Source organism: Hwangdonia sp. (genome assembly GCF_048381975.1).
Taxonomy (GTDB): domain Bacteria; phylum Bacteroidota; class Bacteroidia; order Flavobacteriales; family Flavobacteriaceae; genus Hwangdonia; species Hwangdonia seohaensis.
The window spans coordinates 1-57,671 of the sequence record NZ_JBLWYT010000008.1 but is presented as its reverse complement, the minus strand read 5'-3'; the positions used below and the strand labels follow the sequence as shown (position 1 = coordinate 57,671).

The window sequence follows — 57,671 nt, the reverse complement described above, 5'->3', positions numbered from 1 at the left end:
AAACTGCGCATGGTTACGGCAGGAATCAAGAAAATTAAAATCCAAGGTGCCAATAAAAAGAAGGATGATAAATCGGCAAACCCGTAATCTAAAATATTGAATTCACCTTTAAATACCCATAAAAACAAACCATTTAACAAAAGGAAAATGGCAATGACTAAATACCCAATGGGCGATGCGAAAAATGAGTTTATTTCTTTTTTAAGTATGGCAAGCATTTATTTTAGTTAAAAGTTAAAAGTTAAAAGTTAAAAGTTAAAAGTTAAAAGAGATTTCTCACTTTGTTCGAAATGTCAAAATGTACAACTTTCATTATTCATTATTCATTATTCAAGCGAAGCGACTTTATCAACACTCCAAGCCTCTGGTTTTGCATTAAAAAGCGGTTTGGTTTTACTCCAAACGGTTTTAAATAAATCGGATTGCCTATAGGCTTCCAAATCATTTTCAGAACTCCAATAACTGTAAGTGAAAAATACGTTCGTATCACTTTTATCTCGATATAATTCTAAAAACTGACAGCCTTTAAAGGTTCTGATTTTATGTTTGTTGGCGTTAAAGTTTTTTAGAAATTCATCAATGGCATTTTCGTTAAAACTCATCTTTACAATTCTTATAAACATATTTCAAGTCAAAAGTTAAAAGTTAAAATGGACGTATATTTCTCTATTCTCTATTCTCTATTCTCTATTCTCAGTTTTCAAAAAACTCACACTAACAGCGTCCATAATGCCCAATCCCATTAGGGTGGATGCGCTCCCAACGGTTGTGCTATTGCTTTTGTAAACGGCTATTTCCAAAAAACCACCAGAATTAAAAACCACCAAACCGCGGCCTTCGTCGTGCCTTTTTTCTTCGGGGGTTTCAAAATTCACAACATCGCTGTATTTGTGGTGTATTTTTTTGAATTTATAATTACGTGCCGAAACCTCAAAACTCCTGCCTTTTTGTATGGTTTCAAAAAAATCGCGTTTAATGTTGGTTACCACATTGCCATAATTATCAATATAAATTACACTACCAATAATTTGTGTTTTTTCTTCGTTTACATAAGGCACAATGTTTTTAATGGGCTTTATATTGTCAATGGTTTTACCAATTACATCAAGGGTGCCACCGCGTGCAATATGGCAGGCCACTTTTACAAACACATCTAAAACCGGAAAACTGGTTTGGATCCTGTCGTGAATATTGATTTCAACAATTTTTTCAGGTGCAATTTCAGAGCAAATCATGCTCATAATACCATTGTTGGCACAAACAAAATAGTGGTCGTCCAATTTTAAGGCAATATGTTTGTTTTCCGGGTTTAATTCCGAATCAATACCAACAATATGAATGGTGCCTTTTGGGAAACTATTGTAGGCATTTTGAATAATGTAAGCCGCCTCCGGAATACTAAATGGCGATACACAATGCGAGATATCAACAATTTTAACATCGGGTAATTCGCTGTAAATAGCGCCTTTGGTTGCGCCAGCAAAGTGATCTTTTTCTCCAAAATCGGTTGTTAAAGTTATTATCGCCATTGGCAAAATTGTTGATATGTTTTTAGCATTAGGTCACCCAAATTTATGTATTTTTGGGTTTCATATTTATGTAATACAAACCTACACAAAATTTCGTGTTCGTTTTTATAATTTAAACGAAAAATATAGGTTCATTTAACCTTAACAATCAAAATAAGAAATACTGAATAAAACCAATAAATCATTTCATCTGAAAGCACATTATTGTCATTGTTTCAGAACGAAAATTTTAAAATAAAAATCACGCCTTTGAACGAAATTGTAATCGAACTTGAAGATATTTCTCCTAAAGAATTTTTTGGGGAACAAAACGCCAATATCGAACTCTTAAAAAAATATTTCCCCAAACTTAAGCTGGTAGCGCGCGGTAATAAAATCAAAGCTTTTGGCGATGAAGAATTATTAGAAGAGTTTGACAGAAGAATTACCATGCTTTTAAAGCATTTTGCGAAGTATAATAAATTGGATGAAAACGTTATTGAGCGTGTGTTAACCAGCCAAAGTAGCGATGATTATACCACCTCAAAGCAAAGTGGCGAAGTTATTGTACACGGCGTTGGCGGTAAACTTATAAAAGCACAAACGGCCAACCAACGAAAATTGGTAGAAAGCATGCGACAAAACGATATGGTTTTTGCCATTGGTCCGGCAGGAACCGGCAAAACCTATACGGGTGTTGCCTTGGCGGTTCAAGCTTTAAAAAACAAAGAAGTCAAGCGTATTATTTTAACCCGACCCGCCGTTGAAGCCGGCGAGAATTTAGGGTTTTTACCCGGCGATTTAAAAGAAAAATTAGACCCGTATATGCAGCCGCTTTACGATGCCTTGCGCGATATGATTGCACCGGAAAAATTAACGCATTATATTGAAAATGGCACCATACAAATTGCGCCATTGGCCTTTATGCGCGGACGTACATTAGACAATGCATTTGTGATTTTAGACGAAGGGCAAAACACCACGCATGCCCAAATGAAGATGTTTTTAACACGAATGGGCAAAAACGCAAAGTTTTTATTAACAGGCGATCCGGGTCAAATCGATTTACCGCGCCGAACCATTTCGGGCTTAAAAGAAGCCCTATTGATTTTAAAAAATGTTGATGGCGTGGGCATGATATTTTTAGACGATAAAGATGTGATTCGCCATAAACTCGTTAAAAAAGTAATCGCAGCCTATAAAAGCATTGAGAATGCAGAGTAATAAGTTTGCAGTCTCAATTTTCAGTAAAATAAAAATAATTTGAAGCTATTTCCCGCTTTCGGCAGTCGCTTTTTTGTGTTGCATAGGTGCAACAACACAAAAAGAGCTTCAACAATGCTTCAATCGGGGCTAAACATAAAGATTAAGGTCATTGCGAGTCACACTTTTTTGTGTGATGTGGCAATCTGTTAAAAAGGATGAGATAACCACGTCGCAAAAAAGCGTCTCGTAATGACGAATAAATAATAATAGAAATTAAATTGTCATTCCTACGACCTGTGCTGAACATGTTTCAGTAAGGAAGGAATCTACAAGCAAAAAATAAATAAGAATATAAACATTCGTGAATTCGTGGCAAAAACAAACAACACCATAACCGACACCAATTTTAATTTTCCGAACCAAAAAAGTGTTTACAAAGGAAAAGTGAGGGAAGTATATAATATTAACGACGAGCAATTGGTGATGATTGCAACCGATAGACTTTCGGCATTCGATGTGGTGATGCCCAAAGGCATTCCTTACAAAGGACAAATATTAAATCAAATCGCTACCAAAATGATGGCAGCTACCCAGGATTTGGTTCCCAATTGGTTAACCGCCACACCAGACCCAAATGTGGCCGTTGGTCATTTGTGCGACCCTTTTAAGGTAGAGATGGTAATTCGTGGCTATATGTCCGGTCACGCCGCTCGCGAATACAAAGCTGGGAAGCGCATGCTTTGTGGGGTTGCCATGCCAGATGGGATGAAGGAAAACGATAAATTTCCAGAACCCATTATTACGCCGGCAACCAAAGCGGAGATGGGCAACCATGACGAGGATATTTCCCGCGAGGATATTTTAAAACGCGGTATCGTATCGGAAGCAGATTATTTGGTTTTGGAAGATTACACGCGTAAACTATTCCAAAGAGGAAGTGAGATTGCGGCGTCGAGAGGCTTGATTTTAGTCGATACCAAATACGAATTCGGAAAAACCAAAGACGGTAACATTGTTTTAATTGACGAAATACACACACCGGATTCATCGCGTTATTTTTATGCCGATGGTTATCAGGAAAGACAAGACAGCGGAGAAGCCCAAAAACAACTCTCAAAAGAGTTTGTGCGTCAATGGCTAATAGCCAATAATTTTCAAGGATTGGAAGGACAAACCGTACCGAAAATGAGCGACGATTATATTGAAACCGTTAGCGAACGATATATTGAATTGTATGAAAACATTACGGGCGAAACCTTTGTAAAAGCCGATGTGTCAAATATTCAACAGCGCATTGAGAGGAATGTTTTGGCGTATTTGAAGTAAAAAGAGGTCGTTTTAATTTCTTGTAAAACGACCTCTTTAACTAACTGGGAATCCTTTCTTGTTTACTGATTTTTTATATAAGTAATTACATTAAAATAGATATAACTTAAAACTTATATCCTAATGAAATTTGAAATACACTATTTTTAATATCTGGGTTTTCCACAACCGTAGTAATACCATAATTATATCGGGCTTGCGTGAATAGATTGGAACTGATGTCAAATCCTAAGCCTAAATTCAGTCCGAAATCAAAACTTGAGGCATCGGTTTCAGCATCTGGGACGGAACTATCAGTAAATTCAGCTTTGTCGTTAACTAAAAACGAGAATTGTGGACCCGCTTCTAAACTTAGTTTTTCAGATAGATAATATTTTGCCATTAAAGGAATGGCTAAGTAATCCACTTTAATTTTTACTGAATTATTTACTTCTGAACCCTGTCTGGAATATAATAGTTCTGGTTGAAGTGAAAAATTATCACTTAACTCAAATTCGGCAAATCCACCAATTTGAAAACCGAACAAATTATTTCTATCTGCATCACCTCCGGTGAAGTTAGAAATATTTAGTCCTGTTTTTAATCCAAAATCTACATTTTGGGCTTTAATTGAATTTGATAATCCGAAAATAGCAAAGGCTGATACTAATAAAAGTTTCTTCATAATTATTTTAGTTTTTGATTTAATTTGAATGAATTTTCCAAAAAGCATGCCATATTAATATCAACTAAATTTTCTTCGCAATAATCCAATTGCTTTAAATTATGATTCGGTTTTTAATATTATTTTTTGTTAAACAATACAGTTAAAAGAAGTAGGGGGCGTATATGAATATAATCTTTTGAATGGTAGTTTTTTAGCTTGAGAGTAATATTTTATTCACTCGAATTTGTCTCAATACCAAAACTAATTAGGGCAGCCGATTTACATCGACTGTTAATTAAAAATCAAGTAAAAAAATTAAAAAAATTATCAGATTTTTTAAGCATTTGTCCAAAAAAACATCAAATCGGTATCCTTTACAAAACCTTCACGCTGGTATAAATGCTGCGCGGGATTGGTGGTTTCGGTTTGTATGATAATGCCTTTAAAGTGGTTTTCTTTGCAAAGTGCTTTGGCTTTATTTATTAAAGCCGTGCCAATATTTTTATTGCGGTAGTTCACATCGATATATAAATCGTTTAAAACATACATGGGCGACATGGATACCGAGGAGAGCAAAACATATAATTGGGTAAAACCAACGGCAACCTCATTTATATAAGCGATGTAAATAACAGAATCCTGTTTGGTTAGCCGTTCTTTTAAGAATGTTTTTACGGCTTCGTTGTTTGATGGTTGTCTGTAAAAAACACGATACCCATCAAAAAGCGGTACTAAATCGTTTAAATGTTTTAAAGTGGCTTGGGCAATAATCATAAATAAAAAAAATCTGCAAAAAGATACGTCGAGAGGGTCAGCATCTAAATTACAGATTTTAAGTTAAAAATGGATTAATTATATACCTTTTTGTTTATTGATTTCGTCTTGTAATTGACGTCTTACTTTTTGCTCGCGCTCTAAAGCGGTTCTTCGGTGCTCGTCAAATTCTTCTTCAATTTCCGCCAACGCTTTTTTGGCATCGCGGGTTACGGCATTGCTGTTATTAAACTTGTAAACAAATAGAATAAATAAAGCCAAAAGTCCAGCAATAATGGTCCACATAAGCACATTGTAATTGGTTTTGCTCATTTGCATACCCAATAGCGACATGCTGTCTTTTTCCAAATTTGTAGCCTCTAGCGTAGATTGTGTGCTGTTTAAAGCCGTCTTTAAGTCGTTGATTTCCTTTTGCTGCGTTTCAACAGTGTTTTTCGAATTTTCCAATTTCGACTTTAAGGTATTTAAAGAGTCGATGGTATGCGATTGCAAGGTGAGGAACAGACTACGTTTTACGGCTTCGTAAGCTTGCCCATTTGTGCCTTTAAAATTACCGGATTTTTTAAGAACATACTCAAACTGATTATTAATGGTGCCAGTATTTATAGATAGCTCTTCCTCTGGTTTAGCTTGCGAAAAACCGGTAAGTGTAATTATAAAAAAAAGAACAACAAGGGAAACATGCTTAATAGGATTCATTTTTGATTGGTTTAAAATGGTTGTATTTGGTTTTTACGAAGTTATAAAATAATGTTTATTAATACCGATATATTTAAGAAAAAGCCTCACGCAGTGAGGCTGATTTATATACGGTTAAAATTGGAATTTAGATGTTCATTTAAAATTAAATTTTAAATCTCCTTTTTAAGGGCGATAAATTCAATCGCACATTTCGCAAAAGCAAAACGCGACGCTATTAATAATAGGTATAACGTCTAACTTTGGCAATATATTTTGCTAACCTAATAACTTGATGGCTATACCCGTATTCGTTATCGTACCAAATATATAGCAATACATTTTTACCATCGGCGCGTACAATAGTGGCTTTGCTGTCGTAGATTGACGGCGCTGAACTACCAACAATATCGCTGGATACCAGCTCGTCGCTTAATTCGTATTTTATTTGCTCCACCAAATCGCCTTCCAAAGCGTATTTTTTTAAAATGGTATTGATGCCGTTTATAGAGGTTTCGTTTTCTATTTCTAAATTTAAAATAGCTAACGAACCGTTTGGCACAGGAACACGAATAGCGTTTGATGTTAATTTACCTTCTAAACTTGGTAATGCTTTTGCTACTGCACTTCCAGCACCAGTTTCTGTAATAACCATATTTAATCCTGCAGCACGACCACGGCGGTATTTTTTATGGAAATTATCAACCAAGTTCTGGTCGTTTGTATAGGCATGAATGGTTTCTAAATGACCGCTCACAACACCAAAAGAATCTTCCATGGCCTTTAAAATAGGCGTAATGGCATTGGTTGTACACGAGGCGGCTGAGAAAATATCCACTTTATCTGGGTCGTTTTCTAAATGATTAACCCCGTAAACAATATTGGGCACGCCTTTTCCCGGTGCGGTAAGCAACACCTTATCTGCTCCTTTTGATTTTAGGTGTCTGCCTAAGGCATCCTTGTCTCTAAAGGCCCCAGTGTTATCAATAATCAACGCATTTTTGATGTTGTATTTTGTGTAATCGATATCTTCCGGCGCATTTGCGGAAATGATGTTAACCGTTGTTCCATTAATTATCAAGGCATTGTTTTTGGCATCAATGGAAACCGTTCCGGGAAAATCGCCATGAACCGAATCGTTGCGTAGCAATGATGCTCTTTTTTCTAAAATGGTTTCATCAATATCACCACGTGTAACAATAGCTCTTAAACGTAGCTGGCTGCCTTTGCCGGTACGCGTCATAAGTTCGCGGGCGACTAAACGACCAATGCGACCAAATCCATAAAGCACCACATCTTTAGGCGTAATATCGCCATTTTTACTAGCGTCGTTTAACTTACTGGCAACAAATGCCGTAGCATTACCGTGTTTGTTTTCGTCTAAATGAAACTCGTAAGTTAACTTACCAATATCCAGTTTTGCAGGCGGAATATCAAGCATTTTAATAGCTTGTGCAATTTCAACCGAATCAAAAATTGAAATGGGTTTTTGTACAAATTTACCAGCATATTCATGAAGGTTTAAAATCTGGCTCACGTTTCTGTCAATCAATTGATTTCTAAAGATTACCAATTCGATAGATTTGTCGTACCAAAGGTCGCTTACAATTTTTATAAACTCTACGGTTGCTCTTCTACGATCGGCTTGAAAGGACAACTCTTTTTCATAAGTTTTATTAAAACCCATTGCTTAAAATGTTTAGTGTGTTGTTTAAAATTTTTGCAAAAATACTATATTTCAAACGTTTTCGTAGCGTATTGACACAAAAAAATAACCTCTTGAAACTTTAATGCTTTAAGAGGCTATTGTTTATCTTATTTTCGAATTTTTTATCTGAAATTATAACGTTCTTTTTCGCCTTTCGAGTTTATAAGTTCTATTCTTAAATACCCTGATTGCGATTTGTTTTTTAATATGTTTTGTACATCTTCAACCGAGTTTACCTTAACATCGTTAATGGCCGTAATAATGTTTCCGGCTTCAACACCGTTGTTTTTCCAATACTCTGCATAATTGGTATCCAATGAAATTATTTTAACACCATTAGACACCTTAAACTTTTTTAAGTCTTTGGGTTTGGCATTTTTAACCTCGCCAACCAATGGTAATGTATAGGTTTGATTCTTTAATAAAGTAACAGGTATGTTTTCTAAATTGCCGTTTCTTGAAATAACAAGTTGTACAACATCATTAGGGCGTTTGGCACTTAAATGACCTGTTAAATCTGAGAATTTTGAAATTTTAATTTGGTCAATTTCTTTTATAATATCTCCTTTTTTAAGTCCTGCTAAGTCGGCTCCAGAATCTTCAACAACAGAATCAATATAAATTCCTTCGGTGTCATCTACACCCAATTCTTCTGAGAATCGGCTGTTTAAAGGACCGCCTTTTATGCCAAGGATACCGTTTTGTACGTTGCCATATTCCATAATATCTTCAACAACTTTACGCGCAATATTGCTTGGTACCGCGAACGAATACCCGATAAAAGACCCCGTTTGGGAAGAAATGGCCGTATTAATACCTACAAGCTCTCCGTTGGTATTTACAAGTGCACCACCTGAATTTCCTGGGTTTACCGCTGCATCGGTTTGAATGAATGATTGCGAGCTGTTACCAGACAAGTCTCTTGATTTGGCACTAATAATACCCGCCGTAACCGTTGATGTTAGGTTAAAAGGGTTTCCAACCGCCAAAACCCACTCGCCAATTTTCGCTTGATCGGAATCGGCAAAGGTTACAAAGGGCAAGTCTTCAACTGCATCTATTTTTAAAAGTGCAATATCGGTTTTAGGGTCGGCACCAATCAATTCAGCTTCAAACGTTTTGTTATTGTTTAAAGTAACCGATAATTCATGGGCATTTTTAATAACATGGTTATTGGTAATAATATACCCGTCGGCATTTATAATAACACCAGAGCCCGTACCTAATTGTTTGTACTGTGGGTTTCTTCCTAAAAATAAGTCCTGCAGCGTCATTTGTCCTTTGCTTATTGATACATTTTTTACGTGCACAACCGCATTTACGGTATTTTCGGCAGCAAGAACAAAATTGGCTTTATCCTCTACATTGTACAAACTACTTGCAGTGCTGGTTGGTAAAAAGGTTGGCGTGGTTTGGTTTGTAGCCACAACAACGTTTTGCTCGGGTTCTAAAAATAATTTATAGGCACCAAGTGTTAGCATGCCACCTAATGCTGAAACTAGTACAAGTGTTAAAATTTTTTTCATTTTTTAATGTTTTATTTATTGTTAATTATCCCTCAGGTTTAGTGAGGTTTCATTTTAAAAGGTTGTTCCCATTAAGCGGGGAATTATTTAACGATTAAAATTAAATATTTATTGAATTTGACATTTAATTTTAACGATTTTTAACGCGTCATTTAACGGCTATTTAACAATCAGAAAACCGATTTAATATTTATATATTTGCCATTATAATTATGCGACAAACTTTTTATAAATATCAGGGTACGGGAAACGATTTTGTGATGATAGATAATCGTCAACAAACATTCGACAAAAACAATACCAAACTGATTGCATCCCTTTGCGACAGACGTTTTGGCATAGGTGCTGACGGACTTATTCTTCTTGAAAATCACAATACATTGAACTTTAAAATGGTGTATTACAACGCCGATGGAAATCAAAGCTCCATGTGCGGTAATGGAGGGCGCTGTTTAGTGGCTTTTGCCAAACAACTGGGTGTTATAAAAAACAAAGCCGTTTTTGAGGCGATTGACGGTTTGCACCACGCCACCATAAATGGCGATATTGTAAAGCTACAAATGCAAAATGTTGATGTTATTGAAAAACACAAGCAACACGTGTTTTTAGACACGGGGTCGCCGCACCATGTACAATTTGAGAATCAGATTGATGGCTTTGATATTAAAACCAAAGGCGCAAAAATTCGTTACGGTGCGCCCTATAACAAAGCCGGAAGCAATGTGAATTTTGTTAAGAAAATTTCAAACGCCGCATTTAAAGTAAGAACCTACGAACGCGGTGTTGAAGATGAAACCTTGTCCTGCGGAACCGGTGTTACGGCAGTGGCTTTGGCGATGCATTACATTGGGGAAACCGAAAAAAACCTGATTACGTTGCAAACTCAAGGTGGCGATTTGCAGGTGTCGTTTAAAGAAGAAAATGGCGTTTATAACAATGTTTGGCTCATAGGGCCTGCAAAATTAGTTTTTCAAGGCAAAATATGATAACCCTAAAAGGCAAAAATATATACTTACGTGCTTTAGAACCTGAGGATTTAGAGTTTATCTATGCTATTGAAAACGACGAATCGGTTTGGGAAATCAGCAACACACAAACCCCGTATTCTAGATTTTTAATCAAGCAGTATTTAGAGCATGGGCAAAAAGATATTTTTGAAGTGAAACAATTGCGGTTGGTGGTTACAAGTTACAATGAAGATGCCTTAGGATTGATTGATTTATTCGATTTCGATTTTAAAAACAAGAGGGCAGGCGTTGGTATTTTAATTAAAGACGATACCGATAGAAAAAAAGGTTACGGCAGCGAAGCATTGCAACTGTTGGTTAAATATAGCTTCACACATTTGGGCTTGCATCAATTATTCTGTAATATTTCTGAAGAAAACAAAACCAGTATAAAACTTTTTAAAACCCAAGGGTTTAAGGAAGTCGGATTAAAAAAAGATTGGAACTACGTTAACGGTTCTTATAAAAACGAATATTTATTTCAGCTTATAAACAATTAAATGTACATCAAAAAAACTCTCTTAGCCATCGTATTTATTGGACTAGCCGTAGCGGCTTATTTTGCATATTATGTGTATAGTACCATGTTTGTGCCAAACACGGCCTTTAATAACGATACGGCTTATATTTATATAAAATCTACCGATACATACGATAATGTACGTGAGCAGTTGGTGCCTCTTCTTAAAGATATCGATAAGTTTGATGCTCTGGCTGAACAAAAAAAATATGTCAATAATATCAAAGCTGGGCGTTATGCCATTAAAAAGGACATGAGCAACAACGATATTATTAATTCCATTCGAAGCAATAATATACCGGTTAAAGTGTCATTTAACAACCAGGAAACACTTGAAAAATTGGCAGGTCGTGTGGCATCTCAAATTGAAGCCGATAGCATAGCGCTTTTAAATGCTATGAAAGATGAAACTTTTTTGACTGAAAGCCATTTTAAGGAAGAAACGGCCTTAGGCATGTATATTCCCAACAGTTATGAGTTTTTCTGGAATACTTCCGCTGAAAAATTTACCAGTCGCATGTTAACAGAGTATAACCGTTTTTGGAACGATTCCAGAATGGCAAAAGCAAAAGTCATTGGTTTATCCCAAGATGAAGTGATAGCATTGGCTTCGATTGTTCAAAAAGAAACCGCAAAAGTAGATGAGCGACCACGGGTTGCCGGTGTTTATGTAAACCGATTAAAAAAAAGAATGCCTTTGCAGGCAGACCCAACGGTAATTTACGCATTAAAGAAAAAAACCGGTGATTTTGAGCAGGTTATAAAACGTGTGCTTTATAAAGATTTAGAAATAGATTCGCCATACAATACGTATAAATACGCTGGCTTACCGCCTGGTTTAATAACCATGCCGGATGTGTCGTCCATCGACGCTGTTTTAAATTACGAAAAGCACAACTACTATTATTTTGTAGTAAACGTTGAAAATTTTGGCTATCATAAATTTGCTAAAACCTTAGCGCAGCATAACCGAAATAGACAAGAATACATCCGTTGGATAAACAATACCGGGATAAGACGATAGTGGTATTTAATTCCTTTAAATATCTGTTTTTCATTGTTTTTATATCCTCTTTTTCATTTTCTCAAACTAAGCTCGACACTTTTTTAACACCAAGCGATACCCTTATCAAACCCAGACGAAATGCTGTGGTTATTACCGAAGCTTCTTTGGCAGGTATTACCTTAATTGGCTTAAACCAATTGTGGTATTCAGATTTTGAACGCTCTAAATTTCATACCATCAACGATAATAACGAATGGTTGCAAATGGATAAAATGGGACATGTGTTCGCATCGTATCAAATAGGAAGGTTTGGAGCGCAGGCTTTAAATTGGAGCGGTGTAAGCAAAAAAGACCAATTAATTTATGGAGCAACTCTGGGATTTGGGTTCCTTGCAACGGTCGAAATTTTAGACGGATTTTCGCAAGAATGGGGCTTTTCTTGGGGCGATATTGTTGCAAATGCTTCCGGAACGGGCTTATATATTGGTCAAGAATTACTTTGGAACGAACAACGCATCCATTTAAAATTTTCTTTTCATCAAACAAAATATGCGACGCAAGCACCGGATAAATTAGGCGATGGATTTTTAGAGCAAGTTTTAAAGGATTATAACGGACAAACTTATTGGTTGAGTGCCAATTTGCACGATTTTTTTAAGCAAAGTAAAATTCCAGAATGGCTCAACCTTGCCGTTGGGTATAGTGCTGACGGGATGTTACAAGGAATAAAAGATGTTGACAACGACTTGTTAACAAATAAAAATAGGCAACGGCAATTCTATTTGAGTTTTGATGTAAATTTGAATAAAATTAGGACAAACTCACGTTTTTTGAAATCTGTTTTTAATATTTTTAACGTCTTAAAGGTGCCATTTCCAGCTTTGGAATTCAATAGAAAAGGCTGTGTATTTCATCTATTGTACTACTAAAAATAACATATAATCGATTAATTTTGAATTAATTAAAAAAAAGCCTAATTTTGCACGCTCAAATTTTCAGGTGTACTTTAAATTAAATTACACTGAAGAAATTTAAAATTTATGAGAAAAAGTATTGCAAGTTACTTAACCCTCGCACTTACAATATGTATTCTATTGTACAGCTCGTTTTCATCTGATGAAACGATAGATTTGGGAAAGTATTCAACTGAAGGTTTAGTTTTAGACTACACCGTAGGTTTAGATGCTAATATTAATGATGATGATTTAGCGTTAAACGATGCCAATGAATTATTCGCTCCGTACTTAGGGAAATCATTTGTAGGTTTTAAGGAAGCTTTGGCTTTTAAGGAATCTGGAGGCGATTACTTTTCGGTAAACACTTTTGGATACTTGGGCAAATATCAATTTGGCGCTTCTACGTTAAAATTGATTGGTATAGACAATCCAGCAAAATTTTTAAAAAATCCAGCACTTCAAGAAAAGGCATTTATAGCAAATGCAGCGCGTAACAAATGGATTTTACGACGTGACATTAAAAACTTCGTTGGAAAACGAATTAATGGTGTGGTTGTAACAGAATCTGGTATTTTAGCCGCAGCACATTTAGCTGGTCCCGGTAGCGTTAAAAAATATTTAAGAAGCTACGGTTTAGATAATTTTACTGATGGATACGGTACAACGGTTCAGTATTACATGAAACGTTTTTCGGGTTACGATACCTCTTTTGTAAAGCCCGATAGAAAGGCTAAAGCCATATAACAGAAACAAAATTTAATGCGTTTCAGTTAGGGAAAACTAACTTTTATGAATAATAAATATGGTAGGTCTTTTATGAAAGTCTACCATATTTTTTTTCCAGGCATTTGCGTTTTGTGTTTTAATAAACTCGGTAGGCAGTGTAATATCGCAAGCCACACATATATCGGTATTGTTGTCTAATATTTGGCTCAAATCCTCAATCATTTTATTGTTTCGGTAAGGTGTTTCAATAAAAATCTGCGATTGGTTTTGCTCAAACGATAAGCGCTCCAAGCGTTTTATTTCCTTTTTTCTTTCAGCTTTATCAATGGGCAAATAGCCATTAAAGGCAAAGCTTTGTCCGTTCATTCCAGAGCTCATCATCGCCATTAAAATGGAAGACGGCCCAACTAAAGGGATAACTTTTATGTTTTTTTGATGCGCAAGTTTTACAACATCTGCTCCAGGATCTGCTACACCCGGGCAACCCGCTTCAGATAATAACCCAACATTGGTGCCTTTTAAACAAGGTTCTAAAAACTCGGGCAATTCGAGAGCATCGGTAAATTTGTTTAAATGAAACATATGTAATGCCGATTGCGATTTTCCCGAACTTATTTTTTTTATGAATCGTCTAGCGGTTTTTTCGTTTTCAACAATATAAGTGTTTACGTCTTCAATAACTTTTTTTACCGATATGGGTAAAACCTCAAGAGGAGCCGTATCGCCTAATGTGGTTGGGATAAGGTATAAATGACCAAGTTGATTTTCCATTTAATTGATTATAAGCTTTTTTACAATTTTTGATGCCTTGTTAGTACAAATCTCTACAAAATATAAACCACTACGGTAATTTTTAGTAGAAATATTCAGGATTTGTTTGTTTGATTTTGAAAAGGTTTTAATTTTTTGACCGTGAATATTATAAATAGAAATGGATTCTACCGAATTGAATTTTGAGGATAAATCGATGGAAATACTACTATTTGCTGGATTGGGATACAATTTGATTTGAATCGAGCCAGGTACATCTGTACTTAAATTTGGGTCGATTATTTTATAAACATTAGAGCCACCAGCGATATAGAGTTCGCCGTTATAATCTTCTCCAAAACATGTCCAACCCCGAGTAATATTTGGTGTTTGCATAGCCATGGACCAACTGGAACCGGTATCGGTTAAGATACCGATTTGTTGTTTGCAATAATCGGCAAAAAAATACTTGCCCATAAAACTAGGAAACATGGTGCCTCTGTACACGTAGCCACCAGTTACCGAACCAGAACATCCGCTTCCCACATGGGCGTATTCAGCAACAGGAGCAATGGTCTCGTTAAAGTTTGCGGGACAGTTGCCGCTATCATTATAAACGTGGTTATTGCCCTCATAACACCTCCAGCCATAATTATCACCGGGTGAGCCAGAGCCCGTTACTTTGTTTATTTCTTCGAATGCATTTTGCCCAACATCGGCAATCCACAAATCGCCATTTGATGTATCGAATGAAAATTTCCAAGGATTCCTTAATCCGATTGCAAAAATTTCCGGACGCGGATCATCAGGTCCGTTCGCAGAACCCGAAAACGGATTTGAACTTGGAATGCTATAGGTGCTTCCGCTCACATCTATCCGCAAAAGCTTGCCTAAAAGCGAACTGGTGTTTTGCGCTCTATCTCCTGGGTCGCCACCGCTTCCTCCGTCACCAGTTGCGATATATAAAAAGCCATCTTGCCCAAAAGCTAGTTTCCCGCCGTTATGATTTTCAAAAGGTTGGTTTATTGTAAGCAATCTGGTTTCAAATGTGTTGGCCACATCTGGGTTTGTACTTACCGTATATCTCGCAATAATGGTGTTGGGTTTTGTTGTGCTTGTATTATCGGTGTAATTCACATAAAATCTACCAGACGTTGTGTAATCCGGGGCAAAAGCTAAACCTAATAGTCCGCGTTCTCCACCAGAGCCAACTAAGCTTGAAATATTTAAAAATGGTGTGGGGTTAACTGTGCCGTTGGCATTTAGAATTTTTATCACGCCTGCTTTTTCTACAATAAAAAGTCTGCTATCGCCTGCATTTACAATTTCAACGGGATTTGAAAAATTAGGCCCAAAGCTTTGCAGTTCCACAGTTTGCGAAAACCCGAAAAATATAAAACAGCAAAAAATTATGACTGGAAGTTGTGGTTTCATGATGCATCTTTTCTCGTAAAGTTAATAAATAAGATGCTGTTTTATGCTAATTACTAGTGGTTTAACTTGTTTACAATGTTGTCGCAGGCCTCGTCGAGCATTTTAAAAACATTCTCAAAACCTTCATCACCACCGTAATAGGGATCCGGAACATTATAGTTTTGGTTGGGATAAACTTCATTTAAAATAAACTTTACCTTGGCCATGTCTTCATCATTTCTAGCTAAAGCAATAACGTTTTTAAAGTTCGATTCGTCCATCACATAAATAATATCAAAGGCATCATAATCCGAAACACTAAATTGCCGGCCTTTTAAATGGGAGATGTTTAATCCATATTTTTTTGCAACGTTAATGGAGCGCGGGTCAGGAGCTTTGCCAATATGATAATTTGCTGTTCCGGCAGAATCTACCAAATATGTATGGTTAGGAAGTTTAGAGCGCATAATACCTTCGGCCAAAGGCGAACGACAAATATTACCCAAACAAACCATAAGAATTTTAGTCATAATAGTATTCCGCGAAAGCGATAGTTTTAGGTGTTAAACCGATAATTTTTTTGTGATATCTTCAACATATTTTCTGAATTGCTTATCGGTTGAAGATAGGTTGTCCACCGTTTTGCAGGCGTGCAGCACAGTAGCATGGTCGCGTTTACCAATTTGAGAGCCAATACTTGCTAACGATGCTTTTGTTAGTTTTTTAGCAAAAAACATAGCCAGTTGTCTTGCCTGTACAATATGGCGTTTTCTGGTTTTAGATTGCAGTGTATCGACATCCATTTGAAAATAATCGGATACAATTTTTTGAATATAATCGATGGAAACCTCGCGCTTTGTATTCTTAACAAATTTCTCAACGATTTGTTTTGCGAGCTCAATGGTAATTTCTTTTTTATTGAATGAGGATTGTGCAATTAACGAAATAATGGCACCTTCTAATTCCCTAACGTTGGTTTTAATGTTTTTGGCAACATACTCAATAATATCATCTGGCATTTCAACGCCATCGCGATAGAGTTTGTTTTTTAATATGGAAACGCGGGTTTCAAAATCGGGATTTTGCAATTCCGCCGAAAGGCCCCATTTAAAACGAGACAGCAAACGCTGCTCGATATCTTGCATATCAACAGGCGCTTTATCACTTGTTAATATAACTTGTTTTCCGTTTTGATGTAAATGGTTGAATATGTGGAAAAACACATCCTGAGTTCCGGATTTCCCGGAAAGGAATTGCACGTCGTCAATTATCAACACATCGATAATTTGATAAAAATGAATAAAATCATTTCTATTGTTCTTTTTTACCGAGTCTATATATTGTTGCGTAAATTTTTCAGCAGAAATATATAAAACCGTTTTTTCGGGATATTTGTCTTTAATATCAACACCAATGGCATGCGCTAAATGCGTTTTGCCTAAACCAACACCACCAAAAATAAGCAGCGGGTTAAATGATGTGCCACCTGGTTTGGCTGCCACAGCTAATCCTGCGCTTCGTGCCAAACGGTTTGAGTCGCCCTCTAAAAAGTTTTCGAAGCTATAATTAGGATTGAGCTGAGACTCGATCTTTACATTTCTAATGCCTGGAATGACAAACGGATTGCGCAATTCAGGGTTTTTATTGTTTAAAGGAATATCAACATCCTGCGCTTTTACGGCACTTCGGTTCGCACTTGGAATTTTTTCGGTAAACGGTTGTTTGTTGCCATACGTGTTTTCCATTTTAATAATGTAAACCAGTTTGGCTTTTTCACCCAACTCTTTAGTTAAAGATACTTTAAGGATTTTTACATAGTGCTCTTCAAGCCATTCGTAGAAGAATTTACTTGGTACCTGAATGCTTAAAGCGTTGTCTGTAAGTTTAACTGCTTTTATTGGCTCGAACCAAGTTTTATATGCTTGCGGCTGAATATTATCCTTTATAAATTCAAGACAATTATTCCATACCGATTGCGCAGTTTTACTCATTTTTAGGCGTTGTAGTTTGTTTGTTAGTTTAAATTTGAGAGAAATTTTTCGAATTCCTTACCCTCATTCTGTTTGGCAAATATGTGAACAAAATTCTTAAAAAAAAAATCATTTGCTATTGAATTTTTAGAATTTTTTCCTCATGTTTAAGCTCTAGCCGAAACTACAAAAAATTATTTAATTCTGCTTATGAAAATCGATGAAATACAAATTAGAGTGAGATATGGTGAAACAGACCAAATGGGAATCGTATATTACGGTAATTACGCATTATATCTTGAAGAAGGACGAACGGAGTGGTTGCGTAAGTATGGGTTAACATATAAATCTATGGAAGAAAAAGGTATCATGCTTCCTGTGGTTTCAATGTGTATAAACTATAAGAAATCAGCAGGTTATGATGAGCTGATTAATGTAAAAACTCAACTAAAAAAAACACCTTCTGTTAAAATTGAATTTGAGTATGAAATTACGAATGAAAAAGGCGAAATTTTAACAACTGCTGAAACCACATTGGTGTTTGTTGATGCCAAAACCAATAAACCCGTTAAAGCGCCTCAATATCTTTTGGATGCTTTAGAATAGGAAATTTATATTTCTTTAATAACTATTTCAAAAAGGTTGTTGAAAATTTCAAAAACCTGTAAAGCATCTTTTTTTCTGACCGATATTGTTATTTGGCAATCCAGTTCTAATTTTTGATTGGTAATGTTCAGGTTTTTTTCTTTGATAATACGCATTACCGTGTTCATATTTTTGTAATCGAACGTAATAAGATAATCTACATTTATGGTTTTTTTTAAAATCTTAGAAGCTTCCAGAGTTAATTGTGCTGTGGTTTTGTAGGCGTTTATTAATCCTCCAACACCTAATTTAACACCGCCAAAATAACGCACAACAACAATTAGAATGTTGGTCACATCAAAGGATTGTATTTGCCCGTAAATGGGCATACCTGCCGAATTATTGGGTTCGCCATCGTCGTTTGCCCGATAGCTTATATTTTCCGTTCCTATTTGGTAGGCATAGCACCAATGTCTTGCAGCGTGATGCTCTTTTTTTAAATTGTTTATATGGAGCTTTACCTCGTCTTCAGAAGTTATGGGGTAGGCGTAACCAAAAAACTTACTGTTTTTATCTTTAAATAAAACAGCTTCAGTTGATTTTTTAATTGTTTTATATGTGTCTTTTTCAGTCAAATAAATGGGTTTTACTATTGAAAAGATTTGCAACATCTTCGGTGTCTGGGTTAATGTGCCATGTTTTAAAGCCTAAAGCTTCGGCGGTTTTTATGTTATCTTCATTATCGTCGATAAACAAACATGTGTTGGCTTTTATTTTATTTTCGTTTAAAACGAATTCAAAAATATCATTATTTGGTTTTCTTAATTGAATCTCGTGCGATAAATAAAAAGCATCAAAGCTGTTTTTAAAACTTTCGTAAAACGGAATGTTTTCTATAATCCAATCAATATGAAGTGCATTCGTGTTGCTTAATAAGATGAGTTTGTATTTTGAAGTTGCTTTTAGTTCCTTTAAAAATGCCAATCGGTGTTCTGGGAAATCTTTCAACATAAAATTCCAAACCTCAATGAGTTCTTCTTTTGAAAGCTCCGGGAAATTTTCAGCATAAAACCCTAAAAACTCATCGGTAGACATTAATCCCTGCTCGTATAAGCTGTTTATGGCTATCATTTCATCAGAAAGCGTTTCAATTTTAAAAGTGTTTAGCGCATGTTGTAAGGCACCGTTTATATCTAAATTGATAAATACGTTGCCAAAATCGAATATTATGGTTTTAATCATTTATATAAATTTTAAGATTATCGGTCGTTATTTTTTCTTCCGAAATTACTTTGCCGTTAAATTGTGGTGCCTTAACACCTTCGGTAAACAGAGCACTTCCGGTAAACACCCGTGCTTCATCCCAAAGATTTTCGTTTATAAAGGTTTGTAGTGTTTTTGCACCGCCTTCAATAATAATGGAGTTTATGTTTTTTTTATAAAGTAAAGTGCAAATCTGTTTTGCTATATTTTTTGTAAAGTCAATGGTGCTTTTGTCAATAACAATGGTTTCAGCGTCATCGTTAAACACAGCACATTCGTTTGATAGCTTGTTGTCTCTATCAATCACGACCCTAATTGGGTTTTGTCCTTTCCAATCTCTAGTTGTTAAACTCGGGTTATCTTGAATTACGGTATTGGTTCCCACTAAAATAGCTTGTTCTTCGGCGCGCCATTTGTGTACCAATTGTCTTGAAATCGCATTGGTAATCCAAACGGGTTTTTGTTCGTTTTTTGTTTTTGGCGCTATAAAACCATCAGCGGTTTCGGCCCATTTTAAAATAATATACGGTCGTTTTTTGTTGTGAAACGTAAAAAATCGTTTATGGTGATTTTTACATTCGTTTTCTAAAATACCAACCGTAACGTTGCAGCCAGCGTTTTTAAGTTTTTCGATGCCCTTTCCCGCCACCTTTTCATTGTCATCAACGCAACCAATAACCACATTTGGTATTTGGTGCTTAATAATTAAATCGCTGCAGGGTGGTGTTTTTCCAAAATGCGAACAGGGTTCTAAAGTTACATACAGCGTAGCTTTTTTTAATAATGATTTGTCGGCAACCGCATTAATGGCATTTACCTCGGCATGATTGCCGCCGTATTTACTGGTATAACCTTCGCCAATAATGCTATTATTATAAACAATAACAGCGCCAACCATAGGATTTGGTCTGGTAAATCCTAGGCCGTTTACAGCAATTTGTAAACAGCGTTTTATGTATGTTTCGTGGTTTGCCAATATTATAACTTAATCTTTACATGCTCGGTTTTGTCAATATTGTAAGTATACGAAAATCCGAAAACCTTATATGTTATATCGCCTTTATATTGCACTTTTAGTTGTTTGCTAAACAAACTGCCAAGTAATCCGCCAAGGTTTTTATTGCTAAAAATACTATCGGTAGGCACATTGGCCTTTAAAGGAATGGCGAATTCTTTTTTGGCCGGGACATTAAAACTTTCGGTAGAAACGGTGGCCATTTCATTATCGTTAACAAACACCTTTATTTCATCGGTTTTTAAAGCACCACCAATATCATTCGGATTTAAAAATAGGGCATCAGCAGTAATGGTAATATATTTTGAAGTCGATTCAACAACTTTTATGTTTTCAACATTTAAAAACACAGGTTTTTCCTTTACAGAGCAACCCGATAAAACAAACCACATTGTTGATAAAATAATCAACATCTTTATTTGCGGGTTTTTATATTTAAGTATCTTCACTTGCATAAAAAGTCTGTTTTAAATGAGTAAAGATACTATAGTTATTCGAGAAATTAGGCCCGAAGATAACGCGCAAATTGAAGCCGTTATTAGAGCGTGTTTTCACGAGTTTAAAATCCCGTTGGAAGGTACGGCATATGCGGATGATGAAACCCCAAGAATGTACGAATCGTATCAAAACGCCAACGATGTTTACTATGTTATTGATGATAACGGTGTTGTTTTGGGCGGTGGTGGCATTAAGCCTTTAAAGGATTTTGAAGCGGAGGTTTGCGAAATTCAAAAAATGTATTTTTCACCAAAAATAAGAGGGAAGGGTTATGGTAAATTAATGTTTGAAAAATGTATGGAAGCTGCAAAAAAAATGGGTTACAAACGGTGTTATTTAGAATCGGCACCACAGCTTAAAGCGGCCATTCATATTTATGAAAGCAGTGGTTTTAAACATTTAAAAGGCGCGTTGGGAAATACAGGACACTATTCTTGTGGTGTTTGGATGATAAAGGAATTATGACAGCAAAGGACATTCAAAATAAATTTCACGAAGCGTTGGATACTATTTACAATAAAGAAGAAGTAGATAGTTTCTTTTTTATGCTGATAGATTCCTATTATAAAATTTCTAGAATACAATTGGCCATGGCACCCGATTTTAAAATAGAAAACAAAGATGAAATTTTGAATGCTTTGGAAGCTTTAAAACAAGAAAAGCCCATTCAATATATTTTAGGCGAAACCGAGTTTTTTGGCTTGCCCTTTAAAGTAAATAAAAATGTTTTGATACCACGACCGGAAACCGAAGAATTGGTGGAATGGGTGATTTCAGAATTCAAAAATAATATCCAAAATTATCACACTGAGGGTGGCAAAAGTAAAGCATTCAGAATTTTAGATATAGGCACGGGAAGTGGTTGCATTGCTATTTCTTTGGCTAAAAACTTGTCAAACGCCAAAGTTTATGCTTTGGATGTAAGTGAAAAAGCTTTAAAAATTGCCAAGCAAAATGCCGAATTAAACCAAGTGGAAATTGAATTTATTGAAGCTGATATTTTAAGGGCGGAAGACCAGAGGGCCAAAACCGAAGCTGTTTGGGATTTAGGGTTTGAAAATATAAAATTTGATATCATCGTTTCCAATCCGCCGTATGTGCGCGAGCAGGAAAAAATGCAAATAAAAAACAATGTTTTAAATAACGAGCCACATTTGGCGCTGTTTGTAAAAGATGAAAACCCGTTATTGTTTTACGACGCCATTTCGCGTTTTGCAACCCATAAATTAAGCGATAACGGTATGCTCTTTTTTGAAATTAATGAATATCTTGGCAACGATATGATTCGGTTGTTAAATGACAAACGGTTTAAAAATATCGAACTAAAACAGGATATCTTTAGAAAAGATAGAATGATAAAAGGGAGCAAAATATAGTTGGCAGTATGCAGTCACGGTATGCAGTCAAAAAACCATAAATTGTGGCAAACAAAAAATGAACATAAAACAACACATACAAAACCTGCGCAACGAATTACGGGAACACAATTACAATTATTATGTGCTTGACAATCCCACCATTTCAGATTACGATTTTGATATAAAACTAAAGGAGCTCCAAGAGCTGGAAGCAAAACATCCCGAGTTTTTTGATGCCAACTCACCAACACAACGCGTTGGGGGCGAAGTAACCAAAAATTTTGAAACCATTGCACACGAGCACCGTATGTATTCGTTGGATAATTCGTATTCAAAAGAAGACCTGCAAGATTGGGAAACCCGCATTAAAAAGTTGGTCGATGGGGCTATTCAATACACTTGCGAACTTAAATACGATGGCGCTTCTATAAGTTTAACTTACGAAAACGGACTATTGGCCAAAGCAGTAACCCGTGGCGACGGATTTCAAGGTGATAACGTAACGGCAAACGTAAAGACCATAAAATCGGTGCCATTACAATTAAAGGGAGATTATCCGCCAAAATTTGATATTCGTGGTGAAATCGTTTTGCCCTTTGACGGGTTTCATAAAATGAACGAGGAACGTATCGAGTTGGGCGAAGAACCTTACCGAAACCCAAGAAATACGGCGTCTGGAAGTTTAAAACTACAGGATAGCGCAGAAGTTGCAAAACGGCCGCTGGAATGTTTACTGTACAATATTACGGGCTCCAATTTAGGCATTAAAACGCAATTTGAAAGTTTGGAAAAAGCCAGACAATGGGGGTTTAAGGTTCCAGATGCTGCAAAACTTGCTCATTCAATCGATGAAGTTTTGGAGTTTATAAATTATTGGAATGTACATCGACACGATTTGCCGTACGAAACCGATGGTGTGGTTGTTAAAGTGAATAGTTTGCAACAGCAAGAAGAATTGGGTTATACCGCAAAAGCACCACGTTGGGCTATGGCGTATAAATTTAAAGCAGAACAGGTTTCGACGCGGTTAAACGAGATTACGTATCAAGTTGGTCGTACGGGAGCCATCACCCCTGTGGCCAATTTAGAACCCGTTGAGTTGGCCGGTACAACCGTAAAGCGGGCATCGTTACACAATGCCGATCAAATAGAAAAATTGGATATTAGGGTAGGGGACATGGTTTTTGTTGAAAAAGGCGGGGAAATTATCCCAAAAATAATTGCTGTGGATTTAACAAATCGGAAACCGCATTCTGTCCCAACCCAATACATTACCCATTGCCCTGAATGTAACACCGAATTGATACGACAAGAAGGTGAAGCCCAGCATTATTGCCCCAATTACAATGGTTGTAAACCTCAAATAATTGGTCGCATACAACATTTTATATCCAGAAAAGCCATGGATATTGAAGGATTGGGAGGCGAAACCGTAGCGCTGTTGGTTAACGAAGGTTTGATTGATAATTATTCTGATTTATACGAGTTAACAAAAGCACAGGTAATGCCTTTAGAGCGCATGGCAGAAAAAAGTGCCGAAAACTTGGTTTCGGGTATTGAAGCGTCAAAACAAATTCCTTTTGAGCGTGTTTTGTTTGCCTTGGGCATTAGGTTTGTTGGAGAAACGGTTGCAAAAAAGTTAGCTAAACATTACAAAAGTATTGATGCTATTGCTAATGCTTCAGAAGAAGATTTGGTAAATGTTGATGAAATTGGCATTAAAATAGCTCAAAGCGTAACAGCTTTTTTTCAAGATGAAAAGAATGTTATTATTCTAAATAGGCTAAAACAGTTTGGAGTTCAGTTGGAAATGTCTGCCGATCAACTTAAAGGGCAAACCGATATTTTACAAGGGCAATCCATTGTGGTAACAGGTGTTTTTGAATCTATATCCAGAAACGATTTAAAAAAACTTATCGAAGACAACGGTGGCAAGGTGAGTAGCTCCATTTCATCAAAAACGAGTTATATAGTTGCGGGTGCCAATATGGGGCCAAGTAAAAAACTAAAGGCCGAACAACTAAATATAGATATTATAAACGAATACGAATTCTTACAAAAAATAAAATAAATTTCAATTTTCATCGATAAAATACATTTTAATTCCGTTTAATTGTAGAATTTGTTTATATTTGTAACATGACTATAAAAGCTGTTAAGTTCAAGTCGAACATCTTGATAGGTTTAATTATGCTAGCTTATATCCTTTTTGTTGTTTTTCAATTTAGTGGTAACGAGGTTGTGGCAGAAAGCTTTAGTTCCATTGTATTCCCTTTAATAGCAGTGCTTTATTTTGTTTCGGTATATCCAAAAACACTGTTTTTTAGTTTGTTTTTAGTGTTTTATTCCCTGTCGGAATTAATTGTTTTCATCATTGATTATATACCTTATTTCTATTTTTATTTATCTGGAAATATTTTAAGCATGTTATCGTATGCTTTTCTTTTAATTGAAGTCTGTAAATCGGTTTGTACTTTACATGTTTTAAAGAATTTCAAAATACATATCGTGGTGCTTACAATTTTAAACATATATATAGCCTATGTTTTGCAGGAAACTATAAGTCCTTATATAGAGTTTACAACTCAATATTTGATAGAAATAAGTTATGATGTGGTAATGCTTTTGCTGCTGTCGGTAGCATTATTAAATTATATTTATAAAGATGATAAAAAATCATTATTCTTCTTTTTTGGAGCTTTATGTATTGTTTTTAGCGAAGTAATCAATGTGGCTTATATGTACGTAATACATCAAAATATATTTAATTTTTTATCGGTGTCCTTGTTTGTTTTGGCTTTTTATTTTCTATATCAGCAATCAAATTTAAAGCATGTAAAGGTTAATAAAATTAAAGACCCAATAACGTAACCAGCTGTTTATTATAAAATCATCAACAATTTATTTTAATTAACTTAAAAAGGTTAACAATGTCTAGGCTTAGTTGTATATTTTGTTAAATTTGTGTGTTAATTTTTACAGCCATGATTATTTCTAAGGTTTTAATAGGATTTATAAGTTTGGTTTATATCTTATTTGTGGGATTTGAATTCTTTGAATACTCATACGTTGCCACTCAAATTAGTGTGCTTATTATTCCGCTTATTACGCTGCTTTATTTTATTTCGGTTAAGAAGAAAACTCTTTTTTTCAGCCTTTTTTTAATATGCTATTCCATCCCCGAACTCATGCTATTTGTAAAAGATGCCATGGTTTACCAAACGTACTATTATATCTGTAATACACTGTGTGTAGCGGCTTATGTGTTTTTGTTGATAGAGATATATAGATCCATAAATTTTAAGGAGGTTATAAAAAGATTTAAGGTACAGGTAATAGTGCTCGCCATTTTAAGTTCGTATATGGGGTATGTGTTGTTTAAAATTATTTCTCCTTCATTAAGCTTATCGGTAGAGTATATTTTAGAAATCTCGTATAATATTTTGATACTTTTGGTGCTCTCGGTCTCTCTTTTAAATTATTTTTATAAGGATGATAAAAAATCGTTATTCTTATTTCTGGGCGCTTTATGTATTGTTTTTAGCGAAGTTATCAATATTGCATACATATATATAGCAAATCAAAATCTACTAAACTTTATGTTTGTGTCCTTGTTTGTTTTGGCATTCTTTTTTTTATTTCAACAATCAAAACTTGAGGATGAAACAGAAGAAGTCTTAGCAGCGGGATAAATCGACCAATTACATCTTTTTGTTGATAAATGGTATGTCTTTGCGGAAGCGGTAAAGTATTACAGAGGCTAGTATAAAAGTAATAACCGCAGTAAAAAACAAAACTCCACCATCGTTATTTATGGCAATCCCAAGTTGGGTTAAATGCATGAAAATTGCACCAGACATTAAACCAATGGTTAAGCCCGCACCTAACCAAACCGTTTTAGGTATTAATAGTAAAACACCGGCAATAAGCTCCAAAACACCTATGCCTATTCGTCCAAAAGGCTCTAACCCAATCGTTTTAAAAATATATACGCTATCTGGAAGTGCTGTAAATTTAAAACGAAGGGTCTGAATTAAAATAGCAGCCACAAGTATTCTTAAAATTAACGATATGTTTTTTTTCATGTTTTAACAATTATTAAGAGTAGGAGATATTTAATAAGGTTTCTTTTTTGCGGTTATGTGTTTTTTATCGTTAAAACACTAAATACTAACAAAATAATCGACAAAAAGTACGATTTTATCGCTGTAATTGATTTTTATTTTTATATTTGTTTAACCTACTTATATAAAATACCATGAAAAATTCGTTCATACTTAGCTTTAATAAGTTGTTTTTTGGCGCATTATTGCTTTTGGTTTCTGTAAATATTTTTGGCGCTTTTAGTGAAGATGCCCTATTTTTACGAACCACAAAAGTGTTTTTTATCCCTGCTTTGTTGATTTTGTTTTTTATGAAGTATAAAACGCTGAGTCTTCCTTTTATTTTATTTTTCCTGTTTTCGTTTTTAGGTGATGTCTCATTGGCATTTTTTGAAAACGAAATATTCTTTAAAGCTTCTAGTGTTTTTTACTTTTTGAGCTATATGAGTTTAATAGGAATAGCACTTTCCAAGTTTAGGTTTTTTAATATCGATAAGGTTGTTGGCACTTATTTAGTAGTTGTGTTTTTAATAAACGCTTATTTTTTATACACTTTTTACGGTATTTTAAAAGCCATTGTGCCCGATAGCTTCGAGGTGCTTTTGTTTGGTGTAAAAAACCTTTCGTTAATACTGCTGGTCTTTTTGGCCTTCGGAAAATATTTGGCAAACGACACCAAACTTTCCATTCTCTTTTTAATGGTAGCCTTATGTTTGGTTTTCTCTACAATACTGAGCTATGTTAGTTTATACTACGTGTACAGCTGGAGTTTTGTAATGTTGGAAAGGATTATTTACGCCATTGGCATTTATCTGTTGTTAACTTATGTAATGGTTGAAAACAAAAGTGCAATTACCCAAAACAAACCTCAGGACAGTTATAATTCCGATAATATTTTCGCCTAAACAATTATGGATGTGCCATTTGCCGCTTTGTTTTTATCGGCATCAAAATAAAAATCTATTTTACCAAGATTAATGCCGTAGCAACCCACTTGGTTTACTAGCATATTTTTACCTTCAATATTTTTTACTACGGTTGGTTTTTTCAAAAAAGTATGGGTGTGCCCGCCAATAATCAAATCGATATTTTTTGTGGCAGCGGCCAGTTTTAAATCACTTATTTTTGTGTCGCTATTTCGGTAATTATAGCCTAAATGCGATAAACAGATTATTAAATCGCATTGCTCATCTTCTTTAAGAATCCTGGTCATTTCTTGAGTTGTTTCAATAGGATCCAAATATTTGGTTTCCTTGAACATGGACGGGTCAACCAATCCGTTTAACTCAATTCCCAAACCAAAAACTCCAATTTTAATGCCGTCTCTTTTAAATATGTTATACGGTTTGGCATGGGTGTCCATTATGGTGTTTGAAAAATCGTAATTGGCCGATATAAATTCAAATTCGGCATGCGGCAATTGGGCGTACAGACCTTCAATACCATTATCAAAATCGTGGTTGCCAATGGTTGCCGCATCGTATTTTAGCTTGCTCATTAACTTAAACTCCAACTCGCCACCATAATAGTTAAAATATGGTGTTCCTTGAAAAATATCGCCGGCGTCCATAAGTAAGGTATTTGGATTTTCGTTTCTGATAGCTTCAATTAAAGCCGCTCTTCTGGCTACACCCCCTTTGTTGGCATTTCTGCCATCCTCTGGTCCAAAAGCATCAATATGACTGTGTACATCATTGGTGTGTAAAATAGTGATTTTTGATGTTTTTATGGACGAAGTAAACGACTGCAACCCTAAACTACCAAGGGTTACTAATGCGGTTCCCGCCGTGGCTTGTTGTATAAAATCTCTGCGTTTCATTTTGTTTTTAAACTGTTTTTTATGCATGGATTAAATAACCCAATAATTATATATTCTTAAACTATTTTAATTGAATAAACCTATCGTCAATCACGGGATTTATGGTGTCTAACTTCGTAAATTTATCAATTAGGGCATTTCTTAATTTATAGTTTAAATTATACAGGCTGTCGTTGGTTTTAAAAAACGACATATTATCGCCACCATTGTATAAATAATCGTTGGTAGCCACATAATAGGTTTTATTTTTATCTATGTTTTCTCCGTTTATTTTCGCTTCAAAAACATTAAAATCCTTATCAAGCACAAGTTTCAATTTGGAAATGGGATGCGCTCTTTTTTTGGATTTTAAATAAGAGATAATACTATCAACTTGGGTGCCTTTTAGCGCCACAACTACAATGCTGTTCTCAAAAGGCATCAATTTAAAAGCGGATCTTTTGGTAACATTTCCTTTTGCTAAAACTGAACGAATGCCGCCATGGTTCAACAAAACCATATCGATATTTTTACCGGTTCTTTTTTTGAAAATAGGATTGGCCTCACTGTAAACGGCATCGGCCATAAAATTACCAACGGCCGTATTTAAATGGCCATCGGTTTTAGAATAGGTACTTACTGAATACGCTAAAACACTATCTAAATCCTTTTGGATATTATCCCTAAAAGGTTTGATAAACGTTTCGATTTCGGCGTTAGGCGTTAAGCTATCGGTAATCTGAATTTGCTTGCCTTCAATTTTAGTCAAGTGCAGTTTTTCTTGCTTGCAACCCAAAAAAATAAAAATATATAACAAAAAAATAAAATGTGTGAACCTCATATACGAAACGATTTTTTGAATGTACTTTTGCTACCTTTGCGAAAAGGATAAAGATAAATGATTTTAAAAGGTTTTAAAGAAAAATCTAATAAAAAGCACCTTAACAGATTGTTGTCGCAACGCGAAGTAAGCGTTACCGACAGCGAGGTTAAAAGTTTGGGTGTTATCTTAAATATTGACGAAGTTGATGATTTTGAATTATTTAGGGCCTTGGCAGATCATATAAACGTACGCCCAAATAAGCTTAAAATAATTGCGTTTTCGGCAAATAAAAGAGACACCATAAGTTCTTGGGATGCCTGTTACAACCCTAAGGATTTTGGGTGGAGCGGCACCATTAAAAATATAGAATTGCAAACGTTTTTAAGCACAAAGTTTGATGTGTTGATTAGTTACTATACAACTGAAGATTTGGAATTAAAGTTGCTTACGGCAAAATCTGAAGCGCAATTTAAAATAGGCATTTTGCAAACCGATGATCGATTGAACGACTTAATAATAAACACCAACATAAAAGAATTTAACGTATTTAAAGCCGAAGTGCATAAATACTTAACCATATTAAATAAAATTAAAAATGAGCAGTAAGTTTTTAGGTACTGGAGTGGCATTGGTTACACCGTTTAAAACTGATTTGAGTATAGATCATGACGCTTTGGCGAATATTGTTAATTTCAATATTGAAAACGGCACCGATTACCTTGTAATTTGTGGTACAACGGGAGAAAGTGTTACCATTACCAAAGAAGAAAAGCGGGCTGTTGTTAACACCATATCGAAAGCTAATAATGGTCGGTTGCCACTGGTTTTGGGTATTGGCGGTAACAATACAGCATCGGTAATTGAAGAAATAAAAGCAACCGATTTAAGTGGTATTGATGCCATTTTATCGGTGTCGCCATATTACAGCAAACCAACACAAGAAGGATTGTACCAGCATTTTAAAGCGATTGCTGAAGCATGCCCCACAGATATTATTTTGTACAACGTTCCTGGACGCACTTCAAAAAATATGGAAGTGGAAACCACGTTGCGTTTGGCAAACGATTTTAAAAATATAGTAGCCGTTAAAGAAGCTGGGAATAACGTTGCGCAATATTTACAATTGTTAAAAAACAAACCCGATAATTTTTTAATTATTTCCGGTGACGACGATTTGGCTTTGGGTGTGGTTTTGGCCGGTGGAGCAGGTGTTATTTCGGTTATCGGACAAGCCTTTCCTAAAGCCTTTTCAAACATGGTTCGTTTGGGTTTAAAGGGCGAAGCCAAAGCGGCATACGCCATTCATTTTAAATTAATGGATGTGGTTGGCCATATTTTTGAAGAGAATAATCCAGCAGGTATTAAAGCTGTTTTTGAAGCCTTAAATCTATGTCAAGATACCGTAAGGTTGCCATTGGTTCCGGCATCAAATTCCTTAAAAGAAAAAATTGCTTCATTTATTAAAACATTTAAGTAATGTTAAATATAACTTAAACCGTGTGGTTACTACATTTCAACATTTATTTTAGCAGAGAAATTATATTTTTAAAATCCATATTAATACCTTAATTTTGCATTCTGTTTTAAAATCTATGAAGAAGTTTTTTTATATCATAATTACCATTTCTATTTTTAGCTCTTGTAGCGAGTATCAAAAAGTTTTAAAAAACGAAGAGATTGCTCCTAAATTTAAAATGGGTGAAGCCTTGTATAACGAAGGTAAATACGCCAAAGCCAACAAGCTTTTTGCGCAAATTGTACCAAATTACCGAGGGAAGCCCCAAGCTGAAAAATTAATGTATTTATATTCCAATACATTTTACAAAACCAAGGATTACTATGTGGCCGGTTATCAATTTGAACGTTTTGCATCGAGTTATCCCAATAGTGAAAAAGTAGAAGAGGCCGCTTTTTTAAGTGCTAAAAGCCACTATATGCTTTCTCCGGTTTATTCCAAAGATCAAAAAGAAACGGTTGAAGCCATCGAAAAACTTCAAGCCTTTATCAATTTGTACCCTGAGTCTGAGTATAGCGTAGAAGCAAACAAATTGGTTAAAGAACTGGATTATAAATTAGAAAAGAAAGCGTTTGAAATCGCTAAGCAATACAATAAAATTGCCTTTACTTCTACAGAGTTGGAAGCCGCTATAAAATCGTTTGATAATTTTATTTTCGATTTCCCGGGTTCTAGTTTGCGAGAAGACGCCTTGTTTTACAAGCTCGATTCTGCCTATAAATTAGGCATCAATAGTGTAGAGTACAAAAAACAAGATCGTTTAATAACGGCTAAGGAATACTACGAAGCATTCAAAAATAAATATCCAAACTCAAAATATACCGAAGCTATAAATGTTATGGTTTTGGAAATGGATGAAGCATTAAAAAATTACAGCACTAAAAGTTAAATAATTATGTCAATGGACTTAAAAAAAACCAACGCTCCTGTTAATACGGTTACTTACGATAGAAATCAAATTGATGAGCCAACGGGAAACATTTACGAATCAATTTCTATTATCGCAAGACGCGCTGAGCAAATCAATTCGGAAATTAAAAAAGAACTTATTGATAAGTTGGAAGAATTTGCCACTTACAACGATAGCCTTGAAGAAATTTTTGAAAACAAAGAGCAAATCGAGGTTTCTAAATTTTACGAAAAGTTGCCAAAACCTCATGCGTTAGCGGTACAGGAATGGTTAACCGATAAAATTTACCACAGAAATACCGAGGAAGATTCTCAGGAATAAAATAATTATGAGTATTCTAAGCGGCAAGAACATACTATTGGGAATTAGTGGTGGTATTGCCGCTTATAAAACAGCTTCACTAGTTAGGTTATTTGTAAAATCGGGCGCCAACGTAAAAGTTGTTATGACGCCTTCAGCCAAAGATTTTATAACACCTTTAACCTTATCAACTCTTTCAAAAAATCCAGTCTATTCTTCTTTTACAAATGAAGAAGATGATAATGCGATGTGGAACAATCATGTCGATTTAGGACTTTGGGCAGATTATTTCATCATAGCTCCGGCGACGGCAAACACGCTTTCCAAAATGGCAAATGGGGTTTGCGACAACTTACTTGTAGCAACCTACCTTTCGGCAAAATGTCCGGTTTACTTTGCACCGGCGATGGATTTGGATATGTACAAACATCCGTCAACCTTAAAATCATTTGAAAAACTTGATGCCTTCGGAAATATTATGATTCCGGCAACCAGCGGCGAATTGGCAAGTGGTTTAGTGGGAGAGGGGCGCATGGCAGAACCCGAGGATATTATCGCTTTTATTGAAAACGATATTTTAGATAAATTGCCGCTACGCGGAAAAAAAGTTTTTATTACCGCAGGACCAACTTACGAAGCCATCGATCCGGTTCGTTTTATAGGCAATCATTCCAGCGGTAAAATGGGTTTTGAAATTGCGAAAGCTTCGGCCAATCTCGGCGCATCGGTTGTTTTAATTACCGGACCAACGCATCAAAAAGTAAATCATGCCTTAATTGAGGTTGTACCCGTTATCAGTGCGCAAGATATGTACGATGCCGCCCATAGGTATTTTGCACATGTAGATATTGCTATACTTTCGGCAGCTGTAGCCGATTTTAAACCAAAAGAAGCAGCCGCTCAAAAAATAAAAAAGAAAGATTCAGCGTTAAACATAGAGCTGACAAAAACCAAGGATATTTTAGAATCTTTAGGTCAAATTAAAAAACAGCAGTATTTGGTTGGTTTTGCGTTAGAAACTGAAAACGAACTTGAAAATGCAATTGGAAAATTAAAAAGAAAGCATTTAAATTTAATTGTTTTAAATTCGTTAAACGATAAAGGAGCAGGTTTTAAAACGGAAACCAATAAAGTGACTTTTATTGATGAAAACGAAAACATAACCAAATTTCAATTAAAGTCCAAAACCGAGGTTGCTAAAGATTTATTAAACGAAATTATAAAACAAATTGATGCGTAATATAATATTTATTTTACTGTTAAGTTTTGGTGTCAATGGCTTTTCGCAAGAGTTAAACTGCAACGTTGTGGTTAATGCTTTGCAAACCGGAAACGAAAATCTTCAAATTTTTAAAACACTTGAAAAGCAATTAAATGAGTTTGTAAACAATACCAAATGGACCAACAAAACCTATGCAAATCAAGAACGTATCAATTGCAGTATGGTTATTAGTATTACCAACTTTAGCGGCGAAGCGTTTCAAGGAACCCTGCAAGTGCAGTCGTCACGCCCCGTTTTTGGGTCTTCTTACAGCACACCGCTTTATAGTTTTAACGATAAGGATTTTTCATTCAGGTATTTGGAGTTTCAAAATCTCACTTTCAATCCAACACAATTCGAATCAAACCTTGTCTCGGTTTTAGCGTTTCACATTTATATGATTTTAGCCATAGATGCCGATTCGTTTTCGGAAAATGGCGGCGATTCCTATTATGCACAGGCGCAAACCATTACCAATTATTCGCAACAAGAAAACTTTAAAGGTTGGAAAATTGAAGATGGTTTACAAAGCAGGTTTGCATTGATTGACAATGTGCTTTCGCCAACTTTTAAAGAGTACAGAACTGTTATGTATAACTATCATATTAACGGATTGGATATAATGGGTGATGACGCAAAAGGCGGAAAAGAGCAGGTGGCCGATGCTTTAATGACATTTAAAACCATGAATAACCGTCGACCAAACTCCTTTGTTTTGCGTACTTTTTTTGATGCCAAAGCCGATGAAATTGAGCAGATTTTCTCAGACGGACCAAATGTGAATATTTCTAGCCTTAAAGAAACACTCCAAAAAATTGCGCCAACTCAATCAAGTAAATGGCGAAATATTAAATTCTAAAAATCACTCAAAGTTCGCTTTGTTTTAATAATTTGTCATTCCCTTGAAATCGAATGATTCATGAATTCAGATATATAAAATATCATACAATGAATACAAAGGGAATCTAAAATTTTATTAATTTTGATTAAAGTTGAAAAGTTGAATACTGCCAACTGAAAACCGAATACTGCCAACGAAACATGCTAACCTCACTTTCTATAAAAAACTACGCTTTAATTGATAGCCTTCAAGTCAATTTTAATAACGGATTATCTATTATTACTGGCGAAACCGGTGCCGGTAAATCCATTTTACTGGGCGGATTATCTTTAATTCTGGGTAAACGCGCAGACTTAAGCACTTTAAAAGATGCATCAAAAAAATGTATTATCGAAGCCGTTTTTGAGGTATCCAACTATAATTTAAAATCACTTTTTGAAGCAGAGGATTTTGATTACGAAGCCCAAACCATCATCCGGCGCGAAATTTTACCTTCCGGAAAATCCAGGGCATTTGTTAACGATTCTCCCGTAAATTTAAATAGTTTACAGCTTTTGGGCGAGCGATTAATCGATATACATTCTCAGCATCAAACCCAGCAATTAACAAGTAACGATTTTCAGTTTCAAATTATCGATGCTTTGGCTAACAATGATGAATTATTGCAAAGCTATACTTCAGAATTAAAAGCCTATAAAAAACTTCAAAAAGAATTGCAAGCGTTACTCACTTTTCAAGCGGAAGCCATAAAAGAACACGATTACAACACCTTTTTGTTAAACGAGTTGATAGAGGCCAATTTAATTGAAGGCGAACAGCAAACCCTTGAAGAAGAATACGAAACCTTAAATAATATTGAAGGCATAAAGGAAAAGCTCTCAGCGTCTTACCAGTTGTTAAGCGACGAGCAAATAGGGGTTTTAACCACGCTTACCACCATAAAAAACAACCTTAAAAACATTGCGGGATTCTCTTCAAAATACGAAGATTTATTCAATAGGGTGAATAGCAGTTTAATAGATTTAGACGATGTTTTTAGCGAAATTGATGTGTTGCAAGATGGTTTGGAAGCCGATCCAAATAGGTTGGAAGAGGTCGATTCTAAATTAAAAACCCTGCATAATTTAATGCAAAAGCATGTGGCGAGCGATGTTTTGAAATTAATAAAAATTAAAAACGAATTAGAAGACAAAGTAGCCGTTACCGAAAACTTAGATGCAACCATTGCTAAAAAACAATCGGAAATACAAGCTAAAACCAATCAACTAAAAACCATTTCGAAAAAAATAAGCAATAAACGCTCCGAGGTTATTCCACAATTAAAACAACAATTGGAAGCGATTTTGGCGAGTTTGGGTATGCCCAATGCCCAGTTTAAAATTGAGGTTTTGTCCAGCGAACAATTTTTTGCAAACGGACAGGACGAACTGTCATTTTTGTTTTCGGCAAATAAAGGCGGTAGTTTCAATACGCTCAAAAAAGCAGCATCTGGCGGTGAATTATCAAGAATTATGCTCGCCATTAAATCGGTGTTGTCCAATTATATTCAATTGCCAACCATAATGTTCGATGAAATCGATACCGGAGTTTCTGGTGAAATTTCAAATAAAATGGGCGATATTATGTTGCAAATGAGCAAAACTATGCAAGTGTTTTCAATTACACATTTACCTCAAATTGCGGCCAAAGGGCATTCGCATTATAAAGTGTTTAAAGAAGATGTTGACAATGTAACTCAAACCAATTTGGTAAAACTAAACCACGACGAGCGCATTGTTGAAATTGCACAAATGTTGGGTGGCGTGGAAATGTCGTCATCGGCTATTGCACACGCCAAAGAATTACTAAATTAAAAAGATAAAAGTTTTTTTATCTTTGGATAAACTGATAATCACAACTAAGTCATAAAACAACTAAAACACTAAAAAAACAACACATGGCATATAATTTACTAAAAGGAAAAAAAGGAATTATTTTCGGCGCTTTGGACGCCAATTCTATTGCTTGGAAAACCGCAGAGCGCGTTCATGAAGAAGGCGGACAATTTGTATTAACCAATGCACCGGTTGCGATGCGCATGGGGCAAATTAACGAACTCGCCGAAAAAACGGGTTCTCAAATTATTCCTGCCGATGCCACTTCCGAAGAAGATTTACAGAAATTGGTAGAACAATCCATGGAAATTCTTGGTGGCAAAATCGATTTTGTTTTGCATTCCATTGGCATGTCCATAAACGTTAGAAAAGGCAAGCACTACACCGATCAAAACTATGCTTGGACCCAAAAAGGCACCGATGTTTCGGCCATGTCTTTCCACAAAGTTATGCAAACGCTGTACAAAGCCGATGCCATGAACGAGTGGGGCAGTATCGTGGCATTAACCTATATGGCGGCACAACGCGTGTTTCCAGACTATAACGATATGGCAGACAACAAAGCCTATTTAGAAAGTGTGGCACGCAGTTTTGGCTACTTTTTTGGGCGCGATAAAAAAGTGCGGGTCAATACCATTTCGCAATCGCCAACACCAACCACGGCGGGCAGTGGCGTAAAAGGATTCGATGGCTTTATAGCATACGCCGATAAAATGTCGCCACTCGGTAACGCCACAGCGCTGGATTGTGCCAACTACACCGTATCCTTATTCAGCGATTTAACCAAACGCGTTACCCTGCAAAACCTTTATAACGACGGCGGTTTCAGCAACATGGGCGTCAGCGATGCCGTTATGGAAGCTTTTACAAAAGAATAAAATCGTATTAAATAAGGTTTAGACTTGTCAGGTTTCTAAAAACTGACAGGCCTTTTTATTGAACTATCATTTATTTTTATGGCGGGTTTTTAAATTTGAAATTAAATGGAGAACAGCCGGTGTGCTGTTAGGTAGTTTAGAACTATTTAAAAACCGCGCTATCCGTTACTAGTTTTGTAAAACCTTAAATGGAAGTTTTACAAAAGCTAACCACTACTATCGCTCCCGCGCTTATCCGCTAAAAACAATAATAGCCCAAAAGCAACAGTAAGTTTGCCAATTATTGTAACAGGATTAATTACATTTGTACTATGCCATTAAAGTTTTCATTTATCATTCCGGTTTATAACCGCCCCGACGAAACAGACGAACTTTTACAAAGTTTTGTTGGGTTGGATACCATGACTAAATACGAAATAGTCATTGTAGAAGATGGCTCAAATATCTCATCGAAAGCGATAGTTGATAGTTATAAAGACAAACTGGATATTTCTTATTTCTTTAAGGAAAATTCCGGTCCGGGAGATTCGCGAAATTTCGGCATGCAAAAAGCCAAAGGCAACTACTTTATTATTCTGGATTCCGATTGTATTCTGCCCAGTAATTATTTAAACGAAGTTGAAAAAAGCCTAAAAACCAATTATGTAGATTGTTTTGGCGGACCCGATGCGGCGCACAAATCGTTTACAGATTTACAAAAAGCCATTAATTTTTCAATGACTTCGTTTATTACAACCGGAGGCATTCGGGGGCATAAAAAAAGTGTCGATACCTTTCAACCGCGCAGCTTTAATATGGGCATTTCAAAAGAAGCCTTTTTAGCCTCAAAAGGTTTTGGGCGTATTCACCCGGGAGAAGACCCCGATCTGTCTATTCGTTTATGGCAATTGGGTTTTAAAACCAAACTAATTCCAGAGGCTTTTGTGTATCATAAACGCCGGATTTCTTGGCTCAAGTTTTATAAACAAGTGTATAAATTTGGGTTGGTTCGCCCTATTTTAAATGTATGGCATCCTTCAACAAAAAAAATAACCTATTGGTTTCCAACCTTGTTTTGCGTGGGGTTTTTAGCTGCATTAATCATGCTTTTTCTTGGTGTAAAATGGGCAATAATTGGCTATATGTTGTATTTTGCATTGGCGTTTTTAACCGCTTTGTTAACCACTAAAAGTATTGGTGTTTCGGTATTATCTTTAATGGCAATTGGGGTTCAGTTTTTTGGATATGGTTACGGTTTTTTAAAATCCACAATGGCTATCGGTATTTTAAAAAAAGAACCCGAAACGCATTTTCCGGAATTATTCTTTAAATCAAAATGATAAAAAAAATAAAATCAGATATTAAAACATCAATTAAAACCAGAAAAATCAATGTGTTTTTTTTGTTTCTATTTTTTGCATTTATCATCCTTATCCTTACAAAATTATCAAAGGAATATACAAATACAGTTGTTTTTAATATTGATAAAATTAATGTGCCACAAGAAAACATTATTCTAAACGATTCCAGCGCAAAGCTAAATATAACGCTTAAAACCCACGGGTTTAAATGGCTCACTTACTATTTTAATAAGCCCAAAATTGCGATTGATTTTGTTAAGGATGTCGATAAAATAGATTCCACTTTTGTTTGGAGCAAATCCAAGGCCTATTTACTGGCCAGTACACAGTTTGGAAAACAAGTTGAATTGCTAAATATTTCTCCAGACACATTGCGGTTTCGGTTTGATGTGAATTTGGTAAAAAAAGTACCTGTAATTTTAAATGACGACATAAATTTCAGCCAGGGGTTTGATGTTTCCAAACCTTTTAAAATCACACCCGATTCCATAAAGGTTATTGGCCCAAATGTTTTGGTGTCCCAAGTGCACAGCGTTGAAACCGAGCCTATTAAATTGAACGATGTGAAATCGGATGTAAATAAAGTCATTCAATTACAATTACCCAAAAACAGCAAAGATTTAACATTTTCCGATAAAACGGTAAGTTTAACGGCAACTGTTGAAAAGTTTACCGAAGGCACACTAAAATTGCCCATAAACATAAAAAATATTCCTAACAATAAAACCATTAATTACTTTCCTAAAACGGTAAACGTTACCTATTATACCAGTTTAAATAATTTTAAAACCATTAGTGCAAAAGACTTTAGGGTAGAGTGCGATTTTAGCAAAACCACAGGTAACCAATCTTTTTTGTTGCCCGAATTAACAAAATTCCCAGAAACGGTAAAACGCGCAAAAATTAACCAACAACACATTGAATTTATAATAATAGAATGACGATAGTAGGACTCACAGGTGGCATAGGCAGTGGCAAAACAACGGTAGCCAAAGCGTTTATGGCTTTAGGCGTACCGGTTTATATCGCTGATGAAGAGGCTAAAAAGTTAATGCTTAAATCTAAGGTTATTAAACGTAAACTAATTCAGCTTTTTGGTGATAAAGCCTATGTTAACAATGCATTAAACAAGCCTTTTATAGCCGATATTATTTTTAACGACAATAGTTATCTGGAAAAAATGAATGCTATTGTTCACCCCAGAGTCGCTAAACATTTTACAAAATGGGCATTAAAACAAAATGCGCCCTATGTTATAAAAGAAGTCGCTATTCTGTTTGAAAATGGTGGCCACAAACATTGTGATTTGGTTATCACGGTCACCGCTCCTTTAGAATTAAGATTTGAGCGTTTGCTAAAGCGCGATCAAACGACAAAGCGTAAAATTGAAGCCATTATGAAAAATCAATGGAGCGACGAAGATAAAGTAAAAAACTCCGATTTTGTTATCAATAATATTGCGCTCGAAGACACTGAAAAACAGGTGCTTAAAATCCACGAACAAATTCTAAAAAAACGTAAATAATCATTAAATTTTAACATTTTTGTTAATGTAAGGTTAAATGATAAGAGCATTAAATGTTAAAATGTTAATTTTGAATGATGAGCAAAAAGATATTCATCCTGTTGGTACTTTTAATGAGTATGTCACTTATTGGTATCATATTCGTACAAGCTTATTATATAAAAGACTCAGTAAATAACGAGAAAAAACGTTTCGAATCCAGTGTTACAAACGCATTATACGCCGTTTCTAATAAGATTGAAAAGAATGAGCTTGATACTTATTTTGAGAAATATCAAAAATTAGATAAAGAGAAAAGAAGCGATTCGGCAGCGGTTTCTCAATTATTTATCTACCAACAAAACAACAACACCAAAGAAACACTTATTTACAGAAGTGGAGTTTTAGAAGAGAACTATAAACTGTCTTCATCGCTCTTTGACATTGGTTTAGATAGTATTAACATTAAAAATATTATTGGTAGTTCAAGAATTGAAGTTTATAACGATACGGATTTTTCTGAAAAGGATATTTCCCCAAGCCCAATTTTAAATATCATAAATAGCGGTCATTTAAAAGAGGCTGAGAAGAACTATTTTGATAAAAATTTTAAAGCTTACAGAAAAACAATACCTGTTCATAAAAGGATTTCTAATGATGACATTGATAAATTGTTGTCAGACAGGCTAAGAGTAAATAATTTAGATATTGATTGCGAGTTTGCCATTTATAGTAACGGTTTAGCTACAAAGGTGCATAGTGATAATTTTGAAGGGGTCGATGCATCAACATTTAGTGTGCCTATTTTTTATGATGAAAATAACCGAAGCAGCTATAAGCTTTTAGTAAATTTCCCAGATGATAGAAAGTTTATTTTATCATCAATTATGGGCATGATATTTTTATCGATAATTTTCACGTCCATCATTATTTTGGCCTATTCAAGCGCCTTGTACCAATTGGTTAAGCAGCGTAAAATATCCGAAATTAAAACGGATTTTATAAACAATATGACGCATGAGTTTAAAACGCCAATAGCAACTATTAATTTGGCATTGGATTCTATAAAGAATCCTAAGATTATTGACGATAAAGAGAAAGTTATTCGTTATCTTAATATGATAAAAGAAGAAAATAAACGTATGCATGCGCAAGTTGAAAACGTTTTAAGGATATCTAAACTAGAAAAAAACGAACTTAATATTAGTAAGGATAGAGTGGAGTTGCACGACTTAATAGAAGATGCCATAACGCATGTGCAACTTTTAATTGAGGATAGAAACGGAACGATTACCACGCATTTTGATGCCGAAAAATCATCGGTTTTGGCAAGCGAAATGCACTTTACCAATGTTATAGTAAACATACTGGATAATGCCATTAAGTATTCTCCGGGAAAATTGAAAATTGAAGTTTATACAGAAAATATTGGAACCAATATTTTACTGAAAATAAAAGACTATGGTAGCGGCATGGGTAAAGCTGCCTTAAAACGTGTGTTCGAAAAGTTTTATAGAGAGCACACCGGAAATATACATAACGTTAAAGGTCACGGACTAGGTTTGGCTTATGTAAAACGTATCGTAGACGACCATCAAGGTTATGTAACGGTTGAAAGTGAAAAAGGAAAAGGAAGCACATTTATAATAAAGCTACCTATAATAACATAAACATGGAAGAGCAAAAAAAGAGAATTTTATTAGTAGAGGACGATCCAAATTTCGGTACCGTTCTTAAGGATTATTTAATGATGAATGATTACGACGTGGTCCATGCCAAAAACGGTATGGAAGGCTTCGAGAAGTTCAAAAAAGACGATTTCGATTTGTGCATTCTCGACGTTATGATGCCTTATAAAGATGGCTTTACATTAGCCAAGGAAATTCGAGAAAAAAACACCGATGTTCCTATAGTTTTCCTAACCGCAAAGGCCATGAAAGAAGACGTATTAAAAGGCTATAAAGTTGGGGCAGACGATTATTTAAACAAACCTTTTGACAGCGAAGTGCTTTTAATGAAAATTAAAGCAATCATGCAGCGCAAAGCCACCGAAACCATTTCGGATAGCAAGCAATTTGAGTTTAAAATTGGAGGTTTCGATCTGAATTCCAAATTGCGCTTTTTACGCTATAATGGCGGCGATCCCATTAAATTGTCACCAAAAGAAAATGAGTTATTGCGTTTATTGGCCTTACACGAAAACGATTTGATGCCACGGGAATTAGCACTTACCAAAATTTGGCGCGACGATAATTATTTTACCTCGCGTAGTATGGATGTTTATATTGCAAAACTGCGTAAGTATTTAAAGCTAGACGATAAAGTAGAAATCCTTAACATTCACGGAGAAGGTTTTAGATTGGTCGTGAACAGTTAACAATTCTAAATTTTAAGATATTAAAAATCCAGCTTTATGCTGGATTTTTTTGTTTTGGGCGTTTTGCCGATTCCGAAAGCTATCGGGGAGGCTGACTTTTCTCTATATCTTTTTTTTGACCATAGCGCGAACAAAGGTAACTTTCACTGAGGCACTTGCGCTGAGTGGAGCAGAAGTAAGTTGAAGTATGGCTATCTGTTAAAATGAAAATGCAATTTTTTCCCAATTAAGGCATGAAGATTTATCTTAAAAGAACTTGAAACATATTGTTAACAACTACCCTTTAAATAACTAAAAAACAATTCGCCAATAACTATTTTAATTTTGTAAATTTGCCTGCGTTTATAAGCGCAACATGACAACTACAACAAAATACATATTCGTTACCGGTGGTGTTACATCATCTCTTGGAAAAGGCATAATTGCTGCATCTTTGGCTAAACTATTACAAGCACAAGGATATAGGGTAGCCATTCAAAAACTAGACCCATACATTAATGTCGATCCTGGAACTTTAAATCCCTACGAGCACGGAGAATGCTACGTAACCGAAGACGGTGCGGAAACAGATTTGGATTTGGGACACTACGAGCGTTTTTTAAACGTACCAACAAGTCAAGCCAATAATGTGACAACGGGCAGAATTTACCAAAGTGTGATTCAAAAAGAGCGAAGAGGCGAATTTTTAGGAAAAACGGTACAAGTTGTTCCTCATATTACAGACGAGATAAAACACCGCGTACAACTTTTAGGGAACTCCGGCGATTACGATATTGTAATTACAGAAATTGGCGGAACGGTCGGTGATATCGAATCTTTACCATACATTGAGGCGGTGCGTCAATTACGCTGGGATTTAGGCGATAACAACGGTATTGTTATTCATTTAACATTAGTGCCATACCTATCGGCTGCTGGCGAATTAAAAACCAAACCGACCCAACACAGTGTAAAAACATTGATGGAAAGCGGGATACAAGCCGATGTTTTAGTGTGTAGAACAGAGCACGATTTACCCGAGGATTTACGTCGAAAATTGGCGTTGTTCTGTAACGTGCGCGAAGAAGCCGTGATTCAATCTATTGATGCATCAACCATTTACGATGTGCCAAATTTAATGCTTGAGCAAGGTTTGGATAAAGTAGTGCTTAAAAAATTGGCTTTAAAAAGCACCACGCCAGATATTTCAAAATGGAACCAGTTTTTAGCACGCCATAAAAATCCAAAGTCCGAAATAACCATTGGTTTAATCGGTAAATATGTCGAGTTACAAGATTCGTATAAATCTATTTTAGAAGCTTTTATTCACGCTGGCGCGGAAAATGAAGTAAAAGTGAATATTGAATCGGTTCATTCAGAATACATAAATAGCGATAATGCCAAATTAAAACTATCGCATTTAGATGGTGTTTTGGTAGCACCGGGTTTTGGCGAACGTGGTATTGAAGGTAAAATTGATGCCGTTAAATATGTACGCGAGAATAATGTGCCGTTTTTTGGTATTTGTTTGGGCATGCAAATGGCGGTTATTGAATTTGCACGTAATGTTTTAAATATTGCAGATGCCGATTCTACCGAAATGAACCCCGATACCAAAAACCCAGTTATCGATTTAATGGAAGAACAGAAAAACATTACGGATAAAGGTGGTACCATGCGTTTAGGGGCTTGGGCATGCGATTTAAAAATAGGCAGTAAGGTTAGGGATATTTACAAAGCCGAAACCATTAACGAACGCCATAGGCATCGTTACGAATTTAATGGCAGTTACAAAGCACAAATTGAAGAAGCGGGTATGGTTGCCACGGGGTTAAACCCGGAAACAGGCTTGGTAGAGATTGTTGAAATACCAGAGCATCCTTGGTTTGTGGGCGTGCAATATCACCCCGAATATAAAAGTACGGTGGCAAATCCGCACCCATTATTCGTGGCTTTTGTTAAGGCAGCGCTAAACAACCATAAAAGAAAAAAAGGTGTCAGTATGGCACAAAGTTAAAATTGGATAGTTTATTGATTAAATAAATTTATAAAGACCTGACAGGTTTCTAAAACCTCTCAGGTCTAAAATTTGATTACATGGAAGAAAAAAAATTAGACATTAATTCGATTATAGGTTTTGTACTTATTTTTGGGATATTGATGTTTTGGCTTTGGCAAAACCAACCAACACCAGAAGAATTAGAAGCACAGGAAAAAGCAAAGCAAGAGCAAGTTGAAGCCGAAAACAAAGCTAAAGAAACATCTGAACAAACCAAGGTTACAACAGCTGAAGATTATGCCGCACCAACGGTTTCAGATTCTTTAAAATTAATCAATCTACAAAACAAATTGGGTGCTTTTGCATATTCAGCAGCCCAAGTATCAGATGGCGAAACTGTTGTTGAAAGCGATTTGTTGGCGCTAAAATTCAGTAATAAAGGCGGGTATCTTTCAGAAGTTAAATTAAAGAATTTTGTCAATTTCGATTCGATTCCCATTTATTTAATAAAAGACAATAATGCGGCTTTCAATATAAATTTCGGAACAACCGACAGCAGAATCCTAAACACCAAAGATTTATATTTTGAGCCAACGGTTACCAAAAACGGCGATGTTACTGTGGTTTCAATGAAACTTAAAGCGTCTGAATCTAAATTTTTAGAATACCGTTACGAGATTAAAGAAGGTGATTATATGATGGATTTCACCGTTCGTTCCCAAGGATTGAGCGATGTTTTCAACAGTTCGCAAGCCGTGAATTTAGATTGGAATTTAAAAACCTATCGTCATGCAAAAAGTATTTCCTATGAAAACAGGTATACTGAAGTTGTTTTTGAATACGAAGGTGGAAAAGACGATTATTTGGGGCAACAGGAAAATACTGAGGATACCGCTGAAGATGTTACTTATGTAGCCTTTAAACAGCACTTCTTTACTTCGATATTGTTAGCCGATTCACCGTTTAAAACTGGCAAGTTCACATCTCAAAACTTGGTTCAAGACGAAGAGATTGACACCGTTTACACCAAGGCTTTTGCCGTCTCATTACCTTTAGAACTTACTGGTGGCGAATTAAATAAAAGCATGGATTGGTATTTTGGCCCGAGCGATTATAAAATATTAAATAGCTATGGTAGAAATTTAGATGAAATTGTACCATTGGGTTGGGGTATTTTTGGGTGGATTAACCGTTACCTATTTATTCCCTTATTCGCGTTTTTAGGTGGATTTTTACCTTACGGAATTGCTATTATTGTTATGACGATTTTAATCAAATTACTATTGTCGTTTGTGCAGTACAAGCAGTTTTTATCGCAGGCCAAACTGAAAATTCTAAAACCGGAATTGGACGCCATTCGCGAAAAGCATAAAAACAATAAAGTAAAGGCGCAACAAGAAACCTTGGCACTGCAAACCAAAGCAGGGGCAAGCCCTATGGCGGGTTGTATGCCGGCATTAATACAATTACCGGTGTTTTATGCGTTGTTCCAGTTTTTCCCTTCGGCATTCGACTTACGTCAAAAAAGTTTCCTTTGGGTTGAAGACCTATCATCTTACGATACCATTGCAGAGTTGCCGTTTCACATTCCGTTTTATGGCGATCATGTTAGTTTATTCCCCATTTTGGCATCTGTAGCTATATTCTTTTATATGCGCTTAACCACAGGGCAACAAATGGCATCGCAACCCACGCAAGAGGGGATGCCTGATATGGCTAAAATGATGAAGTATATGATGTACTTTTCACCAATAATGATGCTCTTTTTCTTTAACAATTACGCATCCGGGTTAAGTTTGTATTATTTTATTTCTAACTTGATTAGTATCGGAATTATATTGGTAATTAAGAATTATATTCTTGATGAAGATAAAATTCACGCCCAAATTCAGGAGAACAAAAAGAAGCCTAAAAAACAAGGTCGTTTTCAGAAAAAAATGGCTGAAATGATGGAGCAGGCCGAAAAGCAAAAACAAGCGCAGCAAAAACGTAAATAATCTGGTTTAATTATAAAAATTAACCTCAGGTCGAGGTAAAGATGTATTTAAAAGTTGAGCTGCCAAAAGCCCACATCGAGCCATTGATTAAATTTTAAACCTACCTCTTTAAAGTGTGCAACTTGTTTAAAACCGAATTTTTCGTGCAGTTGTACACTGGCCTCGTTTGGCAGCGTTAGGCCGCCCAAAACCACATGGTAGTTTTCCTGTTTTAAAAGACGAAGTAATTCGGTATAAAGTTTTGTGCCAATTTTTTTTCCGTGTGCGCCGTGTTTAACGTACACCGTAGATTCAACCGTATGGTTATAAGCCGGTTTTGGTCGCCATTTACTTCCGTAGGCATAACCTAAAATAACGTTGTTTTCTTCAAAAACCAAAAAAGGGTATGTTTGATTAATAGCGTTTGTTTTTTCGGTAAAAGCCTCAATGGATAATGGTTCAATATCAAACGTGACAATAGAATTTAGTACATAATAGTTGTAAATGTCTAACAGTGTTTGGGTATCTTTTATGTGAAATGGTCTAATCAAAAAGAGTGAAATTTATTGTTTAACAATGGCTCCGTCTTTATACAAATTTGTTTTTATAAGTGTTCCGTTTATGTCATATTCATTAAGGTTACCATTGCCGTTAACAAAACTTCCTTTATCTAACGAATTACCTTTTCCGTCAAAACAGTTTATAACGTCTTGAAGCCCCCCATAATCACCATATAGTTCGGTTTTGTATAATTTGTTATTGGTATGATAATAAACCCATTCGCCAATTTTTTTGAGATAAGAAAAAGTTGAGGTTTGTCCTTCACTTGAAACGTCTCCGTTTGGGTAGTAATATTTACAATTAAAATCTCCTGAAGTTTCATCTTTTGTTATTTCAGATTCTAAAGCGCCATCTGCATGATAACTAGATCGGGTTAAAAGAATTCCATAAGACATTTTTGCTTTTACCTTTAACTTGCCATTTTCATGGTAATACAAATAGTTGTCTTCCAGTTTATCATCTTTATAAACTGAATTTAATTTAACCTGTCCACTTTGATAGTACTCATTTAATACACCATTCTTTATGCCGTTTTTATAGGTTGTGGTACTCGCCAATTGCCCGTTTGAATAATAGCTAATTAATTCGCCTTCAATGTTACCGTTTACATAATTGCACTTTGCAAAAAGTTGATTATTATTATAATAGGCTACGTAATTGCCATTAGCTTTACCGTTTTCATTATAATTTACTTGACTTTTTAGATTTCCGTTTTTATGATAAGATATAAATTCGCCAACTCTTTTGCCCTCGTTAAAATTGACTTTAGATTTTAATTTTCCGTCTTCATGATAGGTTTTAAACAAGCCGTGGTATTCATCATTTTTATAATTTACTAAAGCCGACAATTGACCACTCTCGTAATATTCTTTTCCAGTTCCTGTCCTTTTTCCTTTATAGCAATAGTCAATAAATTTTAACTTACCGGATGGATAATAATACTTAATCACACCGGATAACAAACCATCTTTTTTTGCGCCCTCCATTTTTAGGGCTCCATCATCAAAATACTCTTTATAAGAGGTTTGAGCTTGCACATTGTAGTAAACACTTATAATTATTAAAAGGATTTTAAACTTCATAAATATTGTTTTTTAATTAATTACCAACCTTTTCGCCTCAACAAATTTTCAATATGGGCAAAATGATGGTTGCTATGCCATGCATAAATGCCTATGTTTTTTTTCAAAATGACTTTATCGTTGGTGTCCGGATGAATAAAGTATTTGTTTAAATCGTTGTCAGATAGGGTTTTAAGCAAATACACTAATTTAAAATGAATCGCTTTTAAATGATTTAGTGACATTTGAATAGGTGCCGATTTAGCATCGTTAAGGGCCGCCCAACGCGCCTCGTAATACGGCTTTATAACTGGGTTTTCTTCGGTTAAAGTCCATTTAAAACGTGTGTAACTATGGTGATGACTATCTGAGAGGTGATGGATAACCTGCCTCATCGTCCAACCATCCGGTCTATATACCGTATCCAATTGTTCATCAGAAAGGTTTTTTACCAAATTTTCCAAGCGGTTGGGAAACTGTTCTAAAGTGGCAATCCAATTTTCAATATGTTCTTTTGAAATGGTTTTCGGACTCTCAAACTGGCCAATAGGATATTTTAGGTTTTGTAGCTCTTGTTCTCCCATACAAACACATATAAGTAATAGTTAGGCAATTTCAATAACACCTTGTTTTACATAGTTTACGGCTTCAAAAATAGTATTGAAATGTTTGATATTTTTAGTGTAGAACAACCTTTCAATCATACCGTTTAATGTCACCGTTTTGTTTGGAGAAACGATGCAATATGCTTTTAAAGTGTAACTGTGCTTAAAAAACTTTAACCAATCTAAAGCTACAACGGAATAAGAGTTAATACGATTGGAAATATAAATAACATCTGCTCCGTTTGTACCTAAAAAAGCGGATACGTCATCAACAATTAATTTAGCTTGATTATCCCAATTAATGATTTGTCCTTGGTTAATTTCAGAAACCACAAACCCATTAAATATATATATGTTGCCAAAAGAGTATGTGAACTCTTTTATGACTTCTGAATATAAATAGGTTTCTTTTAAACTAACCATTACCTAAATATATATTTACACGAGTTTTGCAAGAAATTTAATCGATAAACAAATAGATAATTAGCCGTAATGTACCAAAACAAAAAAAACATCCATAGCGGATGTTTTTTTTTGAAACTTATTTATTGAAGTAAATTTTGAGTCGCCCGATAGGGGACGCACTATTATTTTACATCCATCAGCTCGACATCAAAAATTAATGTGGCATCTGGTGGAATTACTCCGCCTGCGCCTCTGCTTCCGTATCCTAAATCGCTAGGGATTACCAAACGCGCTTTATCGCCTACATTTAACAAACAAATACCTTCGTCCCAACCCGCAATAACTTGACCGACTCCAACAGGAAACTCAAGTGGCTGGTTGCGTTTGTATGAAGAATCAAACACGGTACCATCTGCCAATTGCCCTTTGTAATGTACCGATACGGTTTTACCTTTTTCGGCTTTGGCACCTTTTCCTTCTTGAATGATTTGGTAGCGCAAACCGCTATCTGTTTTATTAAAACCAGCTGCTAATTTATCTAATTCAGCATCCGCTAAAGCTTTGACTTCTGCCAATCGTTTTTCCCTTGAACCCTCAAAGGTTCTAAAGGCCTCAACAGCATTAAAAGCTTCGGCATCAGCACCAACTCTAATAATCTCTAAACTATCGATAAGATCGCCTTGTGCAATGGCATCAACTACATCTTGGCCTTCTTCAACTTTACCAAAAACGGTATGATTGTTATCTAACCAAGGAGTTTCAATATGTGTAATAAAAAACTGACTACCGTTTGTGCCGGGGCCAGCATTTGCCATAGATAACACGCCTGGGCCATCATGTTTTAAATCTGGGTGAAATTCATCATCAAATTTATATCCTGGATTTCCTGATCCCGATCCTTGTGGGCAACCACCTTGAATCATAAAATCTGGAATAACCCTATGGAATTTTAAGCCATCATAATATGGCGTACCTTGTGGTTTTACCGAGTTTTCCAAGTTTCCTTCTGCCAAAGCAACAAAGTTACCTACAGTTCCTGGTGTTTTTTTGTACTCTAAAGCAACAAGAATTTCTCCTTTTGTTGTGTTGAATTTCGCGTATATTCCGTCTTGCATGGTTCTAATTTTTAAGAAAGTGCAAAGGTAGCAATGATTTACGAATTTCGTTTTATGAATTCCGATTTTTTAATGTTAATAGAAGTTTAAAGCAACCCTTGACAATGGCTATTTAAAGTGGAATATTGCCGTGTTTCCGCTTGGGTATTTCAACTTTTTTATCTTCCAACATACTAAAGGCCTTAATTAATTTTCGCCTCGTGTTTTTTGGCAGAATTACCTCGTCTATAAAACCCCGTTCTGCGGCACGATAAGGGTTTGCAAATTTTTCAGCATATTCGGCTTCTTTTTTAGCAAGCTTTTCAACCGGATCGTCGGCATTGGCTATTTCTTTTTTAAAGATAATTTCACTCGCGCCTTTTGCGCCCATTACCGCAATTTCGGCTCCCGGCCATGCATAATTTAAATCCGCTCCAATATGTTTGGAATTCATAACATCGTAAGCACCGCCATAGGCTTTTCTTGTAATTACCGTTACTCGTGGTACGGTAGCTTCACTTAAAGCATACAATAGTTTGGCGCCGTTTACAATAATACCATTCCACTCTTGGTCGGTGCCTGGTAAAAATCCGGGAACATCAACCAAAACGAGCAACGGAATATTAAAACAGTCGCAAAAACGGGTAAAGCGTGCTGCCTTTTTAGAGCTATTTACATCTAAAACGCCTGCTAAAAACTGCGGCTGATTGGCAACGATACCAATACTTTTTCCGCCTAAGCGTGCGAAACCCACAATGATGTTTTCGGCGTAATCTTTGTGAATTTCGTAAAAGGAATCCGTATCGATAATCCCAGCGATTACGGCATGCATATCGTACGGTTTATTAGGGTTGTCTGGAACAATATCCGATAATACATCTCGTATTTCATCATGGAGTTCAAACGCCATTCTATTTGGAGTTTCGGTATTGTTTTGAGGCAAATAACCCAATAGATTTTTTATATCTTCTAAACATTCAATATCGTTAGCCGAGATTTTATGGGCCACACCAGATTTTGAAGCATGGGTGTAAGCACCGCCTAATTCTTCGCTTGTAACTTCTTCATTGGTCACGGTTTTTACAACATTGGGGCCTGTAACAAACATATAGCTTGTGTTTTCTACCATCATTGTAAAATCGGTCATTGCCGGAGAATACACCGCGCCACCGGCACAGGGTCCCATAATGGCCGAAATTTGGGGAATAACGCCTGAGGCTTGTACATTTCTGTAAAAAATATCGGCATATCCACCCAACGAGCGCACACCTTCCTGAATACGCGCCCCACCAGAATCGTTAAGCCCGATAATGGGTGCACCAACTTTAACGGCCAAATCCATGATTTTACAGATTTTTTCGGCATGTGTTTCGGAAAGTGCCCCACCAAAAACGGTGAAATCTTGGGCGTAAATATATACCAATCGGCCATTAACAGTGCCATAGCCCGTTATAACGCCATCGCCGTAATAGATTTGGTTTTCCATACCAAAATCGGTGGTTCTGTGCGTTACCAAAGCACCAATTTCCTCAAAGGAACCTTCGTCCATTAAATAGTTTACACGTTCTCTCGCCGTTAGTTTTTTCTTGGCGTGTTGTTTATCAATACGTTTTTGTCCGCCACCTAAATGTGCTAAATGAAGTTTCTCGTTTAACTTATCTATTTTGTTTTTCTTTGAATCCATATTTTATCTTTTGGTGTTGAGCGTATAACTCTGAAAGCTGCGTCTGAAAACTGTGACTAATTTGGCAATCGTAATTGTTTTTGGTCTTTTAAATACTGCTTTAAAGCAATCAATGCAGCGATTTTAGCTTCATTTTCAGTTGCTTTTTGTAATGCCGCAGGCGCGTAATGGTTTTTTACAAAATGCGTATCGAAATCCCCGGAACGAAACGCTTCGTGCTCACACACATATTTACCAAACGCCAATGTGGTTTGCACGCCTTCAACATGATAATTTTCTATGGCTTCAATCATAAGTTGGATAGCGGCTTCCCGCGTTTTTCCGTAAGTAATTAATTTGGCAAGCATCGGGTCGTAATAAATAGGTATTTCCATACCTTCTTCAAAACCATTATCGACACGAATGTTTTTACCTTCGGGCAGTTTGTAAGTTTCTAAAGTGCCCACACTCGGTAAAAAATCGCTTAAAGGATCTTCGGCATAAACCCGTAATTCCAAAGCATGCCCTTTTATTTTTAAATCTTTTTGATTGATTTGAAGTGCTTCACCGCGAGCCACGCGAATTTGAAGTTCAACCAAATCGACACCACAAATTATTTCGGTAACCGGATGTTCCACTTGCAAACGCGTATTCATTTCCAAGAAATAGAAATTATGGTTTTCATCCAATAAAAACTCAACAGTTCCAGCGCCTAAATAATCGCAGGATTCAGCGACTTTAATGGCGGCTTCACCCATTTTTTCTCTTAATTCAGGGGTTAAAACAGATGATGGTGCTTCTTCAACCACCTTTTGATGACGCCGTTGGATACTGCATTCACGTTCAAAAAAATGTAAAATATTACCATGGCTGTCGGCTACAATTTGAATTTCAATATGACGCGGCGAACTCACATATTTTTCTATAAAAACGGAACCATCGCCAAAAGCCGAAGTCGCTTCACTAATAGCGCGCTTCATTTGCGACTCTAAATCGCTTTCTTTTTCAACCACGCGCATACCTTTTCCGCCCCCGCCAGCTGAGGCCTTTATCAATATTGGAAAACCGATTTCTTCAGCGATGGCTTTTGCTTTTTCAACATCGGTAATGGCTTCATCAATTCCGGGAACCATGGGGATGTTGTATTGTTTTACAGCTTCTTTGGCAGCCAGTTTACTGCCCATCATTTTAATGGCTTTTGATTTTGGACCAATAAAGATGATGTTGTTTGTTTCGCACAATTCGGCAAAATCGGCATTTTCACTTAAAAAACCATATCCCGGATGAATGGCGTCGACCTTAAGCTGTTTGGCAACTTCTATAATTTTATCGCCTCGTAAATACGATTGATTTGAAGGTGGATCGCCAATGCAAACGGCTTCGTCTGCAAATTTAACATGGGGCGCATTTCTATCGGCCTTAGAAAAAACAGCGACTGTTTTTAGTCCCATTTTTTGAGCGGTCTTCATCACTCTAATGGCTATTTCGCCTCGGTTTGCAATTAATATTTTTTTCATTAAAAAATATATTTATTTCATTTCCTCGAAGGAGGAAAATAGTTTTATACTTTAAACCTACAAGGTTTTTAAAACCTTGCAGGAAATTATTTTGGATACTTGTGCATTATGCGTAAAAGCCATCAATTCACGAATATTGAATTACATTTTTTGATAGTAAAGTGGTGTCATTAAACATTCGTGTGTTCGTGGCTGCTTTTCATTTATTCGAATTCAATTAACAACTGATTTTTCTCTACAGCGTCACCTTGGCTTGCAGTAATCGATTTAATTATCCCATCTCGTGGCGAGGTAATTATGTTTTCCATTTTCATAGCTTCAAGAATAAGCAAGGTGTCGTTTTCTTTAACTTCTTGATTTTCTTTAACCTGTATTTCCAGAATTAAACCGGGCATGGGCGCTTTAATGGAATTGACGTGTTTTGTTGAGCCTATTGCAAAACCCATCTCTTTTATCAAAATATCTAAATCGTTGAAAATATTTATGTTATACCTGTTGTTGTTAACTTTTACTTGATATGTTTTGTTGTTAAAATTTGATTCTTGAATATCGACTTTATATGATTTATGATGATGAATAACATGAAATTCAGAGTCTGAAATTTGAATGGCATCAAGTTTTGTAACAGCTTCTTGATTGATTTCAAAATCGAAGGTATTATTGACGTTGGTTTTGAAGGTTTGACTCATAGTTTACAAATTGATTAGTTGTAAATATAAGCAATATTATAAGCTGGTTTATTTTTTTAGAAGCCGAATTTAAGTGAAAGAAAGTTAGGCAAGGGCCTGTAAAATGTTTTGAAAAACAGTTTCGTAATACGATTTATTTGACGCCACAAAGTGATTGTTATTTGTGTTTATGCTGTCAATAAGGTTGTTGAAATCATCAAAAGAAACGAGTTTTAAGGCTTCAACTTCGTCTTTTTGAGGCGTTAATTCGTCAATTGAAACGCTTAATTCGCAGATAAATGCGTGATGAAATTCGTTGTCGACAATGCCATTTTCATAAGATTGAAAGCATTCAAAAACACCAATTCTATTCAAATCGCTTTCAGAAATATGCAATCCAATTTCTTCTTTGGTTTCCCGAATGGCAGCTTGTTTTATGGTTTCGCCGGCATCAACATGTCCGGCAACAGAGACGTCCCACAATAGCGGGCAAATGGTTTTTTTTGCCGAACGTTGCGCTAATAAAATATGTCTTTCTTGAGTGTAAAACCAAACATGGGCCGTATTGTGGTAATGGCCTTTTTGGTGGATGATTGATTTGAGTACAGACTTACCCGTTGGTTCGCCTTGTTTTGTAACGATATCAATAAATTCCTCCATGTTATTTCTTTATAAATGTGAAGCTATACAGGCAACAAGCGGTTTAAAATCCTCTGCCGTATTAAACAAATGGCAAGAAATCCTGATGTAATTACCACGAAACGACACAAAAATATTTTTACTGAATAAGTCTTTCTTTAAAGCATCAAGATTTAATTCTTTTGGTAGTTTAATTCCAAATAGGTGGTGTGTTCTGTAATGGTCGTCTTCAATGATACAACCTAGGTTTTTCAATTCTTTTACCGCTTCGGCAGAAATATCTTTACAATAATCTTGAATCCTTTTTGGCGTCCATTCCAAAACTTGATTTAAAGCTTCAATTTGCATTTTCACGTAGATAAAATTTCCGCTTTCACCAACCGAATAACGATTGGCCAACGGTTTGTATTCCCGTTGATAATTAGTAAGTCCAGCAAAGTTTTCGCTATCTAATCGGTTCGACCAATTTTCTTCAATCGGATTTCCATTATCAAAGTATTCGCCAAAATACCCATAGGCACATCCGTAAGGGCCAAAAAGCCATTTGTAACCAGCGCAAATAAGGGCGTCTGGCTTAATGTCTTTTACCGAAAAAGGTAACGCACCAACCGATTGCGATCCATCAATAATTAAAAGCGCAGCGTGTTGTTTTGCTTTATTGCTAATCGTTTTTAAATCGAACAAACTGCCGTTGGACCAATGGATGTTTCCCATAGCAATTACAGCGGTATTGCTGTTTATAGCGTTTAAAATGGCTTCGTTCCAAAGCTTAACACGATTGGTTTCCGTATTTGGAGCGCTCACCGTTTTTATTTTAGCATGGTATTTTTTGGCTAATTTTTGCCAGGAATAAACATTGCTGGGAAACTGCTCGTCAATAATTAAAATCTCATCATGTTCCTTTAAAACTATGTTATTCGCAACGGTTGCCATACCGTAAGATACCGATGGCATGGTAGCAATGCGATTAAAATCATCGGCATCAATCAATTCTGCAAATAGTTTTTTAAGCTCGATAACCGGTTCAAAATAATCAGAAACCCTAATGTCATAAGGCCTATTTTTTTGTTTTAAACCTTCTAATCCAGCTTCATAAATCGATTTGAAAGCAGGCGATTGGCTCGCAATGTTCAAATACGTTATATCCTCAGGAATATCAAATAATTGTTTCTGATGTTGCATGACATAGAGTTTATGTTAGGTTGGCCGCAGTCCGTATGTTTCAAAAGTAATCCACTGCGTTCAACCGGACATTTTAATCTTATTCTGCTTATTTAAAATACGAAAACGTTTCCCCGTCTTTTATTTTAAGTAGCGTTTCGTAAATTAGTTTTATCACGTTTTCCACATCGTCTCTATGCACCATTTCTACCGTGGTGTGCATGTAGCGCAGAGGTAACGATATTAATGCTGAAGCAACGCCACCATTGCTATAAGCAAAAGCATCGGTGTCGGTGCCGGTGGCTCTTGAGAGTGCCGAACGTTGGAAAGGTATCTTTTTGGCCTCGGCGGTTTCGGTAATTAAATCGCGCAGTTTTTGCTGTACCGCTGGCGCATAAGCTATAACGGGACCTTTGCCCAATTCCAGATGACCTTCTTTTTTCTTTTCAATCATCGGGGTAGTGGTGTCGTGCGTAACATCGGTAACAATGGCCACATTGGGTTTAATGGTGTGGGTAATCATTTCCGCACCGCGCAAACCAATTTCCTCTTGAACGGAATTGGTAATGTACAATCCAAAAGGCAGTTCTTTTTTATTCTCTTTAAGCAATCGCGCCACTTCGGCAATCATAAAACCACCCATGCGGTTATCTAAAGCGCGACAAACAAAATTATCTTTATTTAAAATATGAAATTCGTCCGGATAGGTAATTACGCAGCCCACGTGCACACCCAGCTTTTCAACATCCTCCTTGGTTTTGCAACCGCAATCAATAAAAATATTATCTGGTTTTGGTGCTTCTTCTTTAGCTTTATTGCGCGTATGGATGGCCGGCCAACCAAAAACACCTTTAACAATGCCCTTTTTGGTGTGGATATTTACAATTTTACTCGGCGCAATTTGGTGGTCGCTACCGCCGTTTCTAATCACGTAAATCAATCCGTTGTCGCTTATGTAATTCACGTACCACGAAATTTCATCGGCATGTCCTTCAATAACCACTTTGTATTTTGCCTTCGGATTTATTACACCCACCGCAGTGCCGTAAGTATCGGTAATAAACTCATCCACATAAGGTTTTAGGTAGTCCATCCACAATTTTTGCCCCGTCCATTCGTAGCCGGTTGGGGCGGCGTTGTTTAAATATGTTTCTAAAAAGTCTATCGATTTTTTATTAAGAATGCGCTTTTTTGCCATGTTTTAAAATTTTCAACTAAAATAATAATATAAAACGGAAATGATAGATTTAAGCAGGCTCTTATTACGAAAAGTTTTGGGCGTTACCCAAGGGTCGGGCTTTACGTTGCAAGTCCTCGCGCCAAAAAAGGCGCTGTGGGCTTTCCTCTGCAATCCCTAACGCAGGTGTTTGCTAACTCCGGTTTTAACCATTGCGCTGTTTTGTTTTTTGGAACGGTTAGCCTTTTGAAGAAAACTATGTTTCACAAATAGCTTAAAACGGCTTGTTTTTTAACTCAGTTCTTTGTTAGGCACAGTTATTCATTATACCACGAGTAAATTAATTCCGTTATTTTCTCTACATCATTTTCATTCACCGAAAGTCCATATGTAGTAATTAATTCGCTTGTTATTACTCTTTTTATTTTTTCCAATTCGTAACCATTCTGCAAGTCAAGAATTAGTTTTTTGCTTAATTTTTTAAAAGAATCGCTTTTACCAGATGGCATAATATTGGTCTGGTATATAATTTTACTCAACGCATTAATGTTTTGTTGGTCAAGAACTTTCATTCAATTTTTTTAAGATGCTAATTAATTCAGTTTTCTTACTAACTGTTCTATCATTGTGCGTTTCCCAAGAACAATATTCAGTCAGATTTTCATTTAATCCAATTAGGAAATTCCGATGTCCATTATACCAAGTCTCCGGTTTTTCAGATTCAAACCAATTCCGCAAGAGTGGGATTCCGATTTCTATTAGGAATTTTTTAATCCGCTTATTGTTTTCTATTTCAACCGCTTTTAAATTTATAGTCCATTTGTCTAAAGGTTTTGAGTAAGTTCCAGAAATCACTCTCCAAAACCTTAAAAGGTCTCTTGATTGTCCTTTCATAGTTCTTCCATTCCAACCAGGAACAGAAACTCCCATTCGATGACCTTTTTCTTTGTCAAATGAAATTGATAAATCGTCATAAATTCCAATTCCGCTCAACATTTCCGAAACCTGTTTAGTTCCGATTGAGTGAGTAAACCCTTTAATTGGATGCGATTTGTAACTTGTCTTTATCAATGTTCGTTTTAATTGTGCCTAACGTAAAATATATGAAAAGTAAGGGATTAAAAAATCAATTACCTTCTGATTTTACCAAAGCCAATTTAGTAAATAAATGTTTAATATGTAAGATAAATATTAATTTTCTG

61 protein-coding genes (1 of these 61 running past the window's edge) are annotated in these 57,671 nt (G+C 35.8%); 29 read left to right on the top strand and 32 right to left on the bottom strand.

The genetic code is table 11. The annotated features are described in order from the left end of the window. The 3 genes from gldG to ACN5J7_RS13990 form a co-directional block, all read right to left on the bottom strand. Positions 1 to 218 carry the 5' portion of a gliding motility-associated ABC transporter substrate-binding protein GldG gene (gene gldG, locus ACN5J7_RS14000; protein WP_418604380.1) on the bottom strand. It extends 2,167 nt beyond the left edge of the window, so only the first 218 of its 2,385 coding nucleotides appear in the window; its start codon is at positions 216 to 218; its stop codon lies off the left edge, out of view. Positions 219 to 326: 108 nt separating this feature from the next. Further along, positions 327 to 623, bottom strand: a complete 297-nt coding sequence (locus ACN5J7_RS13995) for a putative quinol monooxygenase (protein WP_418604379.1) — start codon at positions 621 to 623, stop codon at positions 327 to 329. A 57-nt stretch (positions 624 to 680) separates the two neighbouring features. Continuing rightward, on the bottom strand, positions 681 to 1,529 hold the full coding sequence (locus ACN5J7_RS13990) for an SAM hydrolase/SAM-dependent halogenase family protein (protein ID WP_418604378.1): 849 nt from the start codon (positions 1,527 to 1,529) through the stop codon (positions 681 to 683). Between the two features lie 249 nt (positions 1,530 to 1,778). On the opposite strand from ACN5J7_RS13990, the gene ACN5J7_RS13985 reads away from it, so the two are divergent. Both ACN5J7_RS13985 and ACN5J7_RS13980 read left to right on the top strand, forming a co-directional pair. Beyond that, positions 1,779 to 2,732, top strand: a complete 954-nt coding sequence (locus ACN5J7_RS13985) for a PhoH family protein (RefSeq protein ID WP_311938889.1) — start codon at positions 1,779 to 1,781, stop codon at positions 2,730 to 2,732. A gap of 351 nt (positions 2,733 to 3,083) precedes the next feature. Further along, positions 3,084 to 4,040 carry a phosphoribosylaminoimidazolesuccinocarboxamide synthase gene (locus tag ACN5J7_RS13980; RefSeq protein ID WP_418604377.1) on the top strand — a complete coding sequence of 319 codons (957 nt, stop codon included), beginning with the start codon at positions 3,084 to 3,086 and terminating at the stop codon, positions 4,038 to 4,040. A 106-nt stretch (positions 4,041 to 4,146) separates the two neighbouring features. Here the strand turns inward: ACN5J7_RS13980 and ACN5J7_RS13975 are convergent, their stop codons facing one another. The 5 genes from ACN5J7_RS13975 to ACN5J7_RS13955 form a co-directional block, all read right to left on the bottom strand. After that, positions 4,147 to 4,704: a porin family protein gene (locus ACN5J7_RS13975; protein ID WP_418604376.1), complete on the bottom strand. Its 558-nt coding sequence runs from the start codon at positions 4,702 to 4,704 to the stop codon at positions 4,147 to 4,149. A gap of 318 nt (positions 4,705 to 5,022) precedes the next feature. Beyond that, complete coding sequence (locus tag ACN5J7_RS13970) at positions 5,023 to 5,460, bottom strand: GNAT family N-acetyltransferase (RefSeq protein WP_418604375.1); 438 nt, start codon at positions 5,458 to 5,460, stop codon at positions 5,023 to 5,025. A gap of 78 nt (positions 5,461 to 5,538) precedes the next feature. Beyond that, the gene (locus ACN5J7_RS13965; protein WP_311938882.1) at positions 5,539 to 6,159 is read right to left on the bottom strand and encodes a tRNA (guanine-N1)-methyltransferase; all 621 of its coding nucleotides are present in this window, start codon (positions 6,157 to 6,159) and stop codon (positions 5,539 to 5,541) included. Positions 6,160 to 6,376: 217 nt separating this feature from the next. Next, positions 6,377 to 7,825 (bottom strand): glyceraldehyde-3-phosphate dehydrogenase, encoded by a 1,449-nt coding sequence (locus tag ACN5J7_RS13960; RefSeq protein WP_418604374.1) that lies wholly within the window; start codon positions 7,823 to 7,825, stop codon positions 6,377 to 6,379. A gap of 143 nt (positions 7,826 to 7,968) precedes the next feature. Next, positions 7,969 to 9,372, bottom strand: a complete 1,404-nt coding sequence (locus ACN5J7_RS13955) for a trypsin-like peptidase domain-containing protein (RefSeq protein WP_418604373.1) — start codon at positions 9,370 to 9,372, stop codon at positions 7,969 to 7,971. Between the two features lie 212 nt (positions 9,373 to 9,584). Between ACN5J7_RS13955 and dapF the strand changes: the two genes are divergently transcribed. The 5 genes from dapF to ACN5J7_RS13930 all read left to right on the top strand — a co-directional run bounded on the left by dapF (position 9,585) and on the right by ACN5J7_RS13930 (position 13,605). After that, positions 9,585 to 10,358, top strand: coding sequence for a diaminopimelate epimerase (dapF, locus tag ACN5J7_RS13950; RefSeq protein WP_418604372.1), 774 nt, complete (start codon positions 9,585 to 9,587; stop codon positions 10,356 to 10,358). Continuing rightward, entirely contained in the window at positions 10,355 to 10,879 is a 525-nt protein-coding gene (locus ACN5J7_RS13945; RefSeq protein ID WP_418604371.1) for a GNAT family N-acetyltransferase, read from the top strand. The genes dapF and ACN5J7_RS13945 overlap by 4 nt, the downstream gene beginning before the upstream one ends. After that, positions 10,880 to 11,923 carry an endolytic transglycosylase MltG gene (gene mltG / locus ACN5J7_RS13940; protein ID WP_418604370.1) on the top strand — a complete coding sequence of 348 codons (1,044 nt, stop codon included), beginning with the start codon at positions 10,880 to 10,882 and terminating at the stop codon, positions 11,921 to 11,923. Further along, positions 11,893 to 12,834, top strand: coding sequence for a DUF2279 domain-containing protein (locus ACN5J7_RS13935; protein ID WP_418604369.1), 942 nt, complete (start codon positions 11,893 to 11,895; stop codon positions 12,832 to 12,834). Before mltG ends, ACN5J7_RS13935 begins: the two co-directional genes overlap by 31 nt. A 111-nt stretch (positions 12,835 to 12,945) precedes the next feature. Continuing rightward, complete coding sequence (locus tag ACN5J7_RS13930; protein WP_418604368.1) at positions 12,946 to 13,605, top strand: peptidoglycan-binding protein LysM; 660 nt, start codon at positions 12,946 to 12,948, stop codon at positions 13,603 to 13,605. 36 nt (positions 13,606 to 13,641) lie between these two features. Here the strand turns inward: ACN5J7_RS13930 and ACN5J7_RS13925 are convergent, their stop codons facing one another. From ACN5J7_RS13925 to dnaA, 4 genes are all read right to left on the bottom strand, one after another. Beyond that, on the bottom strand, positions 13,642 to 14,358 hold the full coding sequence (locus ACN5J7_RS13925) for an SAM-dependent methyltransferase (RefSeq protein ID WP_418604367.1): 717 nt from the start codon (positions 14,356 to 14,358) through the stop codon (positions 13,642 to 13,644). Continuing rightward, positions 14,359 to 15,708: a PQQ-dependent sugar dehydrogenase gene (locus tag ACN5J7_RS13920; protein ID WP_418604366.1), complete on the bottom strand. Its 1,350-nt coding sequence runs from the start codon at positions 15,706 to 15,708 to the stop codon at positions 14,359 to 14,361. A gap of 116 nt (positions 15,709 to 15,824) precedes the next feature. Then, complete coding sequence (locus ACN5J7_RS13915; RefSeq protein ID WP_311938865.1) at positions 15,825 to 16,280, bottom strand: low molecular weight protein-tyrosine-phosphatase; 456 nt, start codon at positions 16,278 to 16,280, stop codon at positions 15,825 to 15,827. Positions 16,281 to 16,313: 33 nt separating this feature from the next. Next, positions 16,314 to 17,741, bottom strand: a complete 1,428-nt coding sequence (dnaA, locus tag ACN5J7_RS13910; protein WP_311938863.1) for a chromosomal replication initiator protein DnaA — start codon at positions 17,739 to 17,741, stop codon at positions 16,314 to 16,316. A 189-nt stretch (positions 17,742 to 17,930) separates the two neighbouring features. On the opposite strand from dnaA, the gene ACN5J7_RS13905 reads away from it, so the two are divergent. After that, a complete protein-coding gene (locus tag ACN5J7_RS13905) occupies positions 17,931 to 18,326 on the top strand; it encodes a thioesterase family protein (protein WP_311938861.1) in 396 nt (131 codons plus the stop codon). 5 nt (positions 18,327 to 18,331) lie between these two features. On the opposite strand, the gene ACN5J7_RS13900 is transcribed toward ACN5J7_RS13905, so the two are convergent. The 4 genes from ACN5J7_RS13900 to ACN5J7_RS13885 are packed head-to-tail and all read right to left on the bottom strand — an operon-like array spanning position 18,332 to position 21,038. Next, positions 18,332 to 18,940, bottom strand: coding sequence for a YigZ family protein (locus ACN5J7_RS13900; protein ID WP_311938860.1), 609 nt, complete (start codon positions 18,938 to 18,940; stop codon positions 18,332 to 18,334). After that, the gene (locus ACN5J7_RS13895; RefSeq protein WP_311938858.1) at positions 18,933 to 19,547 is read right to left on the bottom strand and encodes an HAD family phosphatase; all 615 of its coding nucleotides are present in this window, start codon (positions 19,545 to 19,547) and stop codon (positions 18,933 to 18,935) included. The genes ACN5J7_RS13900 and ACN5J7_RS13895 overlap by 8 nt, the downstream gene beginning before the upstream one ends. After that, positions 19,540 to 20,544, bottom strand: coding sequence for a bifunctional diaminohydroxyphosphoribosylaminopyrimidine deaminase/5-amino-6-(5-phosphoribosylamino)uracil reductase RibD (ribD, locus tag ACN5J7_RS13890; protein WP_311938856.1), 1,005 nt, complete (start codon positions 20,542 to 20,544; stop codon positions 19,540 to 19,542). Before ribD ends, ACN5J7_RS13895 begins: the two co-directional genes overlap by 8 nt. 2 nt (positions 20,545 to 20,546) lie before the next feature. Then, on the bottom strand, positions 20,547 to 21,038 hold the full coding sequence (locus ACN5J7_RS13885; protein WP_418604365.1) for an LEA type 2 family protein: 492 nt from the start codon (positions 21,036 to 21,038) through the stop codon (positions 20,547 to 20,549). Positions 21,039 to 21,054: 16 nt separating this feature from the next. Here ACN5J7_RS13885 and ACN5J7_RS13880 point away from each other — a divergent pair, with 16 nt between their 5' ends. The 5 genes from ACN5J7_RS13880 to ACN5J7_RS13860 all read left to right on the top strand — a co-directional run bounded on the left by ACN5J7_RS13880 (position 21,055) and on the right by ACN5J7_RS13860 (position 26,131). Continuing rightward, positions 21,055 to 21,546, top strand: coding sequence for a GNAT family N-acetyltransferase (locus ACN5J7_RS13880; protein ID WP_311938852.1), 492 nt, complete (start codon positions 21,055 to 21,057; stop codon positions 21,544 to 21,546). Next, entirely contained in the window at positions 21,543 to 22,457 is a 915-nt protein-coding gene (prmC, locus tag ACN5J7_RS13875) for a peptide chain release factor N(5)-glutamine methyltransferase (RefSeq protein ID WP_418604364.1), read from the top strand. Before ACN5J7_RS13880 ends, prmC begins: the two co-directional genes overlap by 4 nt. A gap of 58 nt (positions 22,458 to 22,515) precedes the next feature. Beyond that, positions 22,516 to 24,510: an NAD-dependent DNA ligase LigA gene (gene ligA, locus ACN5J7_RS13870; protein WP_311938849.1), complete on the top strand. Its 1,995-nt coding sequence runs from the start codon at positions 22,516 to 22,518 to the stop codon at positions 24,508 to 24,510. 119 nt (positions 24,511 to 24,629) lie between these two features. After that, positions 24,630 to 25,310 carry a hypothetical protein gene (locus ACN5J7_RS13865; RefSeq protein WP_311938848.1) on the top strand — a complete coding sequence of 227 codons (681 nt, stop codon included), beginning with the start codon at positions 24,630 to 24,632 and terminating at the stop codon, positions 25,308 to 25,310. 113 nt (positions 25,311 to 25,423) lie between these two features. Continuing rightward, positions 25,424 to 26,131: a hypothetical protein gene (locus ACN5J7_RS13860; protein ID WP_418604363.1), complete on the top strand. Its 708-nt coding sequence runs from the start codon at positions 25,424 to 25,426 to the stop codon at positions 26,129 to 26,131. Between the two features lie 9 nt (positions 26,132 to 26,140). Here ACN5J7_RS13860 and ACN5J7_RS13855 read toward each other — a convergent pair whose 3' ends face one another. After that, on the bottom strand, positions 26,141 to 26,524 hold the full coding sequence (locus ACN5J7_RS13855; protein WP_418604362.1) for a DoxX family protein: 384 nt from the start codon (positions 26,522 to 26,524) through the stop codon (positions 26,141 to 26,143). Positions 26,525 to 26,697: 173 nt separating this feature from the next. On the opposite strand from ACN5J7_RS13855, the gene ACN5J7_RS13850 reads away from it, so the two are divergent. Next, on the top strand, positions 26,698 to 27,447 hold the full coding sequence (locus ACN5J7_RS13850; RefSeq protein WP_418604361.1) for a hypothetical protein: 750 nt from the start codon (positions 26,698 to 26,700) through the stop codon (positions 27,445 to 27,447). On the opposite strand, the gene ACN5J7_RS13845 is transcribed toward ACN5J7_RS13850, so the two are convergent. Both ACN5J7_RS13845 and ACN5J7_RS13840 read right to left on the bottom strand, forming a co-directional pair. Beyond that, a complete protein-coding gene (locus ACN5J7_RS13845; protein WP_418604360.1) occupies positions 27,444 to 28,361 on the bottom strand; it encodes a bifunctional metallophosphatase/5'-nucleotidase in 918 nt (305 codons plus the stop codon). The two genes, ACN5J7_RS13850 and ACN5J7_RS13845, sit on opposite strands and share 4 nt — an antisense overlap. A 61-nt stretch (positions 28,362 to 28,422) precedes the next feature. Further along, entirely contained in the window at positions 28,423 to 29,109 is a 687-nt protein-coding gene (locus tag ACN5J7_RS13840; protein WP_418604359.1) for a 5'-nucleotidase C-terminal domain-containing protein, read from the bottom strand. 129 nt (positions 29,110 to 29,238) lie between these two features. Here ACN5J7_RS13840 and ACN5J7_RS13835 point away from each other — a divergent pair, with 129 nt between their 5' ends. The 15 genes from ACN5J7_RS13835 to yidC all read left to right on the top strand — a co-directional run bounded on the left by ACN5J7_RS13835 (position 29,239) and on the right by yidC (position 45,939). After that, on the top strand, positions 29,239 to 29,769 hold the full coding sequence (locus tag ACN5J7_RS13835; RefSeq protein WP_418604358.1) for a DUF6913 domain-containing protein: 531 nt from the start codon (positions 29,239 to 29,241) through the stop codon (positions 29,767 to 29,769). Then, on the top strand, positions 29,759 to 30,640 hold the full coding sequence (gene dapA / locus ACN5J7_RS13830; protein ID WP_418604357.1) for a 4-hydroxy-tetrahydrodipicolinate synthase: 882 nt from the start codon (positions 29,759 to 29,761) through the stop codon (positions 30,638 to 30,640). The genes ACN5J7_RS13835 and dapA overlap by 11 nt, the downstream gene beginning before the upstream one ends. 115 nt (positions 30,641 to 30,755) lie before the next feature. Then, positions 30,756 to 31,568, top strand: a complete 813-nt coding sequence (locus ACN5J7_RS13825) for an outer membrane protein assembly factor BamD (protein ID WP_418604356.1) — start codon at positions 30,756 to 30,758, stop codon at positions 31,566 to 31,568. 12 nt (positions 31,569 to 31,580) lie between these two features. Further along, on the top strand, positions 31,581 to 31,910 hold the full coding sequence (locus ACN5J7_RS13820; RefSeq protein WP_311938832.1) for a DNA-directed RNA polymerase subunit omega: 330 nt from the start codon (positions 31,581 to 31,583) through the stop codon (positions 31,908 to 31,910). A 7-nt stretch (positions 31,911 to 31,917) separates the two neighbouring features. Then, complete coding sequence (gene coaBC / locus ACN5J7_RS13815; RefSeq protein ID WP_418604355.1) at positions 31,918 to 33,129, top strand: bifunctional phosphopantothenoylcysteine decarboxylase/phosphopantothenate--cysteine ligase CoaBC; 1,212 nt, start codon at positions 31,918 to 31,920, stop codon at positions 33,127 to 33,129. Further along, positions 33,122 to 34,009 carry a DUF4835 family protein gene (locus tag ACN5J7_RS13810; protein WP_418604354.1) on the top strand — a complete coding sequence of 296 codons (888 nt, stop codon included), beginning with the start codon at positions 33,122 to 33,124 and terminating at the stop codon, positions 34,007 to 34,009. Before coaBC ends, ACN5J7_RS13810 begins: the two co-directional genes overlap by 8 nt. A gap of 182 nt (positions 34,010 to 34,191) precedes the next feature. Continuing rightward, on the top strand, positions 34,192 to 35,844 hold the full coding sequence (recN, locus tag ACN5J7_RS13805) for a DNA repair protein RecN (protein WP_418604353.1): 1,653 nt from the start codon (positions 34,192 to 34,194) through the stop codon (positions 35,842 to 35,844). Between the two features lie 83 nt (positions 35,845 to 35,927). Beyond that, entirely contained in the window at positions 35,928 to 36,743 is an 816-nt protein-coding gene (locus tag ACN5J7_RS13800) for an enoyl-ACP reductase FabI (RefSeq protein ID WP_418604352.1), read from the top strand. Between the two features lie 311 nt (positions 36,744 to 37,054). Further along, on the top strand, positions 37,055 to 38,062 hold the full coding sequence (locus ACN5J7_RS13795; RefSeq protein WP_418604351.1) for a glycosyltransferase: 1,008 nt from the start codon (positions 37,055 to 37,057) through the stop codon (positions 38,060 to 38,062). Beyond that, a complete protein-coding gene (locus ACN5J7_RS13790) occupies positions 38,059 to 39,024 on the top strand; it encodes a YbbR-like domain-containing protein (RefSeq protein WP_418604350.1) in 966 nt (321 codons plus the stop codon). Before ACN5J7_RS13795 ends, ACN5J7_RS13790 begins: the two co-directional genes overlap by 4 nt. Continuing rightward, positions 39,021 to 39,608 carry a dephospho-CoA kinase gene (gene coaE / locus ACN5J7_RS13785; RefSeq protein WP_418604349.1) on the top strand — a complete coding sequence of 196 codons (588 nt, stop codon included), beginning with the start codon at positions 39,021 to 39,023 and terminating at the stop codon, positions 39,606 to 39,608. The genes ACN5J7_RS13790 and coaE overlap by 4 nt, the downstream gene beginning before the upstream one ends. Before the next feature lie 77 nt (positions 39,609 to 39,685). Then, complete coding sequence (locus tag ACN5J7_RS13780; protein WP_418604441.1) at positions 39,686 to 41,257, top strand: sensor histidine kinase; 1,572 nt, start codon at positions 39,686 to 39,688, stop codon at positions 41,255 to 41,257. Between the two features lie 2 nt (positions 41,258 to 41,259). Further along, the gene (locus tag ACN5J7_RS13775; RefSeq protein WP_311938817.1) at positions 41,260 to 41,964 is read left to right on the top strand and encodes a response regulator transcription factor; all 705 of its coding nucleotides are present in this window, start codon (positions 41,260 to 41,262) and stop codon (positions 41,962 to 41,964) included. 355 nt (positions 41,965 to 42,319) lie between these two features. Further along, positions 42,320 to 43,960, top strand: a complete 1,641-nt coding sequence (locus ACN5J7_RS13770; RefSeq protein WP_418604348.1) for a CTP synthase — start codon at positions 42,320 to 42,322, stop codon at positions 43,958 to 43,960. Between the two features lie 80 nt (positions 43,961 to 44,040). Continuing rightward, positions 44,041 to 45,939, top strand: a complete 1,899-nt coding sequence (gene yidC, locus ACN5J7_RS13765) for a membrane protein insertase YidC (RefSeq protein WP_418604347.1) — start codon at positions 44,041 to 44,043, stop codon at positions 45,937 to 45,939. 47 nt (positions 45,940 to 45,986) lie between these two features. Here the strand turns inward: yidC and ACN5J7_RS13760 are convergent, their stop codons facing one another. The 13 genes from ACN5J7_RS13760 to ACN5J7_RS13700 form a co-directional block, all read right to left on the bottom strand. Next, a complete protein-coding gene (locus ACN5J7_RS13760; RefSeq protein ID WP_311938811.1) occupies positions 45,987 to 46,469 on the bottom strand; it encodes an N-acetyltransferase family protein in 483 nt (160 codons plus the stop codon). Between the two features lie 12 nt (positions 46,470 to 46,481). After that, positions 46,482 to 47,561, bottom strand: a complete 1,080-nt coding sequence (locus tag ACN5J7_RS13755; protein WP_311938809.1) for a toxin-antitoxin system YwqK family antitoxin — start codon at positions 47,559 to 47,561, stop codon at positions 46,482 to 46,484. Positions 47,562 to 47,581: 20 nt separating this feature from the next. Beyond that, positions 47,582 to 48,124 carry a YfiT family bacillithiol transferase gene (locus tag ACN5J7_RS13750; protein WP_418604346.1) on the bottom strand — a complete coding sequence of 181 codons (543 nt, stop codon included), beginning with the start codon at positions 48,122 to 48,124 and terminating at the stop codon, positions 47,582 to 47,584. 21 nt (positions 48,125 to 48,145) lie between these two features. Next, on the bottom strand, positions 48,146 to 48,568 hold the full coding sequence (locus ACN5J7_RS13745; protein ID WP_311938806.1) for a hypothetical protein: 423 nt from the start codon (positions 48,566 to 48,568) through the stop codon (positions 48,146 to 48,148). 164 nt (positions 48,569 to 48,732) lie between these two features. Beyond that, positions 48,733 to 49,665, bottom strand: a complete 933-nt coding sequence (locus ACN5J7_RS13740; RefSeq protein ID WP_311938804.1) for a peptidylprolyl isomerase — start codon at positions 49,663 to 49,665, stop codon at positions 48,733 to 48,735. Between the two features lie 112 nt (positions 49,666 to 49,777). After that, positions 49,778 to 51,328 carry an acyl-CoA carboxylase subunit beta gene (locus tag ACN5J7_RS13735; protein ID WP_418604345.1) on the bottom strand — a complete coding sequence of 517 codons (1,551 nt, stop codon included), beginning with the start codon at positions 51,326 to 51,328 and terminating at the stop codon, positions 49,778 to 49,780. A 56-nt stretch (positions 51,329 to 51,384) separates the two neighbouring features. Further along, entirely contained in the window at positions 51,385 to 52,824 is a 1,440-nt protein-coding gene (gene accC / locus ACN5J7_RS13730) for an acetyl-CoA carboxylase biotin carboxylase subunit (protein WP_418604344.1), read from the bottom strand. Positions 52,825 to 53,027: 203 nt separating this feature from the next. Further along, on the bottom strand, positions 53,028 to 53,513 hold the full coding sequence (locus ACN5J7_RS13725) for an acetyl-CoA carboxylase biotin carboxyl carrier protein subunit (protein WP_418604343.1): 486 nt from the start codon (positions 53,511 to 53,513) through the stop codon (positions 53,028 to 53,030). A gap of 84 nt (positions 53,514 to 53,597) precedes the next feature. Continuing rightward, positions 53,598 to 54,152: an NUDIX hydrolase gene (locus ACN5J7_RS13720; RefSeq protein WP_418604342.1), complete on the bottom strand. Its 555-nt coding sequence runs from the start codon at positions 54,150 to 54,152 to the stop codon at positions 53,598 to 53,600. 9 nt (positions 54,153 to 54,161) lie between these two features. Continuing rightward, positions 54,162 to 55,313 carry an aminotransferase class V-fold PLP-dependent enzyme gene (locus ACN5J7_RS13715; protein ID WP_418604341.1) on the bottom strand — a complete coding sequence of 384 codons (1,152 nt, stop codon included), beginning with the start codon at positions 55,311 to 55,313 and terminating at the stop codon, positions 54,162 to 54,164. Between the two features lie 88 nt (positions 55,314 to 55,401). Next, on the bottom strand, positions 55,402 to 56,490 hold the full coding sequence (locus ACN5J7_RS13710) for a M42 family metallopeptidase (RefSeq protein ID WP_311938793.1): 1,089 nt from the start codon (positions 56,488 to 56,490) through the stop codon (positions 55,402 to 55,404). Positions 56,491 to 56,786: 296 nt separating this feature from the next. Next, positions 56,787 to 57,041 carry a hypothetical protein gene (locus ACN5J7_RS13705; protein ID WP_418604340.1) on the bottom strand — a complete coding sequence of 85 codons (255 nt, stop codon included), beginning with the start codon at positions 57,039 to 57,041 and terminating at the stop codon, positions 56,787 to 56,789. Next, positions 57,028 to 57,465 (bottom strand): hypothetical protein, encoded by a 438-nt coding sequence (locus ACN5J7_RS13700; protein ID WP_418604339.1) that lies wholly within the window; start codon positions 57,463 to 57,465, stop codon positions 57,028 to 57,030. Before ACN5J7_RS13700 ends, ACN5J7_RS13705 begins: the two co-directional genes overlap by 14 nt. Positions 57,466 to 57,671 lie beyond the last annotated feature (206 nt).

Coding starts and splice junctions, on each gene's coding strand:
- ACN5J7_RS13995 (WP_418604379.1), bottom strand. CDS start 623: ATGTTTATAAGAATTGTAAAGATGAGTTTTAACGAAAATGCCATTGAT.
- ACN5J7_RS13990 (WP_418604378.1), bottom strand. CDS start 1,529: ATGGCGATAATAACTTTAACAACCGATTTTGGAGAAAAAGATCACTTT.
- ACN5J7_RS13975 (WP_418604376.1), bottom strand. CDS start 4,704: ATGAAGAAACTTTTATTAGTATCAGCCTTTGCTATTTTCGGATTATCA.
- ACN5J7_RS13970 (WP_418604375.1), bottom strand. CDS start 5,460: ATGATTATTGCCCAAGCCACTTTAAAACATTTAAACGATTTAGTACCG.
- ACN5J7_RS13965 (WP_311938882.1), bottom strand. CDS start 6,159: ATGAATCCTATTAAGCATGTTTCCCTTGTTGTTCTTTTTTTTATAATT.
- ACN5J7_RS13960 (WP_418604374.1), bottom strand. CDS start 7,825: ATGGGTTTTAATAAAACTTATGAAAAAGAGTTGTCCTTTCAAGCCGAT.
- ACN5J7_RS13955 (WP_418604373.1), bottom strand. CDS start 9,372: ATGAAAAAAATTTTAACACTTGTACTAGTTTCAGCATTAGGTGGCATG.
- dapF (WP_418604372.1), top strand. CDS start 9,585: ATGCGACAAACTTTTTATAAATATCAGGGTACGGGAAACGATTTTGTG.
- ACN5J7_RS13945 (WP_418604371.1), top strand. CDS start 10,355: ATGATAACCCTAAAAGGCAAAAATATATACTTACGTGCTTTAGAACCT.
- mltG (WP_418604370.1), top strand. CDS start 10,880: ATGTACATCAAAAAAACTCTCTTAGCCATCGTATTTATTGGACTAGCC.
- ACN5J7_RS13930 (WP_418604368.1), top strand. CDS start 12,946: ATGAGAAAAAGTATTGCAAGTTACTTAACCCTCGCACTTACAATATGT.
- ACN5J7_RS13925 (WP_418604367.1), bottom strand. CDS start 14,358: ATGGAAAATCAACTTGGTCATTTATACCTTATCCCAACCACATTAGGC.
- ACN5J7_RS13915 (WP_311938865.1), bottom strand. CDS start 16,280: ATGACTAAAATTCTTATGGTTTGTTTGGGTAATATTTGTCGTTCGCCT.
- dnaA (WP_311938863.1), bottom strand. CDS start 17,741: ATGAGTAAAACTGCGCAATCGGTATGGAATAATTGTCTTGAATTTATA.
- ACN5J7_RS13905 (WP_311938861.1), top strand. CDS start 17,931: ATGAAAATCGATGAAATACAAATTAGAGTGAGATATGGTGAAACAGAC.
- ACN5J7_RS13895 (WP_311938858.1), bottom strand. CDS start 19,547: ATGATTAAAACCATAATATTCGATTTTGGCAACGTATTTATCAATTTA.
- ACN5J7_RS13885 (WP_418604365.1), bottom strand. CDS start 21,038: ATGCAAGTGAAGATACTTAAATATAAAAACCCGCAAATAAAGATGTTG.
- ACN5J7_RS13880 (WP_311938852.1), top strand. CDS start 21,055: ATGAGTAAAGATACTATAGTTATTCGAGAAATTAGGCCCGAAGATAAC.
- prmC (WP_418604364.1), top strand. CDS start 21,543: ATGACAGCAAAGGACATTCAAAATAAATTTCACGAAGCGTTGGATACT.
- ligA (WP_311938849.1), top strand. CDS start 22,516: ATGAACATAAAACAACACATACAAAACCTGCGCAACGAATTACGGGAA.
- ACN5J7_RS13865 (WP_311938848.1), top strand. CDS start 24,630: ATGCTAGCTTATATCCTTTTTGTTGTTTTTCAATTTAGTGGTAACGAG.
- ACN5J7_RS13860 (WP_418604363.1), top strand. CDS start 25,424: ATGATTATTTCTAAGGTTTTAATAGGATTTATAAGTTTGGTTTATATC.
- ACN5J7_RS13855 (WP_418604362.1), bottom strand. CDS start 26,524: ATGAAAAAAAACATATCGTTAATTTTAAGAATACTTGTGGCTGCTATT.
- ACN5J7_RS13850 (WP_418604361.1), top strand. CDS start 26,698: ATGAAAAATTCGTTCATACTTAGCTTTAATAAGTTGTTTTTTGGCGCA.
- ACN5J7_RS13845 (WP_418604360.1), bottom strand. CDS start 28,361: ATGAAACGCAGAGATTTTATACAACAAGCCACGGCGGGAACCGCATTA.
- ACN5J7_RS13835 (WP_418604358.1), top strand. CDS start 29,239: ATGATTTTAAAAGGTTTTAAAGAAAAATCTAATAAAAAGCACCTTAAC.
- dapA (WP_418604357.1), top strand. CDS start 29,759: ATGAGCAGTAAGTTTTTAGGTACTGGAGTGGCATTGGTTACACCGTTT.
- ACN5J7_RS13825 (WP_418604356.1), top strand. CDS start 30,756: ATGAAGAAGTTTTTTTATATCATAATTACCATTTCTATTTTTAGCTCT.
- ACN5J7_RS13820 (WP_311938832.1), top strand. CDS start 31,581: ATGGACTTAAAAAAAACCAACGCTCCTGTTAATACGGTTACTTACGAT.
- coaBC (WP_418604355.1), top strand. CDS start 31,918: ATGAGTATTCTAAGCGGCAAGAACATACTATTGGGAATTAGTGGTGGT.
- ACN5J7_RS13810 (WP_418604354.1), top strand. CDS start 33,122: ATGCGTAATATAATATTTATTTTACTGTTAAGTTTTGGTGTCAATGGC.
- recN (WP_418604353.1), top strand. CDS start 34,192: ATGCTAACCTCACTTTCTATAAAAAACTACGCTTTAATTGATAGCCTT.
- ACN5J7_RS13800 (WP_418604352.1), top strand. CDS start 35,928: ATGGCATATAATTTACTAAAAGGAAAAAAAGGAATTATTTTCGGCGCT.
- ACN5J7_RS13795 (WP_418604351.1), top strand. CDS start 37,055: ATGCCATTAAAGTTTTCATTTATCATTCCGGTTTATAACCGCCCCGAC.
- ACN5J7_RS13790 (WP_418604350.1), top strand. CDS start 38,059: ATGATAAAAAAAATAAAATCAGATATTAAAACATCAATTAAAACCAGA.
- coaE (WP_418604349.1), top strand. CDS start 39,021: ATGACGATAGTAGGACTCACAGGTGGCATAGGCAGTGGCAAAACAACG.
- ACN5J7_RS13780 (WP_418604441.1), top strand. CDS start 39,686: ATGAGCAAAAAGATATTCATCCTGTTGGTACTTTTAATGAGTATGTCA.
- ACN5J7_RS13775 (WP_311938817.1), top strand. CDS start 41,260: ATGGAAGAGCAAAAAAAGAGAATTTTATTAGTAGAGGACGATCCAAAT.
- ACN5J7_RS13770 (WP_418604348.1), top strand. CDS start 42,320: ATGACAACTACAACAAAATACATATTCGTTACCGGTGGTGTTACATCA.
- yidC (WP_418604347.1), top strand. CDS start 44,041: ATGGAAGAAAAAAAATTAGACATTAATTCGATTATAGGTTTTGTACTT.
- ACN5J7_RS13755 (WP_311938809.1), bottom strand. CDS start 47,561: ATGAAGTTTAAAATCCTTTTAATAATTATAAGTGTTTACTACAATGTG.
- ACN5J7_RS13750 (WP_418604346.1), bottom strand. CDS start 48,124: ATGGGAGAACAAGAGCTACAAAACCTAAAATATCCTATTGGCCAGTTT.
- ACN5J7_RS13745 (WP_311938806.1), bottom strand. CDS start 48,568: ATGGTTAGTTTAAAAGAAACCTATTTATATTCAGAAGTCATAAAAGAG.
- ACN5J7_RS13740 (WP_311938804.1), bottom strand. CDS start 49,665: ATGCAAGACGGAATATACGCGAAATTCAACACAACAAAAGGAGAAATT.
- ACN5J7_RS13735 (WP_418604345.1), bottom strand. CDS start 51,328: ATGGATTCAAAGAAAAACAAAATAGATAAGTTAAACGAGAAACTTCAT.
- accC (WP_418604344.1), bottom strand. CDS start 52,824: ATGAAAAAAATATTAATTGCAAACCGAGGCGAAATAGCCATTAGAGTG.
- ACN5J7_RS13725 (WP_418604343.1), bottom strand. CDS start 53,513: ATGAGTCAAACCTTCAAAACCAACGTCAATAATACCTTCGATTTTGAA.
- ACN5J7_RS13720 (WP_418604342.1), bottom strand. CDS start 54,152: ATGGAGGAATTTATTGATATCGTTACAAAACAAGGCGAACCAACGGGT.
- ACN5J7_RS13715 (WP_418604341.1), bottom strand. CDS start 55,313: ATGCAACATCAGAAACAATTATTTGATATTCCTGAGGATATAACGTAT.
- ACN5J7_RS13710 (WP_311938793.1), bottom strand. CDS start 56,490: ATGGCAAAAAAGCGCATTCTTAATAAAAAATCGATAGACTTTTTAGAA.
- ACN5J7_RS13705 (WP_418604340.1), bottom strand. CDS start 57,041: ATGAAAGTTCTTGACCAACAAAACATTAATGCGTTGAGTAAAATTATA.
- ACN5J7_RS13700 (WP_418604339.1), bottom strand. CDS start 57,465: ATGTTGAGCGGAATTGGAATTTATGACGATTTATCAATTTCATTTGAC.